The 57,671-nt window shown below is 45.7% G+C and carries 61 protein-coding genes and 1 riboswitch (2 of these 62 running past the window's edge); of the genes, 52 read left to right on the top strand and 9 right to left on the bottom strand.

Features of this window, described 5'->3' with window-relative positions; genetic code table 11:
* The 3 genes from glpK to BLS15_RS22865 form a co-directional block, all read left to right on the top strand.
* On the top strand, window positions 1-634 hold the final stretch of the coding sequence (gene glpK, locus BLS15_RS22855) for a glycerol kinase GlpK (protein WP_021252548.1). 857 nt of this gene lie to the left of the window's left edge; only the last 634 of its 1,491 coding nucleotides appear in the window; its start codon lies beyond the left edge, outside the window; it ends in the stop codon at window positions 632-634.
* A gap of 176 nt (window positions 635-810) precedes the next feature.
* Window positions 811-2,481 (top strand): glycerol-3-phosphate dehydrogenase/oxidase, encoded by a 1,671-nt coding sequence (locus tag BLS15_RS22860; RefSeq protein ID WP_090513878.1) that lies wholly within the window; start codon window positions 811-813, stop codon window positions 2,479-2,481.
* A gap of 251 nt (window positions 2,482-2,732) precedes the next feature.
* The gene (locus BLS15_RS22865; RefSeq protein WP_090513881.1) at window positions 2,733-3,632 is read left to right on the top strand and encodes a chitosanase; all 900 of its coding nucleotides are present in this window, start codon (window positions 2,733-2,735) and stop codon (window positions 3,630-3,632) included.
* Window positions 3,633-3,675: 43 nt separating this feature from the next.
* Here the strand turns inward: BLS15_RS22865 and BLS15_RS22870 are convergent, their stop codons facing one another.
* The gene (locus BLS15_RS22870; protein WP_231515045.1) at window positions 3,676-4,071 is read right to left on the bottom strand and encodes a hypothetical protein; all 396 of its coding nucleotides are present in this window, start codon (window positions 4,069-4,071) and stop codon (window positions 3,676-3,678) included.
* Window positions 4,059-4,205 (bottom strand): hypothetical protein, encoded by a 147-nt coding sequence (locus BLS15_RS29645; protein ID WP_231515044.1) that lies wholly within the window; start codon window positions 4,203-4,205, stop codon window positions 4,059-4,061. Before BLS15_RS29645 ends, BLS15_RS22870 begins: the two co-directional genes overlap by 13 nt.
* A 496-nt stretch (window positions 4,206-4,701) precedes the next feature.
* Here BLS15_RS29645 and BLS15_RS22875 point away from each other — a divergent pair, with 496 nt between their 5' ends.
* From BLS15_RS22875 to eutH, 24 genes are all read left to right on the top strand, one after another.
* Window positions 4,702-5,157, top strand: coding sequence for a GNAT family N-acetyltransferase (locus BLS15_RS22875; RefSeq protein WP_028531615.1), 456 nt, complete (start codon window positions 4,702-4,704; stop codon window positions 5,155-5,157).
* A 398-nt stretch (window positions 5,158-5,555) separates the two neighbouring features.
* Window positions 5,556-8,720: a collagenase gene (locus BLS15_RS22880; protein ID WP_254777389.1), complete on the top strand. Its 3,165-nt coding sequence runs from the start codon at window positions 5,556-5,558 to the stop codon at window positions 8,718-8,720.
* Window positions 8,721-8,949: 229 nt separating this feature from the next.
* Window positions 8,950-9,387, top strand: a complete 438-nt coding sequence (locus BLS15_RS22885; protein ID WP_021252543.1) for a LytTR family DNA-binding domain-containing protein — start codon at window positions 8,950-8,952, stop codon at window positions 9,385-9,387.
* A gap of 12 nt (window positions 9,388-9,399) precedes the next feature.
* Entirely contained in the window at window positions 9,400-9,858 is a 459-nt protein-coding gene (locus BLS15_RS22890; protein ID WP_021252542.1) for a DUF3021 family protein, read from the top strand.
* 141 nt (window positions 9,859-9,999) lie between these two features.
* A complete protein-coding gene (locus BLS15_RS22895; RefSeq protein ID WP_254777390.1) occupies window positions 10,000-11,316 on the top strand; it encodes an alpha/beta hydrolase family protein in 1,317 nt (438 codons plus the stop codon).
* Between the two features lie 110 nt (window positions 11,317-11,426).
* Window positions 11,427-11,578, top strand: a riboswitch (adenosylcobalamin (AdoCbl) riboswitch).
* A 644-nt stretch (window positions 11,579-12,222) separates the two neighbouring features.
* Window positions 12,223-13,365: a 1-propanol dehydrogenase PduQ gene (locus tag BLS15_RS22900; RefSeq protein WP_028531612.1), complete on the top strand. Its 1,143-nt coding sequence runs from the start codon at window positions 12,223-12,225 to the stop codon at window positions 13,363-13,365.
* 194 nt (window positions 13,366-13,559) lie between these two features.
* Window positions 13,560-13,916 (top strand): BMC domain-containing protein, encoded by a 357-nt coding sequence (locus BLS15_RS22905; RefSeq protein WP_021252539.1) that lies wholly within the window; start codon window positions 13,560-13,562, stop codon window positions 13,914-13,916.
* Window positions 13,917-13,928: 12 nt separating this feature from the next.
* Entirely contained in the window at window positions 13,929-14,360 is a 432-nt protein-coding gene (locus tag BLS15_RS22910; RefSeq protein WP_021252538.1) for a EutP/PduV family microcompartment system protein, read from the top strand.
* A gap of 74 nt (window positions 14,361-14,434) precedes the next feature.
* Entirely contained in the window at window positions 14,435-15,007 is a 573-nt protein-coding gene (locus BLS15_RS22915) for an ANTAR domain-containing response regulator (protein WP_021252537.1), read from the top strand.
* Window positions 15,000-16,424, top strand: a complete 1,425-nt coding sequence (locus BLS15_RS22920; protein WP_021252536.1) for a sensor histidine kinase — start codon at window positions 15,000-15,002, stop codon at window positions 16,422-16,424. The genes BLS15_RS22915 and BLS15_RS22920 overlap by 8 nt, the downstream gene beginning before the upstream one ends.
* 188 nt (window positions 16,425-16,612) lie before the next feature.
* On the top strand, window positions 16,613-18,043 hold the full coding sequence (gene eutA / locus BLS15_RS22925; protein ID WP_028531610.1) for an ethanolamine ammonia-lyase reactivating factor EutA: 1,431 nt from the start codon (window positions 16,613-16,615) through the stop codon (window positions 18,041-18,043).
* A 48-nt stretch (window positions 18,044-18,091) separates the two neighbouring features.
* Window positions 18,092-19,456, top strand: a complete 1,365-nt coding sequence (locus BLS15_RS22930; protein WP_090513884.1) for an ethanolamine ammonia-lyase subunit EutB — start codon at window positions 18,092-18,094, stop codon at window positions 19,454-19,456.
* A gap of 18 nt (window positions 19,457-19,474) precedes the next feature.
* Window positions 19,475-20,440 (top strand): ethanolamine ammonia-lyase subunit EutC, encoded by a 966-nt coding sequence (gene eutC, locus BLS15_RS22935; protein ID WP_028531609.1) that lies wholly within the window; start codon window positions 19,475-19,477, stop codon window positions 20,438-20,440.
* A 78-nt stretch (window positions 20,441-20,518) separates the two neighbouring features.
* Window positions 20,519-21,172 carry an ethanolamine utilization microcompartment protein EutL gene (gene eutL / locus BLS15_RS22940; protein WP_021252532.1) on the top strand — a complete coding sequence of 218 codons (654 nt, stop codon included), beginning with the start codon at window positions 20,519-20,521 and terminating at the stop codon, window positions 21,170-21,172.
* 11 nt (window positions 21,173-21,183) lie between these two features.
* Window positions 21,184-22,113: a BMC domain-containing protein gene (locus BLS15_RS29880; RefSeq protein ID WP_021252531.1), complete on the top strand. Its 930-nt coding sequence runs from the start codon at window positions 21,184-21,186 to the stop codon at window positions 22,111-22,113.
* Between the two features lie 27 nt (window positions 22,114-22,140).
* Entirely contained in the window at window positions 22,141-23,616 is a 1,476-nt protein-coding gene (locus tag BLS15_RS22950; protein WP_021252530.1) for an acetaldehyde dehydrogenase (acetylating), read from the top strand.
* Between the two features lie 106 nt (window positions 23,617-23,722).
* Entirely contained in the window at window positions 23,723-24,013 is a 291-nt protein-coding gene (locus BLS15_RS22955; RefSeq protein ID WP_021252529.1) for a BMC domain-containing protein, read from the top strand.
* A gap of 41 nt (window positions 24,014-24,054) precedes the next feature.
* Window positions 24,055-24,192: a hypothetical protein gene (locus BLS15_RS29140; protein ID WP_155987197.1), complete on the top strand. Its 138-nt coding sequence runs from the start codon at window positions 24,055-24,057 to the stop codon at window positions 24,190-24,192.
* Window positions 24,183-24,998 (top strand): ethanolamine utilization cobalamin adenosyltransferase, encoded by an 816-nt coding sequence (locus BLS15_RS22960; RefSeq protein WP_021252528.1) that lies wholly within the window; start codon window positions 24,183-24,185, stop codon window positions 24,996-24,998. Before BLS15_RS29140 ends, BLS15_RS22960 begins: the two co-directional genes overlap by 10 nt.
* A 10-nt stretch (window positions 24,999-25,008) precedes the next feature.
* Window positions 25,009-25,644 carry an ethanolamine utilization phosphate acetyltransferase EutD gene (gene eutD, locus BLS15_RS22965; protein ID WP_021252527.1) on the top strand — a complete coding sequence of 212 codons (636 nt, stop codon included), beginning with the start codon at window positions 25,009-25,011 and terminating at the stop codon, window positions 25,642-25,644.
* A gap of 18 nt (window positions 25,645-25,662) precedes the next feature.
* Window positions 25,663-26,391: a hypothetical protein gene (locus BLS15_RS22970; protein WP_021252526.1), complete on the top strand. Its 729-nt coding sequence runs from the start codon at window positions 25,663-25,665 to the stop codon at window positions 26,389-26,391.
* 15 nt (window positions 26,392-26,406) lie between these two features.
* Window positions 26,407-26,682 (top strand): EutN/CcmL family microcompartment protein, encoded by a 276-nt coding sequence (locus BLS15_RS22975; RefSeq protein ID WP_021252525.1) that lies wholly within the window; start codon window positions 26,407-26,409, stop codon window positions 26,680-26,682.
* Window positions 26,675-27,220 (top strand): BMC domain-containing protein, encoded by a 546-nt coding sequence (locus BLS15_RS22980; protein WP_021252524.1) that lies wholly within the window; start codon window positions 26,675-26,677, stop codon window positions 27,218-27,220. The genes BLS15_RS22975 and BLS15_RS22980 overlap by 8 nt, the downstream gene beginning before the upstream one ends.
* A 52-nt stretch (window positions 27,221-27,272) precedes the next feature.
* A complete protein-coding gene (gene eutH / locus BLS15_RS22985; protein WP_021252523.1) occupies window positions 27,273-28,388 on the top strand; it encodes an ethanolamine utilization protein EutH in 1,116 nt (371 codons plus the stop codon).
* A 219-nt stretch (window positions 28,389-28,607) separates the two neighbouring features.
* On the opposite strand, the gene BLS15_RS22990 is transcribed toward eutH, so the two are convergent.
* From BLS15_RS22990 to BLS15_RS23005, 4 genes are all read right to left on the bottom strand, one after another.
* Window positions 28,608-29,585: an endo-beta-N-acetylglucosaminidase family protein gene (locus BLS15_RS22990; RefSeq protein WP_036590280.1), complete on the bottom strand. Its 978-nt coding sequence runs from the start codon at window positions 29,583-29,585 to the stop codon at window positions 28,608-28,610.
* A gap of 409 nt (window positions 29,586-29,994) precedes the next feature.
* Entirely contained in the window at window positions 29,995-30,504 is a 510-nt protein-coding gene (locus tag BLS15_RS22995) for a GrpB family protein (protein ID WP_028531606.1), read from the bottom strand.
* Window positions 30,505-30,790: 286 nt separating this feature from the next.
* Window positions 30,791-32,338: a solute symporter family protein gene (locus tag BLS15_RS23000; protein WP_021252520.1), complete on the bottom strand. Its 1,548-nt coding sequence runs from the start codon at window positions 32,336-32,338 to the stop codon at window positions 30,791-30,793.
* 3 nt (window positions 32,339-32,341) lie between these two features.
* Complete coding sequence (locus BLS15_RS23005; protein ID WP_021252519.1) at window positions 32,342-32,683, bottom strand: DUF485 domain-containing protein; 342 nt, start codon at window positions 32,681-32,683, stop codon at window positions 32,342-32,344.
* Between the two features lie 390 nt (window positions 32,684-33,073).
* On the opposite strand from BLS15_RS23005, the gene BLS15_RS23010 reads away from it, so the two are divergent.
* Window positions 33,074-34,078 carry a serine hydrolase domain-containing protein gene (locus BLS15_RS23010; RefSeq protein WP_090513886.1) on the top strand — a complete coding sequence of 335 codons (1,005 nt, stop codon included), beginning with the start codon at window positions 33,074-33,076 and terminating at the stop codon, window positions 34,076-34,078.
* A gap of 126 nt (window positions 34,079-34,204) precedes the next feature.
* Here BLS15_RS23010 and BLS15_RS23015 read toward each other — a convergent pair whose 3' ends face one another.
* Both BLS15_RS23015 and BLS15_RS23020 read right to left on the bottom strand, forming a co-directional pair.
* The gene (locus tag BLS15_RS23015) at window positions 34,205-35,287 is read right to left on the bottom strand and encodes an ankyrin repeat domain-containing protein (RefSeq protein WP_021252517.1); all 1,083 of its coding nucleotides are present in this window, start codon (window positions 35,285-35,287) and stop codon (window positions 34,205-34,207) included.
* Window positions 35,288-35,322: 35 nt separating this feature from the next.
* Complete coding sequence (locus BLS15_RS23020; protein ID WP_090513889.1) at window positions 35,323-35,739, bottom strand: hypothetical protein; 417 nt, start codon at window positions 35,737-35,739, stop codon at window positions 35,323-35,325.
* 233 nt (window positions 35,740-35,972) lie between these two features.
* On the opposite strand from BLS15_RS23020, the gene BLS15_RS23025 reads away from it, so the two are divergent.
* The 23 genes from BLS15_RS23025 (at window position 35,973) to BLS15_RS23135 (ending at window position 56,529) form a co-directional block, all read left to right on the top strand.
* Window positions 35,973-36,731, top strand: coding sequence for an SMI1/KNR4 family protein (locus BLS15_RS23025; protein ID WP_090513892.1), 759 nt, complete (start codon window positions 35,973-35,975; stop codon window positions 36,729-36,731).
* Window positions 36,732-36,891: 160 nt separating this feature from the next.
* On the top strand, window positions 36,892-37,986 hold the full coding sequence (locus tag BLS15_RS23030; protein ID WP_090513894.1) for a DUF4303 domain-containing protein: 1,095 nt from the start codon (window positions 36,892-36,894) through the stop codon (window positions 37,984-37,986).
* Between the two features lie 297 nt (window positions 37,987-38,283).
* Complete coding sequence (locus BLS15_RS23035; protein WP_090513897.1) at window positions 38,284-38,628, top strand: VOC family protein; 345 nt, start codon at window positions 38,284-38,286, stop codon at window positions 38,626-38,628.
* A 152-nt stretch (window positions 38,629-38,780) separates the two neighbouring features.
* Window positions 38,781-39,203, top strand: coding sequence for an NUDIX domain-containing protein (locus tag BLS15_RS23040; protein WP_368087139.1), 423 nt, complete (start codon window positions 38,781-38,783; stop codon window positions 39,201-39,203).
* A gap of 45 nt (window positions 39,204-39,248) precedes the next feature.
* The gene (locus BLS15_RS23045; RefSeq protein WP_139170715.1) at window positions 39,249-39,425 is read left to right on the top strand and encodes a GNAT family N-acetyltransferase; all 177 of its coding nucleotides are present in this window, start codon (window positions 39,249-39,251) and stop codon (window positions 39,423-39,425) included.
* Window positions 39,426-39,597: 172 nt separating this feature from the next.
* Window positions 39,598-40,029 carry a hypothetical protein gene (locus BLS15_RS23050; RefSeq protein ID WP_090513900.1) on the top strand — a complete coding sequence of 144 codons (432 nt, stop codon included), beginning with the start codon at window positions 39,598-39,600 and terminating at the stop codon, window positions 40,027-40,029.
* Between the two features lie 16 nt (window positions 40,030-40,045).
* Entirely contained in the window at window positions 40,046-41,038 is a 993-nt protein-coding gene (locus BLS15_RS23055; protein WP_254777391.1) for a 5'-nucleotidase, read from the top strand.
* 17 nt (window positions 41,039-41,055) lie between these two features.
* Entirely contained in the window at window positions 41,056-41,487 is a 432-nt protein-coding gene (locus tag BLS15_RS23060; protein WP_302848157.1) for an NUDIX hydrolase, read from the top strand.
* A 182-nt stretch (window positions 41,488-41,669) separates the two neighbouring features.
* Window positions 41,670-41,906 carry a GNAT family N-acetyltransferase gene (locus tag BLS15_RS29655; protein WP_231515042.1) on the top strand — a complete coding sequence of 79 codons (237 nt, stop codon included), beginning with the start codon at window positions 41,670-41,672 and terminating at the stop codon, window positions 41,904-41,906.
* Window positions 41,907-42,287: 381 nt separating this feature from the next.
* Window positions 42,288-43,241, top strand: coding sequence for a magnesium/cobalt transporter CorA (gene corA, locus BLS15_RS23075; RefSeq protein WP_028531596.1), 954 nt, complete (start codon window positions 42,288-42,290; stop codon window positions 43,239-43,241).
* A 55-nt stretch (window positions 43,242-43,296) separates the two neighbouring features.
* Window positions 43,297-43,722, top strand: a complete 426-nt coding sequence (locus BLS15_RS23080; protein WP_021252503.1) for a GNAT family N-acetyltransferase — start codon at window positions 43,297-43,299, stop codon at window positions 43,720-43,722.
* Window positions 43,723-43,845: 123 nt separating this feature from the next.
* Entirely contained in the window at window positions 43,846-44,715 is an 870-nt protein-coding gene (locus tag BLS15_RS23085) for a GNAT family N-acetyltransferase (protein ID WP_090513908.1), read from the top strand.
* A gap of 79 nt (window positions 44,716-44,794) precedes the next feature.
* Window positions 44,795-44,944 carry a hypothetical protein gene (locus BLS15_RS29145; protein ID WP_155987193.1) on the top strand — a complete coding sequence of 50 codons (150 nt, stop codon included), beginning with the start codon at window positions 44,795-44,797 and terminating at the stop codon, window positions 44,942-44,944.
* 13 nt (window positions 44,945-44,957) lie between these two features.
* Window positions 44,958-45,515, top strand: a complete 558-nt coding sequence (locus BLS15_RS23090) for a GNAT family N-acetyltransferase (protein WP_327194881.1) — start codon at window positions 44,958-44,960, stop codon at window positions 45,513-45,515.
* A 113-nt stretch (window positions 45,516-45,628) separates the two neighbouring features.
* A complete protein-coding gene (locus BLS15_RS23095; protein WP_090513911.1) occupies window positions 45,629-46,363 on the top strand; it encodes a YfjL-like protein in 735 nt (244 codons plus the stop codon).
* 203 nt (window positions 46,364-46,566) lie between these two features.
* A complete protein-coding gene (locus BLS15_RS23100; RefSeq protein WP_090513914.1) occupies window positions 46,567-48,141 on the top strand; it encodes a hypothetical protein in 1,575 nt (524 codons plus the stop codon).
* Window positions 48,138-50,093, top strand: a complete 1,956-nt coding sequence (locus BLS15_RS23105) for a TOMM precursor leader peptide-binding protein (RefSeq protein ID WP_175460824.1) — start codon at window positions 48,138-48,140, stop codon at window positions 50,091-50,093. The genes BLS15_RS23100 and BLS15_RS23105 overlap by 4 nt, the downstream gene beginning before the upstream one ends.
* A 272-nt stretch (window positions 50,094-50,365) precedes the next feature.
* Window positions 50,366-50,989 (top strand): bis(5'-nucleosyl)-tetraphosphatase (symmetrical) YqeK, encoded by a 624-nt coding sequence (gene yqeK / locus BLS15_RS23110; RefSeq protein ID WP_090513920.1) that lies wholly within the window; start codon window positions 50,366-50,368, stop codon window positions 50,987-50,989.
* Between the two features lie 260 nt (window positions 50,990-51,249).
* A complete protein-coding gene (locus BLS15_RS23115) occupies window positions 51,250-52,569 on the top strand; it encodes a hypothetical protein (protein WP_028531592.1) in 1,320 nt (439 codons plus the stop codon).
* 15 nt (window positions 52,570-52,584) lie between these two features.
* Window positions 52,585-53,247, top strand: coding sequence for a DUF1266 domain-containing protein (locus BLS15_RS23120; protein WP_090513923.1), 663 nt, complete (start codon window positions 52,585-52,587; stop codon window positions 53,245-53,247).
* 67 nt (window positions 53,248-53,314) lie between these two features.
* Window positions 53,315-54,364, top strand: a complete 1,050-nt coding sequence (locus BLS15_RS23125) for a helix-turn-helix transcriptional regulator (RefSeq protein WP_081819810.1) — start codon at window positions 53,315-53,317, stop codon at window positions 54,362-54,364.
* A gap of 129 nt (window positions 54,365-54,493) precedes the next feature.
* The gene (locus BLS15_RS23130; RefSeq protein ID WP_036666700.1) at window positions 54,494-55,987 is read left to right on the top strand and encodes an MFS transporter; all 1,494 of its coding nucleotides are present in this window, start codon (window positions 54,494-54,496) and stop codon (window positions 55,985-55,987) included.
* Between the two features lie 50 nt (window positions 55,988-56,037).
* Entirely contained in the window at window positions 56,038-56,529 is a 492-nt protein-coding gene (locus tag BLS15_RS23135) for a GNAT family N-acetyltransferase (protein ID WP_021255184.1), read from the top strand.
* Window positions 56,530-56,690: 161 nt separating this feature from the next.
* Here BLS15_RS23135 and BLS15_RS23140 read toward each other — a convergent pair whose 3' ends face one another.
* Entirely contained in the window at window positions 56,691-57,146 is a 456-nt protein-coding gene (locus BLS15_RS23140; RefSeq protein WP_021255183.1) for an Lrp/AsnC family transcriptional regulator, read from the bottom strand.
* A gap of 148 nt (window positions 57,147-57,294) precedes the next feature.
* Here BLS15_RS23140 and BLS15_RS23145 point away from each other — a divergent pair, with 148 nt between their 5' ends.
* On the top strand, window positions 57,295-57,671 hold the beginning of the coding sequence (locus BLS15_RS23145) for a sulfite exporter TauE/SafE family protein (protein ID WP_028531589.1). 463 nt of this gene lie beyond the right edge of the window; the window shows 377 of its 840 coding nt (coding positions 1-377); it begins with the start codon at window positions 57,295-57,297; its stop codon lies off the right edge, out of view.

Genomic DNA, 57,671 nt, shown 5'->3' on the forward strand with positions numbered 1-57,671 from the left:
AACGACGATCGCTTGGGGTATTGACGGCAAAGTAGAATATGCGCTGGAAGGAAGCGTTTTCGTTGCTGGCTCCGCTATTCAATGGCTTCGCGATGGGTTGCGCATGATCAAGGAATCCAAGGATAGTGAGTTATATGCAAGCAAGGTGGAGTCAACAGACGGCGTGTATGTCGTTCCAGCCTTCGTCGGATTGGGTACGCCGTACTGGGATAGTGAGGTGAAAGGCGCGATATTCGGCCTGACGCGCGGCACTTCGAAAGAACACTTCATCCGTGCAACATTGGAATCGCTCGCTTATCAGACGAAAGACGTATTGACTGCGATGGAGGCCGACTCGTCCATCAAGCTGACCAAGCTGCGTGTGGATGGAGGAGCAATTCAGAACAATTTCCTGATGCAGTTCCAGAGCGACATGCTGGGCGTACCGGTGGAATGTCCGCAAGTATTTGAAACAACTGCACTAGGCGCGGCATACCTTGCAGGTTTGGCTGTGGGATACTGGAGCGACCGGGACGAGATAGCGGCGCAATGGAGTATTGATCGTACCTTTATCCCGTCCATGCAGGAAGAACGCCGCAATGCCTTGTATTCTGGCTGGGGCAAAGCCATTGAGGCAACAAAAGTATTTAAATAAGAGCACGAATATGCTACAATTTTAAATAAGTTAATATTTAAATTCGGTTGGAGAATTGAGAACCGCAATTGCACTTTAGTCTATGACTTTAGTGTTATTGCGGTTTTTTTGTTTTCGATATGAGCATTAGCGAGTACTTACTTTCATGCCGTCTTTACGACGAGGGAGGTTATCATATGACAACTGTCTTTTCCGCTATGAAGCGCAAATCTATCGTACAAGCAATGGGTCAGAAGCCGCTTGACGTGATCGTTATTGGAGGAGGAATCACGGGCGCAGGGATTGCGTTGGATGCGACAACGAGAGGATTGAGAACTGCACTATTCGAGATGCAGGACTTCGCCGCAGGGACGTCTAGCCGTTCAACGAAGCTAGTTCATGGCGGTCTCCGCTACTTGAAGCAATTTGATGTGAAGACGGTAGCTGAAGTCGGCAAGGAGCGCGCCATTGTATATGAGAATGGGCCGCATGTAACAACGCCTGAGTGGATGCTGCTTCCGCTTCATCGCGGCGGAACGTTCGGCAAATTCAGCACTGGGATCGGCTTGCGTGTTTACGACTTTCTGGCTGGTGTTAAGCGCAGCGAGCGTCGCCGCATGCTGTCGGAGCAAGAGACGATGAGCCGTGAGCCGCTGTTGAAGCAGGAAGGGCTCTTGGGTGGCGGTTATTATGTAGAATATCGAACCGACGACGCGCGGTTGACGATTGAAGTCATGAAGGAAGCCGTTCGGAATGGAGCCATGGCTCTGAACTATATGAAGGTAGATTCGTTTTTGTATGAAAACGGAAAAATTGTTGGCGTCCGAGTTATTGATCAATTGGATGGGGAAGCGTTCGAATTCCGTGCCAAGAAGATTATCAATGCGGCAGGCCCTTGGGTTGATGAGCTTCGTAATAAGGATCATTCGAAGACAGGCAAGCATCTTCAGCTGTCCAAAGGGGTGCATCTTGTCATCGATCAGTCAAAATTTCCGCTCAAGCAAGCGATTTACTTCGACACGCCGGACGGCCGAATGGTATTCGCAATTCCGCGCGACGGAAAAACGTATGTAGGCACAACGGATACGTTCTATAAGGCAGATCCGGTTCAACCTGTCATGACGAAGGAAGACCGTGATTATATCATGAAGGCGATACAGTACATGTTCCCTTCGATTCAGCTTACTGCAGAAGACGTTGAATCGAGCTGGGCGGGGGTAAGGCCGCTCATCTATGAAGAAGGGAAAAATGCATCCGAGATTTCCCGCAGAGATGAGATTTGGCAATCTCCATCTGGATTGATTACGATTGCAGGGGGCAAACTGACCGGATATCGCAAAATGGCTGAAATGATCGTTGATTTGGTCATGAAGCTGCTCAGCCAAGATGAAGGAATTACGTTTACAGCTGCAAAAACAAAGGAGATGCCAATATCAGGCGGGCATGTAGGCGGCTCCGCTGATTTCCTGGGATTCGTGGAAGGCAAAATGAATGAAGGCGTACGAAATGGGCTTGATGGGTCACTTGCTAAGCGCTGGGCACGTATGTATGGCTCTAATGTGGATGTAATCTTCGACTTGGCGGATCGTTATCAGAGCAAGACGGAACAAAGCGGTCTTCCGCTAGAAGTGCTTGTCCCGCTCGTATATGCCATGGAAGAGGAAATGACATTGAAGCCGGTGGACTTCTTTATTCGCCGTACGGGTGCACTCTTCTTTAACATCCAGTGGGTACGGAAATGGAAGCAGCCGGTCATTGCCTACATGGCTTCTACGTTCGGCTGGACGGAAGAACAGCGCAATCAATATGCAGCGGAGCTCGACACCGCACTGCATCAAGCCGTCGTCCCACAGGTGGAAGCGAATTAGTGTAATGAAGAATAACGGTTACATGGAGAAGACGGGGGATTTTTATCTCCCGTCTTTTTCCATATTTCACAAATAAGTAAAGAATTGTTTTTGATGTAGTTTCATACTTATCAGGGGTGGCATGTCGAAGAGTAACAGCAAATCAAGCAACATTGCATCATTTTTCTATGTTGAAGGAAGGAGATGGAATTTGGTTTGAAGTATCGCTTGAAGTATCGTATTAACCCATTATTTTTGGAGGTGCTAATGGTTTGTACAACGAAAAGCCAATTATGAAAAGAACAAAATTACTGGTCGTCCTGTTCTCATTTTCTTTACTTGTCTCCATGTCTGGAATAAGTGCTCTTCTCCCATCGAAGGCTTCTGCTGCAAGCTCTCACGATGACAATTTTTCATCGAAAACGCTAAAGTTCCTTCGTGCCAATACAGGACTTGATGGCGAGCAGTGGGACAATATTATGAAGCTCATCAACAAACCCGAGCAGGACTCGCTCAAATGGACCGAATACTATGGATACTGTGAGGATATTGATGATGATCGCGGGTATACGATCGGCATATTCGGAGCCACGACAGGGGGAGAGAACGATGAGCATCCGGATGGCCCGACTTTGTTCAAAGAATTCGACGCTGCCAGCGGTGCTTCCAATCCTTCGGTTGAAGGGGGCTTGTCCCGAATTGGTGTTAATGGTTCAATGAAAGGATCGATTCTGAAAATTAAGGATAGTGAAAAAGTGTTCTGCGGCAAAATCAAAAAATTGCAAAACAATGACGCGTGGAGAGAGGCAATGTGGCAAACCTTCTATAAGGTTTACATAAAATACAGCGTGGAGCAAGCGCGCAAACGTGGTTTCAATTCTGCTCTGACGATTGGTTCCTTTGTTGATACAGCCTTAAATCAGGGCGCTACTGGAGATTCTGGAACACTTGAAGGCCTTTTGTCCCGTTCAGGAAAAAGCAGCGATGAGAAGACATTTATGAAGAAATTTTACGACGAGAGAACAAAAATCGTGGATACCAGACAATACAATCAGCCGCCTAATGGCAAGAACCGTGTGAAGCAATGGAACCAGCTGTGGGATATGGGGAAAGCAGACCTCAAGAACGCTGACGAAGCGGTTGTTAAAGTCACTAGTTGGAAAATGAAATGAGCAAAAAATCCCGCGTCCGAGCACGGACGCGGGATTTTTTCTGTCATCTTTTTGAAAGGTACAGTTTAATTCCATTTTCGCGACAAGCAATGCTTGCATGCCAACGCCGATTATCGCTCCGGTGGTTTAGAATGATGGCAATATGCTGTGCTGTGAATTGGAATCGGGTCGTTACATATAAGCCGAGCACGGCTTCATAGTTGGCGAGTCCGAAAGTCATTACTAGTACAAGCATGAAGAGCATCGCATATTTGAATGTTATTGATTTGGCATACAGCATCCACAGCACATCTCCAAGAGCGAACAACAGCTTAGCAGCATTGAATATGACAAGTCCGGCAAGAATAAATGTTTTTCTCCCATATCGATCAGACAGGCTGCCTGTAAGCGGGGACAGCAGAAACTGAGTAATGCCGTAAGCGGCAACTAACAATCCCATCGCCTGACGTTTGCGTCGAATTCGATGATCAATTCAGGCAGGATGGGCGTAATCAAGCCAACACCGACCATCACAATGAATATATTGAGCATTAATATTGCGAGTATTTTGTTGTTTTTGAGAAAGGTAACCATACGAAAGCCTCCTTACTGGTGGACTGCACACAGTAACGATAATGTTCTAACAGGTTATAGAAACCAAAAAAACCTCCTTATCCATAAAGTGCTGGATAGGAGGCAGACATGCGAACACAGAGACACACTGCTCCGCATACATGCAAAAGCCAGTAAATGTCCGTTCGTTATGATCAAAAAGCCCACACTAATCCTATCCAGAAAATTCGTACAGGTACGATGTTTTCTTAATCGGAATCGGATAAGTAGATAATTGGCTTGAGGTCACCCTTTCAAGGCTTATTGCTATAGAGCATAGCATACAGTTTTTTTTGCAAGGTCAATCCACTTTTTTTCTTTCCTTCCTTAATCCACATCTATTTTGTTGTCGTTAAGTTGCCGTGAAAAAAGGGGTTGTCCGCGTATTTGTAGATTTGGTACGATAACGGAAAATAGAGCTGAAATAAAGGAGTACATACAACTGGTGAATTCGTGAAAAGGGAAGGGGACTACGATCTTGCTGCAAATTATCAATTTGAAAAACCGAATGGATTTACTGGAACAGGTGAGTCATTGGCTGTGGCAGCAATGGGCAAGCGATAAGTCCTACGAAGCGATCAAGTACGCGACAGAACATCATGTCCATGTCGACCGTGTACCGATGACGTTCGTGGCTTTGCTGGATGAGCAGCCTGTAGGTACGGTATCGCTGTGGATGAATGATTTTAAGTGTCGTCAAGATTTATACCCATGGCTGGCGAGCTTGTATGTGACGGAAGCAGCAAGGGGACAAGGAGTCGCGGCTGCGCTTGAACATTATGTTGTACAAGAGGCAAAGCGGCTCGGATATGATAATTTATACTTGAACACGAATCATATTGGATTTTACGAGAGACAAGGTTGGGAGTTTGTTGAATCAGCGCCGCTGCTGGAAGGTGGTTATAAACGAATTTACTGTAAAAACTTAACATAATAATCGATTGGGCAGCGGAGAGCTGCCCATTATTTTTGCTAGAAAAAGATAAAACACCTCTTAAATTCCAAGAATTTATGATTTATTCATTGGGTATTTTCTCTAGTTATATGAAAAGAGGACTGAATTTGTGTCAACTATTTTAGAGTGGTTTCGTTATTATTAGCAAAATTCGACAATCATGATGAAATGGGTGAAAGCGCCCTTGTAAAGGTTTACGGGATACGAATATGTATGGTATTCGTCCTAAATCTGGGAAGATTTCGATGAGTCGAAAGTGCTATTCGGAAAGAAAAACAGGAATAAAGCTGCATGACTGAAGCTCTGTGTGACGCCGATATTAGGTTTATCGTTCATCTATCGTGAACGTATACCACACACATGGGGGATAGCTGCAGATGAAACAACAGATGAAACAAATGACGAAAAAACAGAAGAAACAACAGATGAAACAGCAGATGAAACAACAAGCATGGATGAAGTGGACTTCGATTTTGTTGGCGGCCACTGTTGCGACGGGGAGTACAGCGGGCTTCGCGGCGGCTGAGGAGCGAGGATTGCAGGTTCGGGAAGATGCCGCTCAGTATGGAATTCACAATGTGATCGCACAGCAAGATCCTTCTGTATCTGATTTGCCGCTTGATACCGAAGGAAGGCTGCCGATGGCAGAACAGTCTGAAGATCCAGGTATCCCGGAACCACCTGCCCAGGCTTTAAAGAGCATAAGCAAACAGTCCACATACAGCATGGCTGATTTGAATGCAATGTCGTATGAGGCGCTTACAGATCTGCTGGTAAGCATTGATTGGGAAAAGATTCCTGAGCTGTTCAAATTGAATGAGGATACTCGGCGTTTTTATTCGGACGAAAATCGCATGCAAGCGATCATTGATCGGCTGGAGGAGAGCGGAAAACGATTTACGACCGAGGATATGCAAGGCATTCCAACGCTGATAGAGGTACTTCGTTCCGGTGTGTACCTGGGGTATTACAATAAGGAGCTGAGTCGCCTTAATGAGCTGGATTTCCGTGAGAAAATGCTGCCTGCCATGAAGGCGATTGTTGATAATCCGTCCTTTACTTGGGGAAATGAAGTTCAGCATTCCGTTATTTCAGCAACGGGCAGACTGATTTCTAACGTCACGGTCGATACGTATATCGTCAACCGGCTGACCGGGCTATTGTCAGACTTTACTGATCGCCAAGAGCAATTGGGTGGTAATTTCTTGTCTGGAAAGGCCTTCTACGACGTAATCCAGGGTGTTGGGTATGTTCTGATGTATCGTATGATTGAGCCGGATCAGAAGGCCGAATTCAAGGGCAACATCGACGGATATTTGGAGCAATTATTCCGTCTGGGGAGCGAAGGTTCCACAGCAGAGGATAAGCAATGGCTGACCAGCAATGCGATTTACTATTCTGGCGCGCTTGGGCATTATCATAGCGACCCACAGAAAGCGAACCGGGTACTGACTAACGTGATGCAGACGAAGCCTAAGCTTGGGGAGCTCTATTTTGTAGCAGCTGATCAGATTGCACGGAATTACGATGAGAAGGACGCTTACGGCAACCGGGTTGATATAGACGAACTGAAGAAGCGCGGGAAAGAACATTATTTGCCGCAGCGAGTTGAGTTCGATGACGGCCAGTTTGTGATCCGGGCGGGGGGTCAATTGACCCAAGAGCAGCTTCAACGCCTATATTGGGCGGCGAAAGAAGTGAAGGCTCAATTCCACCGGGTCATCGGCAATGATAAGCCGTTAGAGGTGGGAAATCCGGACGATGTGCTTACGATCGTTATTTATAACAGTCCAGATGAATATAAAATGAACCGGTTTTTGTACGGATATGATACGGACAACGGCGGCATTTACATCGAAGGGGACGGTACCTTCTTTACGTATGATCGCACAGAAGAGCAGAGCATTTATAGTTTAGAGGAGTTGTTCCGGCACGAGTTCACCCACTACTTGCAAGCACGCTTTGAGATACCAGGCATGTTTGGCCAAGGGCCGCTGTATCAAGGCGGACGCATGCAATGGTTCGATGAAGGGGGAGCTGAATTCTTCGCTGGCGCCACGCGAATGGAGGGTATTCAGCCCCGCAAGTCGGTTGTCGGCTATTTGGTTGCTGACGAGCCAGGGCAGCGCTACACTGTATCGGATACCGTAAACTCGAAATATGGATCATGGCAATTTTATAATTATTCTTTTGCACTATACGATTATTTATATCATCATGATTTCACGGCTATGGATCGGATTCATCGTGCGATCCGAAACAATGATGGGGATGCTTATGAGCAGCAGCTCGAATCCCTAAGCGGTGATGCGCGCTTGAACGAATCGTATCAACGCTCTATTGAAGAGAAGGTTGCACGCTATGACAAATTATCGGTACCGCTTGTGTCTGACGACTATTTGCAAGCAGTAGAGCCGAAGCCGGAACTTGAAATCTACGATGAGATCACGAACTTGGCTGGACTGAGCAACAGAAGCGTTAAGAAAAGTAATTCTGGCTTGTTCAAATCGTACGAGCTGCGCGGCACTTATGTCGGCGGTGCCTCTGCAGGAGTAGAACAAGATTGGCAGACGATGAACAAGTTGACGGATGGCTTCCTGCAATCTTTGTCAGACAAACCATGGAACGGATACAAGACGCTTACGGCATACTTTACTAATTACCGTGTTAATGATGAAGGCAATTTCGTTTATGATGTTGTGTTCAATGGCAAGCTTCCCGAAGGTGCAGACGGCGGGAATGTAGAATTGCCGGATGGCGGCACCAATCCCGGAAACGGCAACGAAGGCAACAATGGGGATAAAGACGGCGATCAAAAAGATACTACGGATCGTGAGCCAAACGACACATGGAAGACAGCTGTTCGACTCGACGATACAGGAAAAACGATTTCCGGTAAATTGAGTAATAAGGATGCGCTGGATATTTATCGTTTTGACGCGAAGCAGGCAGGGGAATGGACGATCGAATTGGAATCGGCGCAGGAACTGGGAGTAGCTTGGGTGCTATTCCATGAGTCTGACCCGAACAATTATCAGGCCTATCCGACTAAAAGGGAAGGGAACAGCTTAGCTGGCACTATATCCGTTTCCGAGCCGGGAACCTATTATTTACACGTATATGCGGCAACAGAAGGAGATCAGTCGTATCGTCTGGCTGTTAAGTCGGAAACGCAGCAACAGCCTGAACCAGAGGTGTCTTTATTTGAGGAGACTGAACCGAATGATGCGCCTGACATGGCTAATGGACCGGTACCAGTAGGCCGGAAGGTAAATGGAACGCTTGAAGGTGACGACAAGCAGGATGTATTCATGATTGACTTGGACAAACCAACATCGTTGAACATTGGATTGGAAAAGCAGCAGGGCGAACACGTAAATTGGGTGTTGTACCGCGAGGGCGATAATGAGCAAGTTCTGTATCCTGTTGATATAGACGGAAATTGGATGAAGGGTCAAGTCGAAGCGGAACCTGGCCGGTATCATTTGTATGTGTATAAATTTGCCGATGAGGATGTTCGTTACAAGCTCGAAATTCAATAATATATAATTTCATAACAGGTAAGTTGGTTATCGAAGTGCTGCTGTAACCGAAAAAGCGAGCGTGTCACTCTTCATTGAGCGGCACGCTTTTTTCATTTATCAAGTGTTTTGTGATTTCCAATTTTATGAACCACAATTATACTTAGTAGAGTGAGTTTGGTGTAAGGAAATGAAAAAGTCTAGCGATGACTGACAAAAGGGGCAAAATAGGCGGTGAAAAACAATAGTTATGAAAATATCAATCGAAGAAATCGATATTCAGAAGGAAGAAGAAATTATTATACGATGTCATGAAGTCACTGATGAAATCATGAGTCTGATAAGTCGGATAAAAGTAAAAAATAAGATGCTCATGGGCTTTCAAGAGGATACGATTCACCAAATCAAGCTCAGCGATGTGTACTATTTTGAATCGGTGGATAACAAGGTATTTATGTATTGCAAGGATAAGGTGTTTGAAGCGAAACAGAAGCTGTACGAGCTCGAACAGGTAGTTGAGGGAAAGAAGTTTTTCCGCGCATCGAAATCTAGCATTCTCAATATCGCTAAAATAGCGTACATCAAGCCGTCTATCAGCGGCAGGTTCGAGGCGAGAATGGATAATGGAGAGACGGTTATGGTGTCGCGTCAATATGTGCCGATTCTGAAATCGATGCTTGGTCTATAGGGAGGGACGAACATGAATGTTTCAGAGATTGTAAAAAGCTTTGTAAGAAATTACTTGCTTGTATTTGCAGGCATTGTCATATTCATCACCCTGCTGAATCATCTAAATATATGGGTAGACGGCTCGGATGCTTCGATATTTTCTCTCGGTTTCCATCATATATACGCAATCATGATATGTGCTTTGGTGGGTGTCTTGCCAAGTCCTTTGTTCTATTATTCTGCTGATGAAACAAGCGAAAAGGGAATGCGGTTGCGAATTTTGATCCATTTTGTGATCTTGGAAGTAGTGTTGCTTATTTTCACGAATTGGATGGGTTGGGTAACGGGAGTAGTTAACACAATGATACTCGCATTTGAAATCGCAATTATCTCCCTGCTTGTCCGTTGGCTTGAATGGAGCAGTGACAGGAAGGTCGCAATGGAAATCAACGAGAAGCTACAAAAACTAAAAAATGATGAAGAACAATAAGACGGGGAGGCAGCAGCTTACCTCGTCTTTTTTACAGCTTACTTTGTTATTCATACAGCATAGTGTCGTTCATGTTTACTCTGCACCAATCGTTATGTATGCTGATGCTGCACGAATGAAGCAGAGGAGGCTTGGATTTGGATGATAGGAAACATCATATTGATTATTGCTGTTGTTTGTGAAGTAGCATTTGCAGTATTCCGCATTTGTACAAAGTCATATCAGAAAAAGATTAAAGCCATAATAAGGATTGGCGCGTTTGCAGCATTTCTAATTTTCACACTGGCTTCGGTCATCGAGTGGAGCTTCCGTTGGATGGGACTTGGATTGTTGCTGTTTGTCTGGGCGCTTCTTGGAGTGTGGACGCTCATACGGAGCAAAGAGGAGCACAAAGAATATAAAAGCAGCCGCGTTATCAGAAATACTATTGCTATGCTTATGCTCGTCGTCATAGCTATAATTCCTGCTCTCGTATTCCCACAGTATCATTTGCTACCTGTTACGGGGAAATATCAAGTCGCAACCGCATCATACACCTATGTTGACAAAAATCGTATCGAACAATTTACAGACACAGGAGAAAATCGGCACGTTAATGTTGAGTTTTGGTATCCTGAACAGGCAGACGGTACCTATCCGCTGTTGGTATTCTCTCCTGGTGCATTCGGAAGCAAAGAAAGCAATTACTCAGCCTATATGGAGCTTGCGAGCCACGGGTACGTAGTATGCTCTATTGATCATCCGTATCATTCTTTTTATACGGAGTCCGAGGACGGAAAGAGGGCGTTTATCGATCAGGGATATATGCAGGAAGTCTTTGGTGCCAACAAGGGGAAATACACGGTAGAGCAGACCTATGGGCTTAATCAAAAATGGATGAAGCTGCGTACGGATGACATGAATTTTGTAATCGATACGATTTTAGGAAAAACAAAAACGAGCAGTGACAAGGCGTATCAACTGGTGAATACCCACAAAATAGGTCTGTTCGGACACTCTATGGGTGGAGCGGCAAGCACGATGCTTGGCAGGGAGCGTGATGATGTTGGCGCCGTTGTCAATATCGATGCCCCAATGATTGGCGAGCTCGTATACAACAAGGAGACCGATGATTTTGCGGCAAGCAACCAGACCTATACAACTCCGCTTCTTAATATCTATTCTGACGCTGTGTGGGTACAGCTCCTACAGCGCAACAGCAAATCTCCTTATGCAGCTAACAAGGTTATTGATAAAAACGGTAAAGTAGTGCATACCGTCCATTTCCAAGGAGCGGAGCATTTGACTCTTACCGACCTGTCCCTCATTTCCCCGCTAATATCCAATATGCTGCAGGGCGGCAGGGTGGCAGAGATTGATCCCTATTACTGTCTTGAAACGATGAATCATATTCTAGTACAATTTTTCGATAGTTATCTCAAAGGGCAGGGCAGCTTCACATCTGCCGGGACATATTGACGGGCAAATCACTCTTAACGATTTCGATCCTCAACTTTTATCTTTTTTCATATTGCGCTTCAGATCGTTTGTGCTATAATAAATGTCGAATGGACGACCATTCACGTCATGCACAACAGAAGAAGTTATAGACAATGGAAGTTTGGTGCAAATCCAACACGGTCCCGCCACTGTAATAGGCCGAATGCTCGGTCTTAAGTCAGGTCTTTTGTCTAGTAACTTTGCTAGGCCAGTCATTTCGAGGCGAAAGTGACTGGTTTACAAGTCTAGTGACGATTGCGCCTCACTAGGCTTTTTTATATTTCTCGAAGGCAGTCGACAACGCAGTCGAGTTGCCTGGTGGTCGCCGCCGAATATACGAAGTTGTACAAGCGAGGCAAGCGGGACGTTCTTCAACGAAGAAGAACCAAATGCACAATGTTGTGCCTGTCCCACCTTTTTTCTTATAGAGGTTGTTCAAAAAGTCCGCTTTTGATCACGAAGTAAATCATGAAGTGGACTCGGCATCGAAATTTGAATTCAGCCGGATCTAAGCAGATGCTTACGAAGTATGTTTCCTATGGAAACATCTCAGGTGCTCATGTACCCAAAACGTACGCTCCGCTCTTCAGGTCCTAGCTTCATCCAACTGAGGCGTTTTGAAAAAACGCACATCGGAAGCATAAGCTTCGGTGCTGAAAACCGGCCTTTTTGAACACGCACTTATACAAATTTGTCGTAATGATGAACTCGACCCTATTGAGGTTGACGCATGTTTGCGTTACGATGTACAGTATAGATGATAATTGAATGATAAGTTGCACAATGGCGTGCACACGACATAACAAGCAAAGAGGCTTTTTGAAGGGATCTATCCCTTTGAGAGGCCTCTTTTTTTGTTGCAACTACTCGTTGGAGGTGCTTTACGTGGATAAACTTTCGATCAAAGCTGAGCTCTATATGGGCCATGGCGCGCTGGATCGTCTGATGGAATGGCGTAATAAGCGGATTTTCATCGTTACCGATCCATTCATGGTCAAATCAGGGATGATCAACATGGTATTCGATCGGCTGCATGAGAGCAATGAGCAATACATTTTCAGCAATATCGTACCCGATCCTCCTGTTGAAATCGTAACCGAAGGTGTTGAGGCATTGGGTGCGTTCAACACAGATTTAATTATTGCAATTGGCGGTGGGTCTGCGATTGATGCGGCTAAGGCGATGAAACTGTTCGCGCAGAAGCTGCTGAACCAGCAGGAGATTCCGTTTGTCGCGATTCCAACAACAAGCGGAACAGGATCAGAAGTGACTTCGTTCTCTGTGATTAGTGACAAGCAGAAAAATATCAAATACCCACTTGTATCCGATGAGATGCTGCCGCAAGAGGCGATATTGGATCCGGAGCTGGTCAAGAGTGTGCCGGACTTCATTACGGCAGATACCGGAATGGATGTATTGACGCATGCGATTGAAGCTTATGTGTCTACAAAAGCGAATGATATATCCGATGCCCTTGCCGAGAAGGCAATTAAGCTGGTGTTTGCTTACTTGCCACGTGCATATAAGGATGGCGGGGATTTAGAAGCACGTGAGAAGATGCATAATGCCTCCTGTATTGCGGGCATGGCATTTAATATTACTTCGCTCGGGCTAAATCATGGCATTGCGCATGTCGCAGGAGCCAAATTCAAGATTGCGCATGGCCGCATGAATGCAATGCTGCTCCCGCATGTTATTGAATTCAATGCAAATTATAAGCCAGGCTATGGCAGGGAAGAGAGCACAGCTGCAGCGGTTCGCTATGCAGAAATCGCGAAGAGCTTGGGTCTATCCGCACCGAATCCGAAGAGCGGTGTACGCAGCTTGGTGCAAGCTATCAAGCAGCTGCAGAAGCAATTGCAGATGCCGCAGACGCTGAAGGAATGCGGGATTGAGCAGGAGAAGCTGGACGAAATGAGAGAGTCGATAGCCGAAGGCGCGTTGAAAGATGGCTGTACAGCGACGAATCCTCGTGTACCAAAAACTGGAGATGTGGCTGAAATTTTGAACAAAATGTTTCAATCGTAGGTTTGCGTCGAATTTTGTCTGAATGTGTATTGACAACGTTTGCAGTATTAAAATATAGTAAAGGTAACACAACGGCGTGTTGCATACAAAACCAAGCAAAGAGGCTTCTTAAAATTCCTGTGCGAACTTTTAAGGGGCTTTTATGTTTTTTACAGCAATTTCACGTGTTTCTGACATGAGAGTGAGATGATGGTATGGAGCAACACACTGAGAAACAACGCGTTATCCAAGAGTACGTACCTGGTAAACAGGTCACGCTGGCTCATATTATCGCGAATCCGAATCCAGATATCTACAAGAAGCTGGGATTAGGGAATGACGCACATGATTCCATCGGAGTCATGACGATAACACCAAGCGAGGCGTCCATTATTGCAGCGGATATCGCGACGAAGGCGGCTGGCGTACAGATTGGCTTCGTTGATCGCTTCAGCGGATCACTCGTCATTACAGGCGATGTATCCTCTGTCGAATCCGCCATAAGTGAAGTGCTGTTTGGACTGCAAAATATTTTAGGCTTCTCAACTGCTGCGAACATAACGAGAACGTAGGTGAAGAAGCTGATGAGAAAAATTATTTTTGCCGGGAGTACCGGATCTGGCAAGACGACACTGTGCCAATGGCTGCATGGTCAAGAAATTGCCTATAAAAAGACGCAAGCGATTGAAAGCTTCGACCAAGCAATCGATACGCCGGGCGAGTGCATCGAGAACCGATATTTGTACAAGATGCTGCTCGTATCGAGCGTAGATGCTGACGTAATCGGGCTTGTGCAAGATTGCACGAAGGAAGACAGTTACTTCCCCCCCGCCTTTGCAACTGTATTTGCCAAGCCGGTCATCGGCGTGGTGACGAAGGTGGAATTGTCCGAGTCGCAGGAGCAAATCGCACAAGCGAGAGCTCATCTGCAAGCGGCTGGTGTGGAACAGATATTTGAAGTCTCGACGATAGAGAATGTGGGAGTGGAGGCGCTTCAGCAATACTTGGAGGCGTAAACGGCTGATTCTATTTCAAGAGGCGCAATACCAATAGACAAGCAAATAACGGCAGACAATGAGGTGCATGACACATGAATGGAAAAATTGTAATAGTCGACGATGAACCTATTACAAGAATGGATATTCGTGAGATGCTCGAAGAGGCGGACTACAATGTAGTAGGCGAAGCTTCCGATGGATTTGAAGCCATCGAATTATGTAAGAAGCATCTGCCTGACCTCGTCATCATGGATGTTCAAATGCCTATCCTCGATGGGCTCAAGGCTAGTAAACGAATCTTATCAGAGCAGCTGGCAGGAGGAATCATTCTCCTGACCGCCTTCAGCGACAAGCAGACTATCGAGAAAGCCTCGGCTGTCGGTGCGCTTGGCTATCTGGTAAAGCCGCTTGATGAAAAGTCGTTCATTCCCATGGTGGAAGTGACCATTGCCAAAGGCAAAGAGATACGCAAGCTGGAACAGAATCTATCGAAGCTGACGCAGAAGATGGAAGAGCGCAAAGCAGTGGAGAAGGCGAAAGGGATCTTGATGAAGGAAAATGGCTATACCGAAGAGGAAGCCTATCAAACCCTGCGCAAATTAAGTATGGATAGACGATGTCCGATGATGGAAATCGCAACCACGATCGTCATGTCCTATGATTGATTTCAAAGAACGAATCAAGCAGCTGTGCAGACTCCATACGGGGTTGTCTGAAGCGGATATAGCGTGGATATGCGAAATTGCGGAGTCTTTTGAACATACCGAGGTACAAGACGATGTGTTCATTGATGTACTGTCCAGTGTATCGAACGAGGCTATCGTCGTATATCATCGCCGTCCGAGTGAACGACAGTCCTTGTATGAGCGTCCAGTTACGGGAGAGAAGGCACTGCGCGAGAATGAGCCAGGCGTTCTGAGAACATTAGAGACTGGCATTATGTCGCAAGGTCTCGTCGCCAACACGCAGGAGAATCATCTTGTTCGGCAGACGGTATATCCGATGAAAAATCAAGATGGCGTCATTGCAGTTGTCATTTATGAAAAAGATGTGAGTGACAATATTCAAGCTCATTTCAATATGGCGGGAGCGCCGTATGAAGATGGCGAGATGTCTTCTATGCTGACGGCTATGCTTCGTTTCAAAGATTCTCTTATCAATCAGTTGGAGGACGCTGTTCTCGTGTTTGACAAGCATGGATTTTTGAAGCTCAAAAATAAGCAAGCAGATGCGTATTATAGACAACTTGGCTATTTGGAGGATATACAGGGCTTGCATTATGACAATTTGTCGCTCGATCAGACGATGTTCTCCGAGGTGATGAAGCAGCATTCATCTTCACCATGTTGTCCATTGACGACAGATGTGAAGGCTGCAGGCCGATACTTCCAAGTGAAGCGGCTATTCATTGAGGAGAAGGATCTATGTGTAGGCGTCATTCTGCACGATGTAACCGAGATTAAGGACAAGGAAGCAGAGATCATCTCGAAGTCGGTAGCCATTCGTGAAATTCACCATCGAGTGAAGAACAATTTGCAGACGGTTGCATCCCTGCTGCGCATTCAAGGCCGACAGTGCAAGAGCCCTGAGGCTAAGAAATGTCTGGATGACAGTGTCAGTCGGGTGTTGGCAATTGCGGCTACTCATGAACTGCTATCGACGGAAATCGATGCACAGGTAGATCTGCTCGATGTCATACGACTCATTGCATCAAATATTGAGCGCTGCTTCGTCCATTGTCATGCTGTCGGTGTGAACATCTCATCAACAGACAGTATTTGTCTAGATAGTGATCGTACCGTAGATATCGCACTGATTGTAAGTGAGCTGCTGCACAATAGCTATGAGCATGCGTTCGGGGATTGTGCAGAAGGTGAAATCACGATCAAGGCGCAAGTCGAAGGAGGTCTTGTTACCGTCGTTGTTGCAGACAACGGAACAGGATTCGTGGTAGAAGAAGCTTCTCGCAAGAGCTTAGGGCTATCGATTGTTCGCAGCTATGTGAAGGATAAGCTGAAAGGGAAGCTCACGATTGCATCAAGTGATAAAGGCACGGCTGTTACATTTACGTTCAAAAAATAAATATTCGAACTACAAGGGCGTAGTTTTAGAAGCAAAGAGGCTTAAAGTCAACCATATCCGGTGTGAATCGGAAGTGGTGCTTTAAGCCTTTTTTTGTTCGAATGGTGTTGTTCGGATGTTACCACAATGCGATTCAGGAACTATGCCCAGTGGAATTACACGGAAATCAATCGGTGGGGGTGAGGAAAGTGGAAGAACAATTGCTGAGTGTAGGCATCGATATGGGGACTTCTACGACACAGATTGTGTTATCGAAGCTTCACATTCAGAACATGGCATCTTCCTTCACAGTGCCGCGATTGGTCATTACGGACAAAGAAGTTGTATATCGAAGCGATATTTGCTTCACGCCTGTAATGGAGGACAATCGCATCGATATGCAGCAGATTCAGGTGTTTATTGAAGAGCAGTATGCGAAGGCTGGCATTCGCAAGGAAGATATTCAGACAGGCGCCGTCATTATTACGGGGGAAACAGCTCGCAAAGACAATGCCAACGAAGCAGTTCTGTCGCTAAGCGGTTTCGCTGGAGATTTCGTAGTTGCGACGGCCGGTCCGGATCTGGAGAGCATTATCGCTGCGAAAGGCGCAGGTGCCCATACGTATTCCAAGGAGCATTCGACTTCCATCGTCAATATCGATATTGGCGGAGGTACGAGCAATCTGGCGCTGTTCGCTAGCGGCGATCTCATCGATACAGGCTGCCTTGATATCGGTGGACGACTCATTAAGGTGGATCAAGCCACACATAAAGTGACGTACATTGCACCGAAAATTAAGCAGTTGGCAGAGCGGAGAGGCATTAAGCTCGCACTCGATCAGCAAGTTACTCCAGCCGACTTGGAGCCGATTATCGGAGAGATGGTCAAGCTGCTCGAAGAGAGTGTTGGCCTAAGGCCGACTGGCGACTTCTATAACACGATTATTACGAATAAAGGGATCAAGCTGGATCGTTCGATTCCGTGCATTTCTTTCTCAGGCGGCGTCGCGGACTACATTTATGAAGAGGCGACGGGCGATGTGTTCCAGTACGGTGACATCGGCATCTTGCTCGGCCGTGCCATCGCAGCGTCTCCGCTTACGACGCAAATGACAGTAGCCCGATCGGCTGAGACCATCCGAGCAACCGTAGTTGGAGCAGGGTCTCATACGACGGAAATTAGCGGCAGCACGATTACGTACACGGAAGAGAGCTTCCCGATTAAGAATATTCCGATTCTGAAGCTTGCTGCGGCAGATGAGTCGGGAAGCAGTGAGACGCTGGCGCAGGCGATTGCCGACAAGCTGAATTGGTTCAAGCTGAACAACGATCTGCAGCGGGTTGCGATCGCATTGGAAGGGAAGAAGAGCCCTAGCTTCCAAGAGGTTCAGAAATATGCGCAAGGGCTGTATCAAGGCATGTCCGAGCTGCTGGAGCGGGATTATCCCCTCATCGTGATCGTCCATCACGACATGGCGAAAGTGCTGGGACAGACGCTGTACGCCTTGCTTGACTACAAGAAGGATGTTGTCTGCATCGATAGTGTTGTGGTTGATAACGGCGACTATATCGATATCGGCAAGCCGATTGCGAATGGCAAGGTGCTTCCAGTCGTCATTAAAACCCTCGTATTTCATTAGGGGAGATTATTAAGACAAATTGATATTGAGTTGGAAGGAGGAGCTTTTGTGATTTTAAAAACGAAGTTGTTTGGCCGCGTGTATCAGTTCAGCAGCCTTATGGAAGTTATGGCAAAAGCAAACGAGGAAAAATCAGGGGATACACTGGCTGGGCTGGGTGCTACTTCGTCCGAAGAGCGTGTAGCTGCGAAGGTAGTGCTCTCCCAAATTAAGCTGTCGGATCTGCGCAACAATCCAGCTGTTCCTTACGAGGTAGATGAGGTTACCCGCATTATCCAAGATGGGGTTAATGAGCGCATTTACAGTGAAATTCAAAACTGGACGGTTGAAGAGCTGCGTGAGTGGATCTTGAATGAGAACACGACTGAAGCTGACATTAAGCGCGTATCGCGCGGGTTGACAGCCGAAATGATTGCAGCGGTTGCGAAGATTATGTCCAACCTTGACCTGATGTACGGTGCGAAGAAGATTCGCATTGAGGCTACTGCCAATACGACGATTGGCCGTGCAGGTACGTTGTCCGCACGTTTGCAGCCGAATCACCCAACAGATGATCCGGATGGAATCATGGCTTCCCTTATGGAAGGCTTGACCTTCGGTATCGGGGATGCCGTACTTGGTCTCAATCCAGTTGACGACTCGGTTGAGAGTGTAACGCGTGTATTGAAGCGATTCGAGGAATTCCGTCAGAAGTGGGAGATTCCAACGCAAACTTGCGTTTTGGCTCACGTTACCACGCAAATGGAAGCGGTGAAGCGCGGCGCGCCGACAGGACTTATCTTCCAATCGATCGCCGGCTCTCAAAAAGGGAATGAAGCATTCGGTTTCAATGCCGACACGATTGCGGAAGCGCAGCAGCTTGTCTTGCAGCAGGGGCAAGTAGCAGGGCCAGACGTCATGTACTTTGAAACAGGGCAAGGCTCGGAGTTGTCTTCCGAAGCGCACCACGGCATTGACCAAGTGACGATGGAAGCGCGTTGCTACGGTTTTGCGAAGAAATACAATCCGTTCCTAGTCAATACTGTTGTTGGATTCATCGGGCCTGAGTATCTGTACGATGCGAAGCAAGTCGTTCGCGCCGGCTTGGAAGATCACTTCATGGGTAAGCTGACAGGCGTCTCCATGGGTTGTGATGCTTGTTACACGAACCATATGAAGGCTGACCAGAATGACTTGGAGAACTTGGCTGTGCTCTTATCTACAGCAGGTTGTAACTTCTTCATGGGCATCCCGCATGGCGATGATGTCATGCTTAACTATCAGACAACGGGCTATCATGAAACCGCGACGCTGCGTGAATTGCTTGGCTTGCGTCCAATCCGCGAGTTTGAACAATGGATGGAGAAGATGGGCTTCATTGAAAATGGCAAGTTGACGAAAAAAGCCGGAGACGCATCCGTGTTTCTTAAGTAGGGAAAGGAGGAAGCTCACATGAACGAAAAAGATCTAAAATCGATGATTGAGTCGATATTGAACGAAATGGTAGGAAACGAGACGGTGCCGGCTGCAGAAGCAGTGAAGGAAGTCGTCACGAAGGCAGTGGAAGTGACTGCTCCGCAAGAGGGAAAAACGGAGTTTGCCGTAGGTGGGCTGGTACAAGCCACCATGCCTGCAGAAGAGCAACTGGACGATGGCGAATGTCTAGATGATATTACAGATATCGATCTGCGCAAGCTGCTGCTTGTACCGGATCCAGAGGATCGCGAAGGCTACTTGAAAATGAAAGAAAAAACACCAGCACGCCTTGGCGTATGGCGTGCAGGCCCACGATACAAGACAATTACGTCGCTGCGCTTCCGTGCTGACCATGCTGCAGCACAAGATGCCGTGTTCTCCTACGTGTCTGAGGACTTCGTGAAGGAAATGAATCTTGTGCCGATTGCGACAAAATGTCGGGACAAGGATGAATATATTACGCGCCCTGACTTGGGACGCCAATTCTCGGATGAAACGATTGCGACGATTAAACAGCGTACGACCAATCAGGCGAAAGTTCAGATTATGGTTGGCGATGGCTTAAGTTCCGCAGCGATTGAAGCCAATTTGCGTGACATCATTCCATCCATCACACAAGGTCTGAAGATGTATGGTTACGAAGTCGGCAATATCTTGTTTGTTAAGCATTGCCGCGTTCCTTCCATGGATGTCATTGGCGATGTAACAGAAGCGGATGTCGTGTGTCTGCTCGTTGGCGAACGTCCAGGATTGGTTACCGCTGAATCAATGAGTGCCTACATCGCTTATAAGCCGACGGTAGGTATGCCTGAAGCGAGACGCACGGTTATCTCCAACATTCACTCAGGCGGTACGCCTGCAGTTGAAGCCGGCGCGCATATTGCAGAGCTGATCAAGACGATGATTGACCGCAAAGCATCAGGTATTGATTTGAAACTGTAGCGTTCATTCCAATGTCGTTCAATAATCACGACAAGTTGAACACGCAATTTATAAGCTATCGCAAGGAGGAAGGCACGTATGAGAAACGAACCGATTCATGCAACGGTGCTCGGCATGAAGCTCATTTCCAACGTAAGCCTGGATATGGCAAGCAAGCTGGAGCTGAAGCCACACCATAAGAGCTTAGGTATTATTACTGCTGACATTGACGATGTCACGTACGTGGCATTGGATGAAGCGACAAAAGCAGCAGCCGTAGATGTTGTCTATGCAAAAAGCATGTATGCCGGATCGGCCAATGCTTCAACGAAGCTGGCAGGCGAGGTCATTGGTATTCTGGCAGGACCCAATCCAGAAGAAGTGCGCAGCGGCATGAGCGCCGTTGCGGATTTCATCGAGAGCGGAGCGCATTTCGTGAGTGCAAATGAAGATAACAGCATTACGTATTTCGCTCACTGTGTATCCCGTACAGGAACGCACTTATCCGAGACAGCAGGCATCAAGGAAGGAGAAGCGATCGCTTACTTAATCGCTCCTCCACTTGAAGCAATGTATGCACTTGATGCAGCACTGAAGGCCGCAGATGTGACAATTGCCGCTTTCTTCGGACCACCTTCAGAAACGAACTTCGGTGGTGCATTGCTTACGGGCAGTCAATCAGCCTGCAAGGCAGCATGCGATGCGTTCGCAGACGCTGTTCAATTCGTCGCAGACAATCCGACGAGTTATTAAGGTAACGGGCGATGAGAAATAGTGCATTAGGATTGGTTGAAGTTAGGGGATATCTCGGAGCAGTCGCTGCGGCAGATGCCGCTTTGAAGGCAGCAAGCGTTACTTGCATCGGTGTAGAGATCATCAATGGTGGATTGGTAACGGTGAAGCTCGATGGTGATGTCGGAGCTGTACAAGCTGCCGTTGACGCGGGAGCAGAGCTGGCCAAGCAGCTGGATGTACTTGTCACTCGTCATGTGATTGCTCGTATGCATGAAGAGACAGCAGCAATGGTTGCGACTCCGGATACTCCTGATGATGAAGGCGACAATCACTGTCAGGTTCAGGAGAGCGACAGCACGAGCCAAAATGAGCAAGGCGAGGCGGAACTCGTATCTGAGATTGCGGCTGAACATGAAGCTGTAACAGATACGAATGAAGCTAAGGATGTTGCAAATAAGTTCGCTGCAACGAGAATCAACGAAGCTGACGAGAAGAATTCCAGAGGCGAAAAGCATGATGCTTTGGATGGAGTTTCGAAGTCGGTCAAGCTAGAGTCGACCGAAGGAAACAACAATGCAGCTGCTGCAACTGGCCAGGAACGCATATCTGGAATCACGGATTCCGTGATCGCAATACAAGCAGATGAAGCCCCTGCAGCTGAGGACGCTAATGATAAGGAAGAAACTGTTACTAAGTCTGAACAAGTAGCTGCTCCGAAGGATTCGCAAGCGAAAGCAGAATCAACTTCTGCTAAGGCAAGCAACAGTACTGTTGAAAGTAATGCAAATGCTGGCATAACGAAAACGACTCATGCTTCGAATTCTGCGGGTTTGAATACGTCAACTGTTGGCGACAAGCAGAAGCAAGCTGGAACCGGCAATGGCGGCGCTGCACGCGTAAAGCCAGTGCCTTCACCAGCCGCGAAACGGAGCAAAAGCACAAAAAAAGCAAGTTCGTAAAAAATGGAGTAGAGAGAAGGAATATTGATGGAAACATTGGATAAAGACCTACGATCCATTCAAGAAGTCCGTGATCTGATCAAGAAAGCGAAAGAAGCACAAGCCAAGCTTGCCGTCATGACGCAGGAGCAGATTAACGCAATCGTCAAGGCAGTAGCGGATGCTGGCTACAAGCATCGCGAGAAGCTCGCGAAGATGGCGAATGAGGAAACTGGCTTCGGCCGTTGGCAGGATAAAATCATCAAGAACTCATTTGCTTCGAAGCACGTGTATGCATCGATCAAGGACATGAAGACAGTTGGCGTGTTGAAGGATGACAAGGCACACAAGGTGATGGAGGTAGCGGTTCCAGTCGGCGTTATTGCGGGTCTGATTCCATCCACGAACCCGACTTCAACGGTTATTTACAAAGCGCTTATTGCGCTTAAAGCCGGAAACAGCATTGTGTTCTCTCCACATCCAAACGCGCTCAAGAGCATTTTGGAAACAGTGAAGGACATCAGCGAGGCAGCTGTGCAAGCAGGTTGTCCGGAAGGTGCCATCGGCGTCATGACGGTTCCGACGATCCAAGGAACGGATCAATTGATGAAGCACAAAGATGTTGCCTTGATTCTTGCAACTGGCGGAACAGCGATGGTTAAAGCCGCTTATTCCTCCGGTACGCCGGCAATCGGGGTTGGTCCTGGCAACGGTCCTGCCTTCATTGAGAAGAGTGCGAACATCCCGCTTGCAGTCAAGCGCATCATGGATTCCAAAACGTTCGACAACGGCACAATCTGTGCATCCGAACAATCCGTTGTTGTGGAAGCATGCAGTAAGGATGCGGTAATTGCGGAATTTAAAAAGCAGGGGGCTTACTTCCTTTCGAAGGAAGAGGCAGCACAGCTTGGCAAGTTCATTATGCGTGCCAATGGCACTATGAATCCGCAAATCGTCGGACGCAGTGTGGAACATATCGCGAAGCTGGCGAACCTGAGCATTCCAGCAGATGCACGCGTGCTGATCGCAGAAGAGACACAAGTTGGACCGAAGGTTCCATACTCTCGCGAGAAGCTGGCTCCGATTCTTGCCTTCTACACAGAAGACAGCTGGGAAGCGGCATGCGAGCGCTGCATCGAGATTCTGCATGGCGAGGGTGCAGGCCACACGATGGTCATTCACTCCGAAAATGAAGAAATCATTCGCGAGTTCGCATTGAAGAAGCCAGTATCCCGCTTGCTTGTGAACACACCGGGTACACTTGGCGGTATCGGCGCAACAACAGCAATTGCACCGGCGCTTACGCTGGGATGCGGTGCCGTTGGCGGCAGCTCGACATCCGACAACATCAGCCCACTTAACCTGCTCAATATCCGCAGAGTCGCTTATGGACTTCGCGAGATGGAAGATTTGATGGAGCAGGAGCAGCCTGTGGCTCAGCAAGATAAATTGGCAAGCCTTAATTTAGGAGACAAAGAAGAGCTGATCGGCATGATCGTCGCTCGTATTCTCGAAAAACTGTAAGTTGATAGATTCATGAGGATTCCTATTTATTTGTTTCACAACAATGGTAACTCACACTTTATATACAATTAATTCTAATTTATTGACTACTAGGAGGAATTTTATTATGGCAAACGCAAACGCATTGGGAATGGTAGAAACGAAAGGTTTGGTAGGCGCAATCGAAGCAGCAGACGCAATGGTAAAAGCAGCTAACGTTACATTGATCGGCAAAGAGCAAATCGGTGCAGGTCTCGTAACTGTAATGGTTCGCGGCGACGTAGGTGCAGTTAAAGCAGCTACAGATGCAGGTGCAGCAGCAGCAGAACGTGTTGGCGAATTGTTGTCCGTACACGTAATTCCAAGACCACATTCCGAAGTGGACGCAATCTTGCCTAAGACAAAAATAGTAGAGTAATTCAGATTCCGGACGAGTTTTATTGAAAGAGATGAAGCAGGATGCTGGCGTTAAGCTCGGCATCCTGCAACTCATCTATCGTGATGAATCGGCTTGTTCAAGCCGAGATGATTGGCGTTAACGAGATGGATTTGAACAACACGCATTCGCACGAGAAGGATGTGAGAACATGGCTCTGATTACGGAAAGCGAACTCCGCAAGCATTTTCGAAACCAGAATTTGAAGGATGTTGCCGTATATGAGACGGCGGCAGGTACAATTCTAACGCCGTCGGCCAAGAGCTTCTTGACCGATCACCAGATCGAACTCCGATATGTGACGGCTCCTGAACTTGGGGCGAATACGGCCACGGTGGAGGCACCGTCGGCGACTAAGGAAGTTAAACTGCAGATTACGAAAAACCTGGATGTCGAACCTGCGACAGAAGGCAAGAAGCGGTTTCGCACGCTGTATGGCGGTTTTTTGGAAACGAAGCCGGAGCATATGACCCATTTATATGGAAATATGCTTGTATTCAAGGATCATCCACGGATCCTCTTCCGCGGGAAGTTGGATTCACTAGAAACAAAATGTTTAGAAGCGCAAATTAGCTGCTTCAAGTTGAACATGACCAAGCTGGTCGATGATTTGGAAGAAATCCTGCAATTCGTACGGCGAGTCGTGCGATGCGAGGTACTGAGTGAGAGCATTGAAGAGTTTCATTTGCTTGGGATGACAGCGAAGGAACTTCGAGAGCAATCTCATTTTCCCAAGAAGTACTTTGGATTGGAACATTTTCAACCCAGCTATGAAATGGGCGAAGCGGTTGTTGTCATAAATGCGTTGCGCACATTGACAAGGGAGACGGAACTGTTGGCTTATCAGGCCTTCAAGAAGGAGCATGGCGAAGCAGATCGCGAGGATATTATCCGTTCGCTGAACCGTTTGTCCTCCTTGTTCTGGATTATCATGTTCCGCATCCGTGTTGGACACTACGATAAATGAGGTGAAAATGGTGGATAACCAACTGGTAGAAAGCATTATTAACGAAGTGGTGAAGCGTGTGCAGAATGAAGCCTGCTTCGAGGTGGAAGCATCCGGCAAGCACGTGCATTTGAACCGGGAAGCGATCGATGCATTGTTCGGCGAAGGCTATCAATTGACGAAGGCGAAGGAGTTGTCCCAGCCTGGGCAATATGCCTGTAAAGAACGCGTTACACTGATCGGTCCGAAGGGCTCACTGCACAACGTAGTCGTGCTCGGCCCTGAGCGCAAGGAATCTCAAGTTGAGGTATCACTGACAGATTCTGTTGTGCTTGGTGTGTCTGTACCTGTAAAAGAAAGCGGCAAGCTGGAAGGAACTCCGGGCATCGTGATTGCTTCTGGCAGTAACATGATTCGATTGGAAAAAGGACTCATCGCTGCACAGCGCCATATTCATGTGAAAGCTGAGGATGCTGAGAAGTTCAACGTGAAAAATGGCGAGATCGTACAGGTGAAAGTGTTTGGCAAGCGCCCGCTTATTTTCGACGATGTGCTTGTACGTGTCAGCTCCAACTATGAGACTTACATGCATATCGACTATGATGAGGCAAATGCATGCGGCTTTGCAAAAGGGACGAAGGGCATAATTGTAAAGCAGAGCATCTAGGTTTAGGAGTGTGAAAAAATGAACATAGAAGCTCAAGACCGAGCTGCAATCATTGAAGCCGTAGCAGCAGAGGTAATCAAAAGACTAGGGCAACAGGACAAGAAAGAACCGACTGCAGCGAGAAAGCAAGCGGTTCTTCTATCCATGGAAGCGGTACCGGAATTGGAGAGCGTACTGAACTCGCATGTTGATGTTCGTTATTATGATGAGACGCTCAGAGATTGTGATGTACTAATTATCCCTAAGCTATGCATTCAGCTGTTAGCCAACCTTGCTAACGGCATAAGTGCAGGCCCACGCGAACGATTTATCTTGACGATGCTGCTTAAGGGGCGAGAGGTTATCGCACTCGAAGAAGGATTGCTGTATCGCAAATACAAGTCGACGGCACCTGTACTCTTGTACAAGATGTATGACGAGTTTACGGCAAAGCTTAGTGCTTACGGCATTCGGTTGGTAAAAGAGCAGGATCTTCTTGCAGCCTGCCTTGAGAATGGCAATGTCTCTGGAAAACTGCAAGCTGGACAAAAGCCAGTGGCTGCACAGGAAGATAATCAGGTTGAATCCGTAGTAAGCGACATAGCGTCTCACGCGCTAGTGCTGAATCGCAAGGTTATTACGGAAGCGGAATTAAAGAAGCATCGTCTGCATAACGGAAAAGAAATTGTCATTGATCGGCACAGCATCATTACACCGCTCGCGCAAGACTACTTGCGCATGCAGAAGATGCAGGTGCACAGAAGATAACGGCGGGGTGAAGCTATGATCGTGGGACAAGTTACGGGAAGCCTGTGGGCGACCCGCAAGGACAACAAGCTGAATGGTCTGACCTTCCTGGTGGTCAAGCCGTTATCGAATCATGATGAACCCGTTCAGCGTGATTACTTCGTCGCGGCAGATAATGCAGGAGCGGGCATCGGTGATACTGTGCTCGTGACAACGGGAAGCGCAGCCCGTGCATCATTCACGAACTCAGACATACCAGTCGACGCGGTTATTGTCGGCATTGTGGATTCTATCGAGGTATCTCATGACTAGTGCAATCGGTGTGATTGAGCTGCGCAGCATAAGCAAAGGCTATGAGACGGCTGACCGCATGCTGAAGACATCTCCCGTCAGCGTGCATCATATGAAGCCGATCTGCCCGGGGAAGTTCCTCATTATGATGAGCGGAGACACGGCAGATGTTCAGGCTGCGATGGAAGCAGCCCGAGCGGAAGCAAGTGATTTCCGTATTAGCGATTTCGAGCTGCACGGTGTTCATTCCGAAATCGTCGAGGGGCTGAAACGCAGCAACGCTTCACTACCTGTGGATGCGCTTGGAATTGTGGAGACTTCTACAGTGTCTTCCGGTATTTATGCACTGAATGAAGCACTGAAGCAAAGTGACATTCACGTGAAAAAAATGAATCTCGGCATGGCTATCGGCGGCAAGTTCCTCGCCGTATTCACGGGTAGTGTGAGCGATGTCGAGCAGGGGATGAAGGTGTTCGTATCCTCCATGGATCAAAAGCGGATTATTCATTATTCCGTGATACCTTCTCCATCCGAAGAACTTAAACAACACTTCCGATAGGTAGTTTAAAAAGCTCGCTTTTGATCTTAGGTAAGAATGGAGGAGCACTTTCGTGGAGATTAATGAAATCATCATATACGGCATGGTTATCTTCATGATTCTCGGTGCGATCGACAAGTGCATCGGGTATAAATTCGGATTGGGACACCAATTCGATGAGGGTATTATGGCAATGGGGTCGCTCACACTAGCCATGGTGGGGATTATCTCTCTGTCCCCAGTGTTGGCCAAGGTGCTAAGTCCGGTGGTCGTACCGCTGTACAGTGCGCTCGGAGCAGACCCGGCAATGTTTGCCACGACGCTGTTAGCCAACGATATGGGCGGGTTCTCACTCGCACAGGAATTGGCGCAGACGCCGGAAGCGGGATTGTTCGCGGGTACGATTCTAGGTGCCATGCTCGGGCCAACAATCGTATTCATTATTCCAGTCGCACTCGGCATTATTAAGAAGGAAGACCAGAAGTACTTGGCAACCGGCGTATTGGCTGGTATAGTTACCATTCCCCTTGGTTGCTTAATCGGGGGATTGGTGGCAGGTTACTCGATTTCAATGATTTTGACCAACCTAGTTCCAATCATCCTGTTCGCAGTACTGATTGTTTTAGGTTTATGGAAATTCCCGAATGGAATGATTAAGGGCTTCACGATCTTCGGTCAGTTCATCGTCATTGTTGCGACGCTTGGACTTGCGGCTGGTATCACGCAGCAGTTGACGGATATTACAATCATTCCGGGACTTGCACCGATTGAAGAAGGAATTAAGATCGTTGGCGATATCTCCATTGTATTGGCTGGTGCTTTTGCGATGGTATTCGTCATTACGAAGGTATTCAACAAGCCGCTTATGAAGCTGGGCAAAATGCTCGGTATGAACGAGATTGCTGCAGCAGGCTTGGTAGCAACGCTTGCTAACGTCATCCCGATGTTCGGCATGATGAAGGATATGGATGTGCGCGGTAAGGTCATCAACGTTGCATTCGCTGTCTCTGCCGCATTCGTATTCGGCGATCACCTCGGCTTTACGGCTGGGGTTGCGAAGGAAATGATATTCCCAATGATCGTCGGCAAGCTTGTCGGTGGTATTACAGCGATTATCGTCGCTATGTTCTTGGCCAAAAAGTTGGCACCCGAACCGGAGCAGAAGGAAGAGCTTCCGGAATCGATCTAATGAATGTTATGGGCACTCTATCTCTCTATTTTATGTATATGGGCATGATATAAATTGTTCTGAACTCTTCTTTAGGTGTAATGCCTAAGAAGGGTTCTTTTTTTGATATTGTATAAGGGCATTACTAAATTGGAGCCTTCAATGTGGACAGTGGAGTGACTGTAAGTGAACGTAAGCGGGTGCATGAATGAAATCTCATGCACCCGAAATTAAGGATATTTAGTTGTTTCTCATGACATCAATTAATCTTTTTGTCCAGCTAAAGTCTGTTTTCGTAATTGAATTATCTCCGTATACTTTGCCATCTCTATCGATGGCATAGATAAACATTCCGCCCTTAGGGCCATCTTTCGGCTGCCAAGTCGCATATTTGTAAGCTCTACTTGTTTCAAATGGTTCCTGAGCATCACCCCAGTTGGCACCTAATTCTTCTTGAAAAGATATTCCCGGAAGAAATTGATCAGGGGAGATCGTATTTTTATAAGTTGCCCATGTAGTATCTAGTCTACTAGGGGTTCTGCCGTAAGCTTGAAGGAACAAATAGTCACAGAATGGAGCTACTTTTTTGAACAGGCTATGATTGTCTTTGTTTGTATCATAGATAAGCAATTTGCCGCTGTTCGACAGTGGTCCTAAACGTTTAGACAGAGCTTCAAAAGTACCAGAAGCTTTTGTTTCTTTGTCTTGTGTTAACGTTTCCTCCATATCAATGTCTAAGCCATCTAAATTGTAGGGAGTTATGTATTTATCAACTAAAGATTGCGCATGATTATCATATTCTTTGGATGTGGGCATTGTACCCATACTAGGAACGTTATATAGCTCCCTTATATCTATCGTGCGTATCACTTTGGTTTGACGTTCGTGTAAGGCAGGCACATATGTATCACGAAGCGTGTCCCAAAATAACTTTTCATTTGTACCTGGGTTAACATAGTGGAAGACAGAAACGATATCGACTCCTTCAGGAATATCTGTCATCGCTGTCACATTAGTGTCTGGGAGAGTTGAATTTGCATCATGAGGCATAGTTACGTCACGCCATGTTCTGTAGTATGCCATCATTACAGGAGATTTTTGACCTTTGGTCAATTCATTTGCTAAAGAAGTTGAAGGACTAGCTGAAACAATTGAGCCACTCACTAAAGATAAAATTAAAACGGTTGACAAGAGTAACAACATGGATGTTTTTTTCATAAATGATAACTCCCTTTCTTAGATGATAATTTACCAAAACAAAGTAAGCGGTTACATTTCAGAGAAAATCATGTCTTCAGCGCTGTCCTTCATCCCATAAATTCAAAACCTCCCTAAAGAAGTATTCACGTATTACGGTTTGACTCACCATAGGCGTAAATTCCTGCATCTGCAAAAGTTGAGTCATTACTATTATCGTACAGAAGTACAAAAAAGTGAAGTGAAATCGTAAAATTAATGCTATTTTTTGGATCCAGTTGCCACTATTTCTTCTCCCACAACCGGTTTATTCGGCGTGAATCCAGTAGTACAGCCACATTGGCTATAAGGGGGAAAGGATAATATATCCCTAGAAATAGGTTAGCCCCGGATTAGTTCCGAGGCTTTTTAACCCACTTTATGACGTGCTTTAGGCATACCAATCTATTGCTTCTCTTTCAAGGTTCTTCACGAACGAATCCTTCCCGTCCATATAAGCTTCGATGTCATCAGGGTATTGTCGCGCTAGCTTTTCTTTTAAGCTGCCATATCGTGATGCAATGTCGGAGTGTATTCGCAAATAATCCCTTACTGCCAAATGACGATGAATATCTTCCGTGTTATCGAACTGAAACGTATGCACGTGATGGGTTCGATGATCTCCGCCCTTTCTGAAATACCGTCTTCCTTTCATGCCGAACTCGCCCATGCATTCGTAACCGAGTTCCTTCATTTGCTCATTAAAAGAATCGATTCTGGTGATGTCCTTTACAACAGGCATCATATCGATAATCGGTTTGGCCTGTAACCCGGGTACGGAAGTGCTGCCGATATGATGAATGTCGATTAACTCAGCTCCGAATATCGCTTTTATTTTTTGCGCTTCGTTCTCGAACATACGATTCCAGTTTTCATTATATTTCGTGACGATTACGTTCATCGCTATAGAACTCCTCCCTCGAACCATTTCATATTTGTTTATCCGACAGTTATCAATCCCTTTAGATATATAATAGGGGGAGCCAAATAAGATGTAAACGCTCAGATTAGGGGTTCCCGGGGCTACTTCATCATCAGGAACTTAACGAATGGTATATTCAGGGTTACATGAAGAGAGGGCATCTCGTCGTGGCTGCAGGATCTTGTTTCAATAATGCATCAGTAAGTATCGATAAGGTAGACTTAAAAAAGCATCCGCAGAACGGATGCTTTTTGCTAATTTTGGATCACATCGTGGTATCGATTCCCGTATTGGAGCGTACGAGAATTTCATCGAATTCGACTTGATTGTCGGCTTTTCCTGTTTTACTCGACAATATGGTTCCGATATAACCAGCGATGAAGCCGAGCGGAATCGAGACAATACCTGGGGTCGTGAGCGGATATAGCGCGTGTCCAACGAAGATCGCCTTTCCAGCTTCAGGATGAAATACGTTCGGACTGACGAGAACGAGCCCCACGGAGGTGATTAGGCCAACCATCATGGCCCAGATCGCACCATTCGTATTAAAACGCCTCCAGAAAATCGTATATAGAATAACAGGCAGGTTTGCACTTGCTGCAACGGCAAACGCTAGCGATACGAGGAATGCAACGTTAAGATTTTGTGCAAATAAGGCTAGAATAATGGAAATAACAGATATCCCAATGGAAGCATAACGTGCCATATTGACCTGCTGCTTCTCTGTCGCTTGCCCTTTTCTCAAGATTTGATTGTAGAAGTCATGGGAGAAGGCTGCAGCAGCGGTAAGTACAAGTCCTGCTACAACGGCGAGAATGGTTGCGAAGGCGACAGCAGAAATAAATGCAAATAGCATATTGCCACCTAGTGCTTTTGCGAGGAGCGGAGCTGCCATGTTCCCTGCTTTATCCGCGGCGGTAATATCTCCATTTCCAACAAATGCAGCAGCCCCAAAACCTAGGAATATCGTCATCACATAGAAAATACCGATTATCCAAGTAGCGTATACAACCGAGCTGCGAGCTGTCTTCGCATTTTTAACCGTAAAGAAGCGGACAAGAATATGAGGAAGGCCCGCGGTTCCAAGAACTAAGCCCATCGTTAAGGAGAGTGTGTCAAGACCATCTTTATACTTAACACCAGGATTAAGGAATTTCTCTTTGAGTGGTGTCGCATCTTTGACATGATCAAACATGCCTGTGAGGCTCCAGTTGAATTTGTACAGCACGAGAATCGAGATAAGAAGCGTGCCGGCCATAAGCAGAATTGCTTTGACAATCTGTACCCAACTCGTTGCGTGCATTCCGCCAAAAGTGACGTAGATGGTCATAAGAACACCTACGATGATGACGGAGGTTGCAAAATCAATGCCGAGAAGCAGCTTGATCAAAGCTCCTGCCCCTACAAGCTGTGCAATCATGTAGAAGATGGATATGGCAATGGTATTAAACGCTGCGAATCCGCGAATTTTTGTCGTTTTAAAGCGAGCGGCAATCATATCGGCAAACGTATATTTCCCTAAATTTCGTAAAGGTTCTGCAACCAAGAAGAGGACGACCAAGTAAGCAACAAGGAAGCCGATACTGTAGAAGAATCCATCAAATCCTGCTAGCGCAATCGATCCCGCAATCCCCAAGAACGAAGCCGCTGACATATAGTCCCCGGCAATCGCCATCCCGTTCTGCCATCCGGTTAAGCCGCCTCCAGCTGTATAGAATTCGCTTGCAGATTTACTCTTTTTCGATGCCCAATAGGTAATAATGAGTGTCACCGCAACGATGGCTAAAAACATAATAAATGCAGCAGTATTCATGGTTTACCTCCCTTTCTCAGCAATAATTTGGTCGGAGGCTTTATCAAATTTCGATGCCTTTTTGTAGTAAATCATACAAAATGCCCAGGTCATCACAAATTGCAGTAAGGCAAAGACCCAAGCCCATGTAATACTGCCGTAAAAGGAATAATTCAAGATGTCCGTGTAGGATGTAAGGATCGGTAAGGCGAAATAGAAGCAAAGGAAGAAGATTGTGAAAGGAATAATGAAGGTTTTCTTGGTTCGAATCAGCATTCTGAAGCTATCTGATTTCGCAATTGATGAGTATTGTTCGGGAGTTAATTCCTGCTTCGTGTGCTTGGCTGTTAACTTTTTACCTGCCATCAGCAATCCCTCTCATTCAATGAGTATACCTGCATCGTAAAAAAAGAAGCGCTTACAAAATACTCCGTGCAGTTAGAAGTGGCCACCACCTTTAATGTTCATGTAGATGTGTACAACTTGTGAAAATATAATTCGAAGATATTATACTATAAAATGAATTGTTGTAAAGATATACCTGATTTATGACTTTATTTCAGTCCATTACGATTTGTAATCGTGAAGAGGTATCTTCGAAATAGGCTTGATTGCTCATCTCATGCTGTGAAGTTGAATGTGTAACGTTATATGCACCATACTGGTGTTTTATACCTGTGTTTATAATTGCGGGAACTAGATAAGAAGTAAACGATCTGTTAAGATTCGAAGCAGAAGGGGGCGGAAGAGTAACCTATGAATAAGCCATGTACGCAGCATTTCGCAGCATTGAATGAATATGTTGAGCGGATTCAACATCAGATTTCAGCCACAGCAGCGGCTACCTATATTCTTCATAAGCAGGAAGTTGTTAACGAATGGTACTCTGGAACTCATGACAGGGCAGGGCAACGCATTGTAGATGCAGCGTCTCGCTTCAACGTCGCATCGGTGAGAAAAACATATCTAGGGTTCGTAGTCAGCTTAGCATTGTATGAAGGAAAAATCCGCAGCTTGGATGACTCTATCACGGACTACATAGACGACTACTTAGATATCACAGATCAACAAATGGCAGCGATGCTGAGCGGAACGACGATACGGCATTTGCTGACTCATACGCATGGACTCCATCATTCGAATCGAAGATTGTTTTCTGCCGGTACCGACTGGGCCTATAATAACATGGGTGTAAACATACTCATTAAGTTGATGGAGAAACTGTATGAGAAGCCGTTTGTCCACGTATTGGAGGAAACAGTGTTCCACCCGTGCGGATTTACAGAGACAGGATGGAACAAAGAGCGAGATGATAATCTGGTCTGGCTTCATGAAGAATATACGGATGATCAGGGGAATGATGGGAATTTATTTGTAAGTGCACGTGAGTTGGCGAGATGGGGACAGCTTCATTTAGATAAGGGCATGAACGAGGGAACAAGAATCATTCCAGCAGAAATCTTCGAGCTGGCTACATCAATATGTACTCCGCCTCAATTAGAGACGCATTTGCCGAGGAACGGTTTCTTCTGGTTTGTTCAGGATATTCCGCGCGCTGCATCTGAGCTGGGGGATCAGGTTCCGGGAGGTTCGTTTCAATCGCTCGGCATAACTGGCTGCGCTTGTCTTGTCATTCCGAAATATCAAACGGTGGCAGTAAGAATGTACAATCAACAGGGTGGAAATCCTGCAGGGTATGATTATTTGAAGGACATTCGGACATTTGGCACTATGGTGTGCACTGCGATCAAGCAAATGTAGTGAAAACTGCCTTAGGAGGGTAGCGCATACGAGTATACAAGAAAGAAGCTCTCGATATTTCGAGAGCTTGCTTACCGGGTTCTCATTACACTATATGTATGACTACAAAATCCAGTAGCTACTGTTTTATGTCACCAAATCTCCCTCGACAATCTTCGTCATATAGAGCTCTGGCTGTGCAAGGAAATCCTCGAAACTGCATACGTCTCCGTATTCCTGATGTTCTTCATCATAGTAGCCGACGCATTTCGTCTTTGGATTCCAGACAAGGAGAATCGAAGTATAATTATCAACTTCCGCGGTGAGACGCAGCAATTTCTTCCTTCCTGCCTTCATTTCAATCGTATCTGAAAAAGTAAAGAACTCGATGTAGCCGATTTCGAACTCATTGTCAGGCAAATCGATTCGCAGCTTGTCTCCCAATAGAAAATCAATCAGTCCTTGCGGCAGCTTATAGCTCTTCAATGCCAATTTTTTATTTTCATAGTTATGGAATTCTGCAGGTTCCAATGACTTCAAATACTCGGCCATCGCGCTATCTTTATTTTGCACAGCAATCGTATAGGCACGATCACCGCCTTTTTCACATATACATACATCGGCTCCATGTTCAACCAAGTATTTAACCATCTTCAAATCGCCATTTCGTGCAGCAGTGGTTAAGGGGGTTGCACAATAAGGATAGACCATATCCGGCTTATTGAAATTGATATCCACGCCATGCTGAAGCATAAATTCAATCGTACGCCAATCCCGATCGTTAACGGCTTTACGTAGTGTATAGCCGCCATAACTGGCTGCATCCAAGCCAAGCTCATGGATAAGCGGGAGGTTGTGTTTGTTCCCGTAATAAGCTTGTTGATAGGCATTGGACTTAAGCTGATCCAGGGCATCGACCTTGGCTCCATGCGCTACGATGTATCTTATGATCTCCTCTTCACAATAGCGAACAGCGAGCAGGAAGGACGGTTCCTTCTTATGATTCAAATTCACACCATGCTCGATAAGCAATTTAATTACCTCGAATTGTCCCGCAATTAAGGCTGCTTCTATCGGGATCACAGTCGTATATTGGCTTATTCTAATCTCTTGTTCCATATCCCAGCCCTGTGCAATGGCATCGCGCAGCTCTGATAGATTGCCTTCATTGATGTGTCTGACAAGATCAGGAAGCGACGTATCGGTTCCAATGTCCTTAAGCTTAAACATCTCAACAACTCCACTCGTGTAAGAATCTACAGCAGTTATTCATTGACCGAAAACGTTGAAGCTATTAATTCAACATAGCCATCATATCCTGTAATCATATAATGCCTTAGACCAAGCCTATTTTTAGGGTCATATTTTTTAACGTTTTCCTGTAGGTATGTAGAATTAACCACTTCATAAAAACCTAAATGATGAAATTTTTCTTGATCAGGGACATCAATATGATAACCATTATAATGATTCTCATAGAAAGGTACAGTTACGCATTTAGCTTCTGCCACTAGTGGGAAACAAATTTCAATATTCACACACTTGTCCCAATCTATGTTTTGCGGATTCTTCAATGGTATAGCACCAACTTCAACTTTTACACCATCAGATTCTGTATAAACTACCTTTAAGTCAGTGGTGGATATTTTGAATTCGGGCATTACAGGTTTTAAAGTTAACATACTTTTAAATCCTCGCACTATATAATTTCTCAACGATTTCTATCAACATTCAACTTCATTAATTACACCAGATTACTTCAAAAAGTTCAATCGGTTGTATGCACTCAAAAATCAAAAATTGAATATAAATAAGGCTTTCAACAGATATAAAAACATTGACAGACAGTCTAGATGTAGATTTTAGTAGGTGGGTATGCTACCGTATTTGCAATACAGACAGGAGGTTTTAGAGGATGAAGGATAGAACTAACCGTGTATGGGTTGATATCGTGCTTGTTAAGTTGCCACCTGATGGCTTGAAGGGGTTTGTACATCTTAGAGAAGCCTTGCAACTCACCACGAATGCTACACATTTATACCAACAATCTAAGTCATTGCCATATACGCTTATGGAAAAGGTGTACTTTGGTACAGCCCACAATTTAATGAAGCGACTAAAGAACCCAGAAATCCTCCAAATCATCGAAAGGGATGATAGGGAGGAAGTGGTATCCGTTAAAGCTCGGATCCCCGAGGAAGCCAAACAGATTCCAGAATTGCCGAAGCAACTAGTAGATTTTATAAATCTTGATATCTGCTTTGATTATATAGGAATGCTTCCAGCATATTACGCAGACATAAATGATTTTAATAAAATGCAGGAAGGCTATCGCTTTAACTCTCTCTCAGGGGAATTTCTCGTTTCAGATAAAAACGGCGATTGGCAAGATGGCTGGTATGTTTTTGCGGTGAACACGATGGATGATCCTTTTTATATTGACTTTACTCAAAAAGATATTGGCTTTCCTGTCTACTATTCCTATCACGGAACGGGAAAGTGGGTTCCGATTAAAATTGCAGATACGTTAGAACAATTTGAACAGATTTTGAGAGTACTCAAAAGTAAAGATGTAGAGGTTCCCTTTGATGTAAGCGAACTGCCTTTAGAAATTGATTTGAATAATGAATTTTGGGATGAAGTGAACGGAACGTGCAAAGAACTGGATCAGTAGTAAGGGCATATATTTACATACACCTAATAAGCAATATGGCGTAGGGAGATCAATTTTAGCGAACGGCAATAATTATATTTTGCGTGGCGACGTTTGTGTTACGCCTTGTTTTGGATGTTTTGGGTGAACGCAAAGAATGCTTGTGAAAAGGGGTACCTAGATGAGTTATTTTACTGAAGCTGATTTTAAAAACTTATGGAAGAGGGAAGGATCAGCGTATTTTATCCTGCCACTGCCATCCGATGAGGAATTAACAGCGTTGGAGCAACGGCTTGGCGTTAAACTGCCCGCTTCTTACATTGAGTTAGTGTCCACATCGCAAAATGGTGGATTACTTAAACGCAATGGCTTTCCTATTCATAATGCATCCGGCATTGCGATTCGGCATGTAAAAATTGATTATATTAATGCAATCGGTCACCGTCCTGGAGATGAAAGTCTTCCAACGCACTATGCCGGACACAAGGCGCGTGATATGCCCCAACGCTTCTATGACATTCCAAATCTATTGGAAATTGGCGGCATCTTGGGTGCACCTTATTATGATTTCTTTGTTTTAAACTATTTGGAGTGTGGGACAAGCGGGGAGCCGTCTATAGCTTTCATAACTCGAAAAGTTCGACGTGGCAAAAACGGCGAACCTGTCGACGGAATAGAGGACTGGCGGAATATAAACGAAACATATTATTGGGAAGTGACAACCGTTGCTCCTACTTTTGATGCATTTATCAAAGACCTTATCGTTATGCCCAAACTGCCCGCTTTTGACTTTGCAGCATTAAAAGCACCATTGAAACAAGCCGCACAAAAATCATTCTGCGAAATAATAAAAGCGCATGGACATGAAGTAATCATCTCTTTTGGCCTGTACGTTGATGATGAAGGCTCTATGGTAGCGGACGCGGCAAATACAAAAGCACATTTCGAAAAACTTGTGGCTGAAGATCCCTCAGATAAGGATTATTTTGCTTACGCCACTAACGAATGGCGTTATGAAGGCACAGATTTTACGCTCGATTTGTTCGAGCCAATATGCAACGAACTTGCCATGTATAGTGCGGCTTTGGGATCAGATGGCAAAATGAAACGTTTCCGCGATAAGTTGCTTGATCTTTGTACGGAGGTATTGGTGGAATTAAAAGCAGAGGATTTCTTCTCCGAAGAATATAATTCACCAGTCTTGCTTAGTGTCGGCGCTTCAAACGGCGATGTTTCTACTGCAAAAAGGAAAAAGATACGCGCACTTTTGGCATAGTAATTGAAAGAGTTCAACGTTTCGCAAATCTAATTAGGTCGTTGGGGCAAAAAGAAATTTTAAACAGTAGAATCAATAAAATTCCGACAAGCCCGAGCAATGCGCTCAGGCTTGTTTTTTTGCTAAACCCCAAAAAGGTTAATTGACAAAACAGTCCAAAATTTCGATGCATGATTATCATCGCTTCATCGAAATGAGAGTATATACTTCCTTTTGTAGGTAAAGTACACTTGAGAAAGGAAGTTGTCTAAGGCGAATGCAGAGGATAAGATCTGATTTCTTATGATGGAGGTACCTGTGACGGTTAAACGAATCGTTGCCAATATAGATATAGCCGCGTCGAATCTATCGGAAGCCAAGCGTTTCTACGAGGAAATTTTGGGGCTTGATCTCATGATGGATCATGGCTGGATCGCTACTTATGGTTCTAACGACCAAATGAGTATCCAGATAAGCATTGCTTCGCAAGGAGGTTCGGACACGCCTGTTCCGGATGTGTCAATAGAGGTGGATGATGTTGATGTTGTTCTGATGAATATGGAGCGTGCTGGATTCCCGATTGAATATGGGCCTGCAGATGAGCCTTGGGGAGTGAGGCGCTTCTATGTGCGAGATCCTTTCGGGAAGCTTGTAAATATTTAGGCACATACGGATCATTCGTAATTGAGCTATCAATGGAAAGATTCTTGCGTGCATAATTGCATGAAGGTAGCAAAAGAGCGGTATCGGAGAGGAATGAGCTTGGAATGCAGTGTGAGATGCGACAAAAATATCACGTGTTAGCCAGAGGCATTATGTTATCAGGGGAATACCTGCTAGTGGCACATTGTATTGGGATGGACAATACGTTCCTGCCTGGTGGACATGTTGAATTTCGTGAAGGAATGCAGGAGTCACTGTCTCGTGAAATATTCGAAGAGATGGGCCTACAGTGTGAAGTGAAGCAGTATATTGGTGCGGTTGAAGCGGGTTATGAAGACAACAATGTTTATCATCAGGAAATCAATCATTTATTTATTGCAGATGCGCAGGGCATTGAACATTCTAGGAACCCGGAATCGAAGGAACAACATTTAGAATTTTATTGGATTCATGTCAATGAAATGGACAAGCATAATCTACTCCCGTATCCTGTTCGGGAAGCGATTACACATTGTAAGAGTGGCAATCGAACTCCCTTCTGGGGGAGCGACATTGCATCATCAGGGGAGAGCTGACTAGAATGACAGAGTTAACAATTGATTGTGGCGACATATTGCTGCGTGAGTATCGAATGGAAGATGAATGTAACAGAGCTGAATGCTGTAGCGCTATTGAACAATATTTCTTCAAATAGAGTGATCCAAAAGTGTGGGTTTATTCAATATGGTGAGATCGATATCGATGGGAAGGCGCATTTGTATTACAAGCTGCGCAAGTCTGAATGGGCTGGGAAGTAGAAGTGTGAAGAGCTTGGGAGTATTGGAAGCGGATAAGTAAGAATATTCAGCAAGGGATAGAACTAACTACAGACTATTTACCGGAGAATTGAAAGCATCTTATACAGATGGCCTTCATGTGAAACTATCTAGCACGAATAACAATAACGAGAATAAATTGGAGGATCATAATATGGATACAAACAGCCTGAATGAAATGGTCGCACATCATACGAAGTTGGCCATTCAAATTGCTGAAACGATGGGGCACACGCTGGACTTCAGCAGCGAGAGTATTCATCGGGTAGAAGACATATTGGATAATTACGCGAATGATTATGCGAGTCATGATGATATGATTAAGCCGCTCGATCGAGAGGTGTGGTCAATAGCGGCGATTTGGGGCATCTATGTAGGAGAAATTATGAGGATTGAGCTGGGCGAAGAATGCAGATGGGAAGAGGTTGATGGAGGGTACCTGTTAAATGCTCATGGAGCCCAGGCCAATCCGATAGGGAAGGCATATAAACGCATTGTCAACGGTTCCGAGGATAATATCGTGTCGTTCTATGACATCATTGGGGAGAAAATGCGCGAGCATATCCAAAAAGGACAGGAGATCTAGCAGAGAGGAAAATGATATGGGGTATCACATCCAAGATAAATTGGTAGTGGCTGTAGCGTCGAGTGCGTTGTTTGATTTGACAGAATCAGATGCTGTGTTTCAGGAACATGGTGAAGAAGAATATCGGAAGTATCAGCGTGAGAATGAGAAGCGAGTGCTGGATAAAGGTGTGGCTTACCCACTTATTAAAAGATTGCTCGGTCTGAACGATGCGGATATCGGCGATCAAGCCGTTGAGGTCGTTCTGTTGTCCCGCAATGATCCGGATACTGGTCTACGCGTATTCAAATCGATAGAGCATTATCGTCTGCCTATTACGCGAGCGGTATTCGTCACGGGAAATGATCCCTTTGTATATATGGATGCTTTTAATGCGTCGCTCTTCTTGTCTGGCAATAAGGATGATGTGAAGCAGGCTGTTGAGTTGGGGTTGCCAGCGGGCTGTGTGTATCCGACTGATTTCGTTGATGATGAGGAAGATGAAGAGCTCCGTATTGCCTTTGATTTCGACGGAATTATTGCAGATGATTCGGCAGAGGCTGTATATGAAAAGGGAGCAATTGAGCTGTTTCATCAGCATGAGCGGTTGAAGGCGGGAGAGCCGCTCCCTGCCGGGCCGTTGCTACGTTTCTTTCTTGAAATATCCAAGCTGCAGCGGAGAGAGATTAATCGCAGAATCGAGAATCCAGATTACCGGCCCAAAATAAGAGTCGCCATCGCGACGGCACGGAATGCTCCTGCGCATGAACGGGTGATTTCCACTCTACGAAAGCTGGATATTCGGATTGATGAAGCATTTTTCTTAGGCGGAGTTGAGAAGGAACGGGTACTGAAAATCTTTAAACCGCACATCTTCTTTGATGACCAAGTTGGCCATATAGAAGGAGTTGCGAGAATCGCACCTTCCGTCCACGTCCCGTTCGGAGTAAGAAATGTTGAGGCAGCAGGCGAGACACGACAGAGCAGAGAACTTGCATCGATCCTCTTGACAGAAGGGACTGGGATGTAGAAACGCAGAGCAGCGTAATCAAACATACTCATCTTGGCGTATATGGCGTGATGATGAGAAATAATGAAATACTGCTGATCAAAAAAGCAAGAGGCCCGCATACCGGCAAATGGGATCTTCCGGGAGGAAGAATTGAGTTTGGAGAAGAGCCCTATGCTGCGCTGCTTCGGGAAATTGAAGAGGAAACAGGAATCGCGAATTGTTCGGGAACGATACGAACCGCTCTCTCCTACACCTTGATATATCCCTATGCCGAGGATACGTTAGAAGAGCTCCACCACATCGGCATCATTTACAATATAGACATACCAAATGATCATGAATTGAGAGTGGGCGGAGATGGGGAGGATTCACTTGGTGCTTGTTGGATCGCCATTGAAGATTTGCCCAAGTGTAAAGTTACTCCTTTTCTATCCTTATTGTCCAGCTTGATGATGACATTTGAATGAAAATTAACGAACATTTGTTCTTTTCTGTCACGGAAAAATGTAGTATAGTTAAGATCTGGGATCGAAAAAATAGGAAAAGTGATTTCTTGATTTCTCCTTCTTTTGATCCGTTTTTGAATAGCTACATAATCTTCCTTCAACCCACCTTTTGCTATTTGCTAGATGTGGGTTGTTTTCGCATAATGATTCATCGATTGGCCGTGTCACGGGACTTTGCCGGGACGGGGATAGGCAAGCATATCATAACGTGGGTAGAGAATGGCTTGCAATTTCCTTCTGCAAAGAAGTATATCCGCCTGGATTGCGTTGGTGATAATGAGAAGTTGAATGCGTATTACGTGTCACAAGGCTTTGAGAAGGTAGGGAGTACAGACGGTCATAGCAATTACCAAAAGGAAATTGGAGCTGTATTTTCATAATCGTTGTTTGGATGCTATTTATTGAGGGGAGATGCGGGTATGGAGGCAATACTTGTTGATAAAGGGTCGCAGCCTATCAAGGAGAAGAAGTTATCGAGTTGATGCTGCCTATAAAATCAAAAGCGTGAAGAGCGTTGGGATGAACGCTGTTTGGATTAGCAAAAATCAAATCTTAAATGTCTCAGCTGGGGTCGAATCGGTCAAACTATGGCGAGCAAGTCTCAAAGTGAGACTATATTTCATCTTTCGAACGGTATGGAAAGCATATCGTCTGAATGGTCGTCCGATTTATACGCAGTAAGTTATGATTATGACACATAATACAACTGGATCCTATTTTATCTGAATGTCATTTAACTAACTTGAGGGGATCGATGTACTATGATTCGTGTATTGGCTGTGACGGATAAGTTAGAATTGAGAAGGGATATCACCTTAGAGGAGCTTAAGCAGATACAAGCAAAGTGGTACTGGGTCGACTTCAATGAACCTTCGCCTGAAGAAGCGTTGCTCCTGGAGCAGTATTTCCATTTTCACCCGTTGGCAGTTGAAGATTGCTTGCATCATTTGCTGCAGCGGCCGAAAGTTGATCATTATGAAAATACTCATTTTTTTGTTCTGCACTCACTCCACCCTCATACATTTGCGGCGGAAGAAGTGGATTTATTTTGGGGAGACAATTTTATTGCAACGTTTCATTTGAATCCTTCACAGGAAATCGACGACGCATGGAATCGCATTGCGGAGAATCAGCAGTTGTTCGAAGCTGGCCATGTGTATGCGGCTCATTTGGTTATCGATAAGTTAGTCGATCAATATTTCCCTGCGGCCTATCAGCTTGAAGATCAATTGTCTGATATTGAATCCAAAGAGGGGAAAGACTCTATCCAAAGCGTGATGGACGACATATTTGAAATCAGATCCAAGCTGTTAAAACTGCGAAAAACGATATTGCCGATGAGGGAATTGATGTACCGAATCATTAATTCCGAGCGTATCGAAGGCGTAAAGACCAACATGCTCTACTTCACAGATATTTATGACCATTTGTTGAAGCTCTCCGAAATGATCGAATCGAACCGTGAGATGACTGCTGATATGAGAGACAGCTATATGTCCTTAAACTCCAATCGAATGAATACGATCATGAAGACATTGACAGTCATAACGACCATTTTTATGCCTCTAACTTTCATAGTTGGAATATACGGTATGAACTTTGATAACATGCCTGAGCTTCATTGGCAGTGGGGTTATTTTATCGTTTTGGCAGTTCTCGTTGGCGGCGGCATTGGAATGTACGCATGGTTTAAAAGAAAAGGCTGGTTTGATTGAAAAATGAGCAGGGAATTCAAGAACATAAGAGTCGTTATAGGGAGGTCGCAACAACATGAATACACCAGTTAACCTCAAGGGGGATTCGGATTGGGAACAGGTACGAGAGCTGCTTGCAGCATGTATGTACCCGAACGAAGAGAAGATCAATAGCCAGGTTGTTCTCTACCGGAGCGATGAGTCCCTGTTATTGTATGGAGTTGTCATTCAAGCAGAGCTGGTTGGATTAATTGGTGTACGTGCAGATACAACCGGAGAAGGCGTACTGCGTCATATCGCGGTAAAGCCGCACCTTCGTGGTCAAGGAGTTGGACATGCGATGATCAAACATGTGATGCAGAATCACAATCTTGCTAGACTCGAAGCAGAAACGGATCGAGATGCGGTTGGATTCTATCAGAGAGCTGGCTTTGATGTTACAAGTCTTGGTGAAAAATATCCAGGTGTGGAGCGATTTTTATGCGTGTTAAAGAGTTATTAGGTGTATAATAATGGAATAATTGAATTTCGACCTTAGACTCAGCCCTACTGAAGCATGAACTTGTAAAGCTGGGTTCTTTTATTTCTATTTCTAAAGTGTGTGCTCAGAAAGGTGATAGATTTGATGCCGAATCAGACATTAGCTGTAGAGCAATTGCGTATAACAGATACGCAGGGATTGATAGACCTATCCGCTTCGATCGGTTGGGATTATGATGAACAGGATATTCAGACGATTATGTCATCGGGAACGGTATGGGGACATCGCAATGAGCAAGGCGACATTATTTCAAGTGCTGCTATTCTTACCTACAAGCCTGGATTGTCTACCATTGGTATGGTTATCGTTGATCAAGGCTATAGAGGGATGGGCTTAGGGAAGGCGGTTGTTCAAGCTTGTATGGACGCTGTTGATAACAGCGACACCATTATGCTGATTGCAACGGAAGAAGGCCGACCTTTGTATGAAGGCATGGGGTATCATATCGTATCGTACGTCAATAAGCTTGTATGTTCTAGCTACAACACATTATCTAATCGGAGTGATTCTGTCTCTGAAATGCGTACCATGCCGCTAGGGTTGGAACACTTCCCTGGGATTCGTGAACTGGATCAGTTGGCCGTTGGAGCAGACAGAGAGACATTCCTATCTGCTCGCTGGAAACAGGCGAAGCAGGGGGTAGTTGTACTGGATAACAAAGGTACTCTGGGCGGGTATGGATTTGCCGTTCAAGGCCCGAAGTATCTCGTTCTTGGACCAGTGGTAGCTGTACAGCAGGAAGCGGCATCAGCCATGATTCATTACTTGGCCGAAGATAACCGGGGCAAGCTGCTTCGTATTGATGTGCCAGAGGAACAACCTGAATTTATCGAGCTTTTGAGACAGGCTGGTTTTGAGAGAGAGACTCATCCTCCGGTGATGATTAAGAATGCACAACAGCTGCCGGCAAGAAATCGTACACTATACGGGATTGCAGCGCAAATATTTGGATGACGGGTGGAACTAGGTCAGAAGTGTCTTGCCCATACGCGTGTGGCTGGTCAACGACAATGTAAACTGAGGTGAAATGAATATGGAGTGGTCTGCTCTTATTATTTCGTTTTTCTTCTTAGCTACACTCGTCAGAATTGAAATTAACACCAAGAAGAAGCTTGATAATGATAAGAAGATAATGAAACAGCTTCAGGATATCTTGGATGAATTAAAGAACATGAAGAATTGAAGGAGGAAGCAAGATGATATCAACATTTCCTAGATTAGAAACGGACAGAATGATTCTACGGCAGCTCAGGTCGGAGGATGCGCCCAATCTATTCGAGAACTTCTCAACGGACGAAGTAACGCAGTATTATAACTTGGATAATTTCGTGGCGATTGAACAAGCCGAACAATTAATAGAGAGATGGAACCAACGATTTGAGGAAGGACAGAGCAGCATTCGCTGGGGAATTGCACTTCGATCGGAGGATAGAATCATTGGGACTTGCGGCTATCACAACTGGCGGAGAGCAGATTGCAAAGCCGAGATAGGATACGAATTGAATCCAAGCCATTGGAATAAGGGCCTGATGACGGAAGCATTGAACCGCATAGTCGCATTTGGTTTTGAGGAGATGCAATTAAACCGAATCGAAGCCTATGTGTTTGGAACAAATACGGCTTCACAAAAACTGCTTGAGAAGTCCGGATTCCACCAAGAAGGATTGCTGCAGGAGTGCTATCGCAAAAATGACAGGTTTATAGATGCTATTCTATTTGCCAAGCTTCAAAAGGATTATGCAGAAAACGGATAAAAGATGAAGTGAAACTGTGCACTCCGCACTCGCATGTTGTACACGAATCAGTTACGCGGAGAAGTGAGACCAATGAAGTTAGTGCGTACAATTCGGTCAGGTAGGTGTTGTGCATGAAGAAAATAATATCGATTGTGGTTGTTGTCTTGCTGTTGTCTTTTGTGTTTTTCGTCTATACGGAAATGGAAGGATTACCTTGGAAACATGCTGAAGTAAAGCGGAAGGCAATCGATTATATGAAACAAAAGTACAATATGGATGTTGCAGCGGAAGGAAGTTCTTATAATTTTAAATTTAAAGTATATACAGCGAAAGTATATAACGTGAAGGATTCGAACAAAGCGATTATTCGTGTGGACGATGATAGTGACTTCGACGCCGAGGGCAACTATGTTGGGAAGCGATTGCAAGACGATTATACCCTTGTGTATTGGTCTGAATCTATTCGCGATGGACTGCAAGTAAAGCATCCTGATCTGTTCAAGCTTCAAGATATTGATACGATTCAGATTGAATACGCATATTACACGTTATCACTTACCGAAGGGCTCAGCGGTGATCAGGATCAGAACGGGGTGCACATTCCGGTAAAGCCCAAGGATGTTCCTGAATTGTTTATTCGTTTGAAGTCTGTCGATATAGGCGACCATGTGTTGGAGCAATTGCGTGAGGTAATCAATGATATGGTGAGAACCTCTCAACCAATGGGTGTCTTCGTAAGGGCAGCTGAGACGAAAGGGACTCAACAAAATAAAATGTCAAAGACCGAAATGCTTCATCTAGAGCACGATCAACTCAAGCCTATCCAATCCATTGAGGATTTGAAGAAGGACATAAAGCTCTTGTAAGGGAAGGCAGAGCTGTCTCAACTGTCATTACGCTAATGACATGAGGCAGCTCTTTTTTGTTGCAGTAGGACTGGGCCGTACGCGAGTCATAGTGAAGCAGACGTCGACATACGTTAACAATGACATTTCTAGGTCGGATTCACGATAACAAAGCGAATCGAATTCAATGAAATATAGGTGTTTGTGGGAAAGGAGGATTGTTTATGTCTAAGCAAGAGAAGGGAGTACTTGCTATTGGCTCGGGATCCATGCTGGATTCATTGGTTAAAACCTGGCATGGAGCGGGAGACTTCACACTGACGGTTTGCACAACTGACACGGAAACTTCCGATCATGTTGCATTTGCGGTATATCAGGAGCCTGACGAACAGGGAAGATTGACCCCAAATGTCACGATGAAACGGAGAGATCTCAAACAAGATTGGCGCAGTATTATTCGACCATACCGTTTTATCCTATACGCTGCCCAACTTGATAATTTAGCTGAATGGAGAGACCTTCAGGATGCATGTGAATTGGAGGGGAAACCCCTTCTGCCTGCGATAACCTTACGTGGGGTTGGATTAGTTGGGCCATTGTTAGATGTGGACGGATCAGCACGACCAGAAGCGGTGTGGCGGAGCCTGCACCCGACCGTGTTCCGAAGTGAGAATGAGCAACAGAGCTTCTCGTTAACGGCACTTCATATTCTTACAAATCTGGTTGTGCATGAATATCATCGGGAAGTGACAGCTGGAAGAGACGGGAATTGTAGAGATCAATGCTATATTCTTGATCCGAGCAGCTTAACAGGGAGCTGGCATTCCATTCGTTCACATCTCTTCGATGTTGAACGAGGGAGTAAGGCGGCTTGTCGTATATCTACAGTGGATGAAATCATCACAGCAAGTATTGAGCGAATGAATGATTCAGATTGGTATACCAGCTTCGCAGATATGACTTCCTCTTCAATTGGAATTTTTCACAAATGGGAAGAGGCGGGAATTGTGCAGCTTCCTCTCGCACAATGCATGGTTCAGCCGATTGATCCAGCATCAGAATCATTTGTCCGACTACTGCCAGCAATCATATGCAGTGGATTGACACATGAAGAGGCTCGGCGTGAGTCGGGGCTTGCAGGATTGGAAGCGTATGCGGCATGTTTATTACCGTTTCTGTTCCCTGTATCGGGGAATGACCATGTGGCTGCTATCGGTGTAGGTGCAGGTTGTGAGGCAGCTGAAGCTGTTGGACGGGGAATTAGGGCATGCTTGACGAAACGATTGCAGGATCGTATTGACCGCAGCCGACACGGGGCGAGTCAGATGATCGTATCGCGACTGCGATTTGAACATGTAGCAGACAGCCGCTGTCAGTATTATTTGCAGTCGCTAGGTATCATGGGAGTTGAGTCTATTATTGCGGTTGGGGAGCCGCTGCTAGGTTATCCGGTAGTATGGGCCTATTCGAGGGATAATTGGTATGGAAGTGTGGATGTAGATTTCACAATTGCGCTTCGCCAGTCCCTTCAGAAGGCGCTAAATCAGGTTGAGGGGCATGCGTCCGATCTATTTCAAGTTCAATGCGAAGAAGATAATTCAATGAACACGGCCGCAATCCCTCATATTTCCTATCCGTTCACATCTGCTTATTGGATAGCAGCGGTGCAAAGAGTATTGGAGAAGAACAAGAAGAACGATTCGTGCTTCGAAATATATGATTTACACAGCAGTTCTTTCCTGGGTACAGAGGCATTCTTCGTATGTGGAGTGCGGCTCAGAGAGGAGGGCTCTACGTGAACACTGTCCTGGTGATTGGAGAGGGATTACTTGCGGATGTCGTATATGCACAGTTAATGGATCAATGCGATTACAACGTAACAAGATTGACGAATCACAATGAAGGAATTCCAAGTATAAGTATGAGCATCGCATTGGTGCTTCAGGATCAAGAAAACCTTGGCTTGCTGTTGGAAATGAATGAGAAGCTTCAGCAATCGGGAATTCCGTGGATATCGGCTTATTTGAGTGGGGAAGAAGGGTTCGTTGGTCCAATGAACTGGCCAGGTGCATCCGGATGCTTCCAATGCGCAGACATTAGAATGTCGATAGCAGGCAGCAATACTAATGCAACTGATGACATGCTTTTGATGCTGGTTAACCCTGACTATGTCCCTCGAGTTGAATCGGACATTGAAGTGACAGGGTATCGATTTATGGCTCAGTTACTTGTTGAGGAGACATCGAAATGCGTAAACGGACATAGTCTGTGTACCGACAGTCACATTTATATGATCAACTTGCACAGCTTGAACTGTACGCGGCATTATATTCTTCCTTCTGGTGCTTGTCCAGTATGCGGGCAGCTAGATGAAGATTCGCCGGAAGCAGCGAGTATTGTGCTTAAACCATCTCCCAAGCTGGATAATAGCTATCGGTGTCGTTCCATGAAAGAATTACAGGGGGTTCTGTTCAACGACTATTGGGATCGTCGATCCGGCTTATTTAACGACATAGAGTTGCATCTTTCTTCTGTATTTGCAGATGCAGTCGTCAATCTCCCGCTCGGCTATTACGATGAGGTGACAGGGGGACGTTCCCATTCGTTCACGAACAGTCAGCTTGCTGCCATATTAGAGGGATTGGAACGTTATTGCGGCATCACACTCCGCGGTAAACGTCTAGTTGTGTTCGATAGTTACAACCAACTGAAGGAAATTGCTATGGATCCTGCTACAATTGGGCTTCATGCACAAGAACAATACGAACAGGAAGGTTTTCCGTTTGCCTCCTTTGATCCAGATACCCCTATTGAATGGGTGTGGGGGTATTCATTTTTACAGGAACGCCCCGTTCTAGTTCCTCATCTAGTAGCCTATTACAGCTTAGGGCACGAAGGGAGTTTCGTGTACGAAACCTCTAACGGCTGCGCATTAGGAGGCAGTCTAGAAGAAGCGGTGTTGTATGGCATATTTGAGGTTGTTGAACGAGATGCCTTCTTAATGACTTGGTATGCGAAGCTCCAATGTCCTAGGCTCGATCCATATTCCTCAGGGGATGAGGAGCTGCTCCTCATGATTCAACGGATCAAGGCTGTCTTAGGATATGAGGTGTTGTTGTACAACATAACAACGGAGAATGGGATTCCGAGCATCTGGTCGATTGCTCGGGGAACACCAGAACATGAAGTGAGTGTAGTCTGTTCTGCGGGAGCTCATCTTGACCCTATACGAGCAGCTAAGAGTGCTGTCCATGAACTTGCGGGGACGATCTCCATGGTTGAAAAACGTTGGAAGGAACGTGGTTCGGAAGCGCTGTCTATGTTTATGGATTCGTATGAGGTACAGCAGATGGAAGACCATACTCTGCTGTACGGTTTGCCAGAAGCAGCGGAAAGACTTCACTTTTTGTTAGAGGAGCAGCGTCCAGTCCGTTCTTTTGCCGAAGAATTCCCAATCCCAGTGGTTCCAGTCAGTACAGATGTAACAGAAGAGTTGAAGGAAGTTCTTGAAGTGTTCTGTCGATTGCAATTAGACGTGATTGTTGTTGATCAATCGTCCAGCGAGACGCTACGCAATGGCCTACACTGCGTGAAAGTGCTGATTCCAGGCATGCTTCCAATGACTTTTGGCCACCATCTCCGTCGATTAGAGGGGATTGACAGAGTGTTGGAAGTACCGATGAAACTTGGATATGTGGATCGCAAGCTTACACGTGAGGAACTGAACCCTTATCCGCACCCATTTCCGTAAGGGATGTTGAACGAACGCATTCGGATTGACTCCAATGATTATCATGATTCATGCATAAGGACGAAAACAAGGTGGTATTGAAATAAACATACTGGTAAAATAAGTGAATGAGAAGTTGATTCCATGAAACAGCGATTGGGTTATGTTGAGCTCAATCGCTGTTTTGATCTATTTCTAAATGCTATCTGATAAGAAGCCGACCATTTCTTTTTCAAAATAGAAATAAATGATTAATAGGGATGACATTCCATAGTGAGAGAGGTATATCTATCATGCATCTATTATTTGAAAAGCTTGTGCAAGAAATTGAGTTCACGGGAAATATGAAGCAGGATATTCAACAGTTTCTAACCGCAAATCATAGCCCGGGTACTGCAGAGCATTGTATGGATGTAGGGGCAGAAGCTAGAAGAATTGCGCAATTATATTATGCTGATCCGGAGAGAGCGGAATTGGCGGGATGGCTGCATGATATCAGCGCCGTATTTCCTAACGAGGAACGAATTGAGGCGGCGAGGCAGCTAGGAATTGATATACTGCCCGAAGAAGAGCAATTCCCGATGATCATCCATCAGAAGCTATCCAAGGTGATGGCCCGGGACATATTTGGCGTTCAGGATGCCGAAGTGCTGGATGCGGTGGGCTGCCATACTACGCTGCGAACCGATGCCTCGCAGCTTGATCTTGTCCTATTTGTTGCCGACAAGATTGCATGGGATCAGCAAGGCATTCCTCCTTACATCGAGGAATTACATCATAATCTCGCAATATCGCTGGAACATGCGGCGTTTGCTTACATTCAATATTTATGGGATCGCAAGGACACACTGAAGGTCATCCACCCTTGGCTTGCAGATGCTTATGAACAATTACATGTACAATTGAATGCGGAATGAAGTTGCAATGTGGAGTGGTCTGACGCAGTAGGCGTCAGACTACTCCATTTTTCGTTGGCTGCTACCGGAAATTTGAAAGAGAAATGGGGCTCCCACTTAGTTCGAATCTAGTATAAATTGGATTATCTCTTGTGGTATTGGTAGAATAAAGAATGGTTGAAGGAAGTTTTTCGATTTTGCTATTGACTATCGGAATATTGAAATAGCCACCAAAGCATATTGGGAACGGCTGGAGTTGAGGGAAAGGTGGATGGAGTAACTTGAATGTATGGGATATATTAGGGATTGAGCCAACGGAAGATGATTCTGTCATCTCAAGCGCTTATGCGAAGAAGCTGACGCTAGAGCATCCGGAAAATGACGCACAGTGGAAAGAGATGCTGCATGAAGCGTATGAAGTAGCGTTGAAGCTGGCGCGCAAAAGGTCAGCAGCAACAGAAGCTTCTAATATGAGGCTGAACGATCATGGTGAACGGTTGGAAGATCCATTTGTACATAAGACGGTTGCAAGAGAAGAGGTTGCTGTGAGCACAGCTTATCCTTATGCCGCAAATCCGATTCAGGTATTTCTAGCCCGAGTATCTGAGCTGTATAGCAATTTCGCAAATCGAATCCAGCCTTCATCTTGGAAAGCCTTGTTCCAGGAGAACGCGGAATGGGATATTAAGAATCCGCAGTTACGTGATGAAATGGTGATGTTTCTTGAGGAGAAGCATCATTATTTTCCGATAGCGGTATGGATCGTGCTGGAGGATACTTTCCGTTTCCATGAGCATGAGGAAGAATTAAGGGAACGCCATGCCGGGGAATTCATTGATTACATATTCGAACAGGTTAACGGTACGATGGAGCTGACCTATGATTGTTTCATTGATGCGGACATCAATTTTGATATTGACCGTTATCTCTACCTGCGTGAGATGGCGCAGTATATGCTTATGCAAGGAGAACTTGAAGAGGTAGGCGCATATTTGAGTGAGGCCCATGAATGGTTCCAAGACGATCCTGACCTAGAGCTCATGCGCGGCAAATACTTCGAAGAAATCGGCGAAATGGAGCAAGCAATGGATTGCTTCAATCAAGTGATTGCGATGAAACCCGATGAGTTTGAGGGACGATGGCACCGTGCACAGCTCCTATACAAGCTTGAACAATATGAAGCTGCCTTGGCGGAATGCAACCGCTTGCTGCAGATTGAGGAGAATCAGCAAGATGCTTTGATGCTGTCCATTCATTGTTATACGCAATTAGGGCAGCTGAAGGAAGCGCATATGAAGCTCCAGCAATCCAATGACATTGACAATGTTCATGACATTTTACGGTATGTTCACGGTATTAAGTTATTTAACAAATATAGATATGCCCAAGAAGTGGAGAAAAAGGGACAGAGACAAGCACGTAAACAAATTTCATCATTTCTTCTCTACTTCTATCTCCGCTTGACTTGGCTATACATACTCGTCTATGTTGGGCTTCAACTATTTATAAGCGTGCCTCTTGTCGTTACGGTACTATGGCTTGCAGTAATGGTGTGGAACGGTTGGAAGACGTTCAAGACTTACCGAATGATGACTACCTAGAAGGAGGGCTCCAATATGCCAAGCGAATACAATAACCAACAAAGAAAGCAGCTGGAGCTGTACTTCCGTTGCCTTTCTTCTGTATGTACGGATAGTTTAATGGTGTACCATTATATCCCGTTCGGATTTCCATTTACGGATCGAATTCTGCGCAGAGGATCGATGAAAAAGGCGTTCGCCGCTTGGGGAGTTATCGACAAGGAGTCATTGCTCAGTCGAGTTCAGTGGCTGCTCGAAGATGGACTGCGCGAGGAGTATAAGAAGCTGCATACGAGTCTAGCTTCACGTAACGAAGTCTCTCGCAAGCGGTATGTGGAATCCTCTGTGGATCATCCTGACCATGCCAAGGTCGTAATCGTCAATGCATTTTTGCACCAGCTTCCTTCCGGAGAAATTGCGGCATTTGGTGGGGCTTGGGCAATCTTTATGTGCAATATGGGACTTACCTACGGCTACTTAACCAAGGATGAAGCTTGGGGCTTGAAGCTCAAGGCGGCTCGCCATTTGCAGCAATGCTATAACAGCTGGGAAGACTATCTGACTGCTTTTGTTGCAGGAAATAGCTACTCTGACTCGGATAGTGAAATGAAGATGCAGGCTCATATTACGAGTATAGCCTCGATGCTGCTTGGATCAAGCACATTGGCCATGGATAAGGCACAATGGGGGTTAGCTTGATGATACAATGAATGTGGATGATAAAGATTCTCATTCAGGCCAATAAGGCGGAATAGAAGGTGATCAGATGGCAGCTGAAGTTCATGTAGCCAGCATCCATGATTATTTTGAGCGCTATTCTGAAATGATTCATGGTGATATGAAAAGCAGTGCTTGGGAGCAGCAGATGTTCCTTCCTCCTCACATTGGAACGGGCAGTGTGACCCGGATGCGCGTCCGTGAAGGTATGGAAATCATGGTTACCGATGTCACTTATGCGGAAGATATGAAGCTATGTATCCAAGAGTCATGCCGTCTGTTTGAGCTGAGTTATTGCTTTAGCGGTGAAGTGTATTGCGAATGGAGCGGAAAAGAAAGTCATACGGAACCGCAGACTGGCAATGTGCTGCTGTTGGAGGATGTGCAGGTGTATGAGGAGAAAAAGGCAGGAATGCACCATCATATGGTTGAGGTGAGATTTTCTCCGGATGAACTGTATGACTATGCCGTTGATGCGGCTGAGAAGCAGAACATGGAAAAATTGCTTCATCGTCATCTTGGCAGTATTGACTCCTATTCAGTCACGCCAGACATTCATCGATGCGTAACGGATATGCTTCGGTGCGATTATCAGGGGAAGATGAAGCGGCTATACATGGAGAGCAAAGCTATCGAATTCCTCGCCTTATTCGGAGAGGCGGACGAAATTCATGATCGAACTGTAAAGCGAAACGTTCGTCGCGATGACATCGCAAAGCTTCATGAGGCACGGGAGATTGTGATGAACAATTACGAACAGCCCTTGTCTATACGAGAACTCTCCAAGCATGTCGGGATCAACGAATTCAAGCTGAAAGCTGGATTTCGCGAGCTGTTCGGCACAACAGTATTCGAACTGGTGCGCAAGCAGCGGATCGAGAAGGCGATATGGCATATGGAGATGGAACATCTGAATGTTGGGGAAGCTGCCGTCGCGGTCGGGTACAGTAATGTTAGCAACTTTACGGCAGCCTTTCGCAAGCATTACGGCTGCAATCCAAGCTCGTTCCTCAAGCAGCTGGAACAGCAGGATCAAGTTCGAAGGTCGTCTTCGACTGGCGGCGACGCTTCCATTTCGCAAGGGAACCCTTTGGCCTAATGTAGGTAGAAGGGTTCTTCAGTTAATTCCGCTATAGGGGCAAAGACTCCCTCTTCAGGTAGAGCGTATGAACATGATTGGCTCATAATCAGAGTATTCATGTGATTCTAACTACTGGAGGGAATCGTAATGTTGTCTGCTATTTTGACAAATACATCACAACGCACGGATGGTAATCAGCAAATGGAGGGGAATCCGAAACGATGGATTGCACTCGTTATCGTACTGCTACCGACGCTGCTTATCTCACTGAACACTTATATGATTCAGGTTGCTCTGCCGTCGATGCAGCACAGCTTGAACGCAAGTTTCGCTGAAGCGCAGCTAATCGTTACAGGTTTCTCTCTTGGCTTGGCGGTGGCCTTGATTATTAGCGGGAAGTTAGGTGACATATACGGAAGAAAACGGCTGCTTCTTATTGGAGTGAGCGGGTTCACAATCATGGCCATGCTTGGCGGCTTGACCTCGGAGCCTTGCCTGCTTATTGCTATTCGGATCGTTCAAGGTTTGGCTGCTGCGCTCATTCAGCCCCAGGTTCTTTCTACGATGCAGGTCAGCTTTCCGCCAAGAGAAAAGGCAATCGCGTTCAGCATATATGGTGCAATCATTGGATTTGGATTTGCTTTTGGACTCATTTTTGGGGGCCTTATCGTCAACTGGAACCTGTTCGATCTTGGCTGGCGAATGGTGTTCTTTGTTAACGTTCCATTCGGTATGCTGGTTCTAATGCTGCTGCCAATCATTCCTGAATCGCGTGGGGAGAAAAAACAGCCTATTGATTGGATTGGCGCTCTTCTACTCATAAGCGGCTTATTTCTGCTTGTATATCCTTTATCGGAAGGGCAGAGACAGGGGTGGCCGGTGTGGGTTTGGTTTTGTATGCTGATCGGTTTTGGTGTACTTGTTACTTTTGTGGCAGTCGAGTGTTACAAGAAGAGAAGAAACGCTTTTCCGTTGGTGAATCTTGTTGTATTTCGGCATGCTTCCTTTCGCGTAGGCCTGTTGGCTGTGCTTGTCGTGTACCTGGGCATGTTCGCCTTTTTCTTCCTATTAAGTTACTATGTCCAATACGGCCTGCATAAGGATGTTCAAACCACAAGCATGGTGTTTCTGCCATTGGGGGTCGGATTCTTTCTGTCATCTCTCTTATCCTCCCGTTTCGTAGAAAAATGGGGGATAGGTTCATTGAAGCTCGGCTCTATCGGCATGGCAATATGCATATCGCTGCTGATTGGTTCTATCCTGTATGACGCGAGGGCTATGCTTAATTACCGTAATCTTCTCCTATTATGGATGTACGGATTCAGTCTTGGCATGGTCACGACACCACTAGCGAATATCGTTCTAAGCACAGTTCCGAAGAAGGATGCCGGATCGGGATCAGGATTATTCACGACCTGTATGTACTTGGCGAATTCGCTAGGGGTGGCATTGATCGGTATTGTGTTTTCCGGCGTACTTGGACATGTGCTCGTAGAGGCTGAGCTGTCTGATTATGTACGCGCGTTTTCTGTATCAGTAGGTGCTTGCGGTGGGCTGGCACTGGCGACTTTCGTCTGCCTATGCTTTTTACCGGATCCTAGACGAAAAAGCCGAATGACAAAAGTGAAGCATACATTGTAAAAAATGATAGCGTAAGAGAAAAACCATCAGAAATGGAGGAGGGCATAAGCATGATCACGCTGCATCAGGTCGAGTACGAGCAAAAATCTACGCTTCGTAATTTGCTGGAGCTGTATAAATATGATTTCAGTGAATACGATCCAGAGGATGTCAACGAGAACGGTCTATATGAATATATGTATCTGGATCATTACTGGACAGAGGAAGGGAGGTATCCTTTCTTCATTCGAGTGGATGGGAAGCTTGCGGGAGTAGCGCTCGTAAGGAAGTTAGGAACGGATGATGACAAGCGGACGGTTTATTCGATGGCGGAGTTTTTCGTAATGAAAAAATATCGGCGTTCCGGTGCAGGAAGGTATGCGGCAACAGCTTTGTTCGATCGGTTTCAGGGAACTTGGAAGGTCGGCCAGATTGACGAAAACATACCTTCGCAGCATTTTTGGAGAAAGGTGATTGCAGCGTACACAAACGATAACTATGAAGAGATTCGAGAAAACGGCTGGGACGGCCCGATCCAATGCTTCTCCACTGAGCTTCGGTAGAAGAGAGTTTCCATAATCGTTGTCCAAAAAAGAAATATTTTATAATAACGTCATCAATTTTACGCCCCGCTTGTGGCATCTGGATCGCTGCATACACCAGTAGCAAGCGGGGCGTTCTATAACAATTCATGTGATCTCGGTGTACTATTTAAAGCACCTGTTTAAATTAACAATCCGCCTCTTTCTTTATGCCGCGCAATGAGTACCTCACTAGTGACGGAAGTGATACCATCAATCGCTTGAAGCATTCTCAAGCACTGCTCAGCATGCTCCGGATCATCCAGCAGTGCATGGACATGCAGATGCGGCTTGCCGCTCATTTGATACACGTTCGTAATCTCCTCAGCCAATCTTAGCTGTTCTACGACATGCAGCAGCTTCACCCAATCCACTTCAATATCGAAATACATCGACAAGGTTTTGCCCGCCTTGAGCGGATTCACGACAATGGTGAACCGATCAATAATCCCATCCTCCATCAATTGATGGATTCGTTCGCGAACAGCCGCTCGGGTCAAGTTGACCATTCGTCCAAGCTCCGCATTGCTTAAGCGTCCATTCTCGGATAACAGCTGCAAAATCCGTGTATCGATTTCGTCTAAATTACGGAACTGCATTTGATCAACCCTTTCGACTTGTACTTGTCCTATTAAGCCCATTATAGCACATACAATGTAAAGTTAATGATGCAATCTATTGATCGAATGTATAAAAAGGTGTATACATATGTATGAGGAAGAACATGGCGCGGAAGGGGAGAGGATGTTGTCTTTACTAGCGATTGAAATACTGTTGATCTCCGTGTTGGCTGGAATCGTCGGGGCAGTGCTTGGTCTGGGTGGAGGGATTATAGTTACGCCAGCATTGACCTTATTGTTCGGTGTTGATATTAAGACGGCGATTGGCGCAAGTATTATTTCGGTCATTGCAACCTCCAGCGGGGCAGCGATCGCTTATATCCGAGATCGGATTACGAATGTGCGAGTAGGCATGTTCTTGGAGGTTGCAACAACGGTGGGAGCGATAACCGGTGCATTTCTAGGCGGAATCATGGCGCCTACGGTACTGTATATTATCTTCGGTCTGCTGCTGCTATACTCGGCGGGGACTATGCTTAAGAAGCGGAATGATGAACTGCCGAA

The organism is Paenibacillus sp. cl6col (genome assembly GCF_900102125.1).
Classification (GTDB): domain Bacteria; phylum Bacillota; class Bacilli; order Paenibacillales; family Paenibacillaceae; genus Paenibacillus_B; species Paenibacillus_B suaedae.

What these genes read in the sequence shown, in the direction of transcription:
- BLS15_RS22975 (WP_021252525.1), top strand. Translation starts at nt 26,407, where the DNA reads ATGATCGTGGGACAAGTTACGGGAAGCCTGTGGGCGACCCGCAAGGAC.
- BLS15_RS29140 (WP_155987197.1), top strand. Translation starts at nt 24,055, where the DNA reads ATGCTGGCGTTAAGCTCGGCATCCTGCAACTCATCTATCGTGATGAAT.
- BLS15_RS23120 (WP_090513923.1), top strand. Translation starts at nt 52,585, where the DNA reads ATGCCAAGCGAATACAATAACCAACAAAGAAAGCAGCTGGAGCTGTAC.
- BLS15_RS23015 (WP_021252517.1), bottom strand. Translation starts at nt 35,287, where the DNA reads ATGTTTAAGCTTAAGGACATTGGAACCGATACGTCGCTTCCTGATCTT.
- BLS15_RS22890 (WP_021252542.1), top strand. Translation starts at nt 9,400, where the DNA reads ATGAATGTTTCAGAGATTGTAAAAAGCTTTGTAAGAAATTACTTGCTT.
- BLS15_RS23010 (WP_090513886.1), top strand. Translation starts at nt 33,074, where the DNA reads ATGAATAAGCCATGTACGCAGCATTTCGCAGCATTGAATGAATATGTT.
- BLS15_RS23055 (WP_254777391.1), top strand. Translation starts at nt 40,046, where the DNA reads ATGGGGTATCACATCCAAGATAAATTGGTAGTGGCTGTAGCGTCGAGT.
- BLS15_RS22950 (WP_021252530.1), top strand. Translation starts at nt 22,141, where the DNA reads ATGGAAACATTGGATAAAGACCTACGATCCATTCAAGAAGTCCGTGAT.
- BLS15_RS23005 (WP_021252519.1), bottom strand. Translation starts at nt 32,683, where the DNA reads ATGGCAGGTAAAAAGTTAACAGCCAAGCACACGAAGCAGGAATTAACT.
- BLS15_RS22980 (WP_021252524.1), top strand. Translation starts at nt 26,675, where the DNA reads ATGACTAGTGCAATCGGTGTGATTGAGCTGCGCAGCATAAGCAAAGGC.
- BLS15_RS23095 (WP_090513911.1), top strand. Translation starts at nt 45,629, where the DNA reads ATGAAGAAAATAATATCGATTGTGGTTGTTGTCTTGCTGTTGTCTTTT.
- BLS15_RS22860 (WP_090513878.1), top strand. Translation starts at nt 811, where the DNA reads ATGACAACTGTCTTTTCCGCTATGAAGCGCAAATCTATCGTACAAGCA.
- yqeK (WP_090513920.1), top strand. Translation starts at nt 50,366, where the DNA reads ATGCATCTATTATTTGAAAAGCTTGTGCAAGAAATTGAGTTCACGGGA.
- BLS15_RS22905 (WP_021252539.1), top strand. Translation starts at nt 13,560, where the DNA reads ATGGAGCAACACACTGAGAAACAACGCGTTATCCAAGAGTACGTACCT.
- eutL (WP_021252532.1), top strand. Translation starts at nt 20,519, where the DNA reads ATGAGAAACGAACCGATTCATGCAACGGTGCTCGGCATGAAGCTCATT.
- BLS15_RS23025 (WP_090513892.1), top strand. Translation starts at nt 35,973, where the DNA reads ATGAAGGATAGAACTAACCGTGTATGGGTTGATATCGTGCTTGTTAAG.
- BLS15_RS29655 (WP_231515042.1), top strand. Translation starts at nt 41,670, where the DNA reads ATGATTCATCGATTGGCCGTGTCACGGGACTTTGCCGGGACGGGGATA.
- BLS15_RS23050 (WP_090513900.1), top strand. Translation starts at nt 39,598, where the DNA reads ATGGATACAAACAGCCTGAATGAAATGGTCGCACATCATACGAAGTTG.
- BLS15_RS23040 (WP_368087139.1), top strand. Translation starts at nt 38,781, where the DNA reads ATGTTATCAGGGGAATACCTGCTAGTGGCACATTGTATTGGGATGGAC.
- BLS15_RS23085 (WP_090513908.1), top strand. Translation starts at nt 43,846, where the DNA reads ATGCCGAATCAGACATTAGCTGTAGAGCAATTGCGTATAACAGATACG.
- BLS15_RS23030 (WP_090513894.1), top strand. Translation starts at nt 36,892, where the DNA reads ATGAGTTATTTTACTGAAGCTGATTTTAAAAACTTATGGAAGAGGGAA.
- eutC (WP_028531609.1), top strand. Translation starts at nt 19,475, where the DNA reads ATGAACGAAAAAGATCTAAAATCGATGATTGAGTCGATATTGAACGAA.
- corA (WP_028531596.1), top strand. Translation starts at nt 42,288, where the DNA reads ATGATTCGTGTATTGGCTGTGACGGATAAGTTAGAATTGAGAAGGGAT.
- BLS15_RS23000 (WP_021252520.1), bottom strand. Translation starts at nt 32,338, where the DNA reads ATGAATACTGCTGCATTTATTATGTTTTTAGCCATCGTTGCGGTGACA.
- BLS15_RS22910 (WP_021252538.1), top strand. Translation starts at nt 13,929, where the DNA reads ATGAGAAAAATTATTTTTGCCGGGAGTACCGGATCTGGCAAGACGACA.
- BLS15_RS22880 (WP_254777389.1), top strand. Translation starts at nt 5,556, where the DNA reads ATGAAACAACAGATGAAACAAATGACGAAAAAACAGAAGAAACAACAG.
- BLS15_RS22870 (WP_231515045.1), bottom strand. Translation starts at nt 4,071, where the DNA reads ATGGGATTGTTAGTTGCCGCTTACGGCATTACTCAGTTTCTGCTGTCC.
- BLS15_RS29880 (WP_021252531.1), top strand. Translation starts at nt 21,184, where the DNA reads ATGAGAAATAGTGCATTAGGATTGGTTGAAGTTAGGGGATATCTCGGA.
- BLS15_RS22995 (WP_028531606.1), bottom strand. Translation starts at nt 30,504, where the DNA reads ATGAACGTAATCGTCACGAAATATAATGAAAACTGGAATCGTATGTTC.
- BLS15_RS22920 (WP_021252536.1), top strand. Translation starts at nt 15,000, where the DNA reads ATGATTGATTTCAAAGAACGAATCAAGCAGCTGTGCAGACTCCATACG.
- BLS15_RS22970 (WP_021252526.1), top strand. Translation starts at nt 25,663, where the DNA reads ATGAACATAGAAGCTCAAGACCGAGCTGCAATCATTGAAGCCGTAGCA.
- BLS15_RS22955 (WP_021252529.1), top strand. Translation starts at nt 23,723, where the DNA reads ATGGCAAACGCAAACGCATTGGGAATGGTAGAAACGAAAGGTTTGGTA.
- BLS15_RS22960 (WP_021252528.1), top strand. Translation starts at nt 24,183, where the DNA reads ATGGCTCTGATTACGGAAAGCGAACTCCGCAAGCATTTTCGAAACCAG.
- BLS15_RS29645 (WP_231515044.1), bottom strand. Translation starts at nt 4,205, where the DNA reads ATGGTTACCTTTCTCAAAAACAACAAAATACTCGCAATATTAATGCTC.
- BLS15_RS22915 (WP_021252537.1), top strand. Translation starts at nt 14,435, where the DNA reads ATGAATGGAAAAATTGTAATAGTCGACGATGAACCTATTACAAGAATG.
- BLS15_RS23020 (WP_090513889.1), bottom strand. Translation starts at nt 35,739, where the DNA reads ATGTTAACTTTAAAACCTGTAATGCCCGAATTCAAAATATCCACCACT.
- BLS15_RS23130 (WP_036666700.1), top strand. Translation starts at nt 54,494, where the DNA reads ATGTTGTCTGCTATTTTGACAAATACATCACAACGCACGGATGGTAAT.
- BLS15_RS23090 (WP_327194881.1), top strand. Translation starts at nt 44,958, where the DNA reads ATGATATCAACATTTCCTAGATTAGAAACGGACAGAATGATTCTACGG.
- BLS15_RS23100 (WP_090513914.1), top strand. Translation starts at nt 46,567, where the DNA reads ATGTCTAAGCAAGAGAAGGGAGTACTTGCTATTGGCTCGGGATCCATG.
- BLS15_RS29145 (WP_155987193.1), top strand. Translation starts at nt 44,795, where the DNA reads ATGGAGTGGTCTGCTCTTATTATTTCGTTTTTCTTCTTAGCTACACTC.
- BLS15_RS23135 (WP_021255184.1), top strand. Translation starts at nt 56,038, where the DNA reads ATGATCACGCTGCATCAGGTCGAGTACGAGCAAAAATCTACGCTTCGT.
- BLS15_RS22895 (WP_254777390.1), top strand. Translation starts at nt 10,000, where the DNA reads ATGATAGGAAACATCATATTGATTATTGCTGTTGTTTGTGAAGTAGCA.
- BLS15_RS23140 (WP_021255183.1), bottom strand. Translation starts at nt 57,146, where the DNA reads ATGCAGTTCCGTAATTTAGACGAAATCGATACACGGATTTTGCAGCTG.
- BLS15_RS23080 (WP_021252503.1), top strand. Translation starts at nt 43,297, where the DNA reads ATGAATACACCAGTTAACCTCAAGGGGGATTCGGATTGGGAACAGGTA.
- BLS15_RS23125 (WP_081819810.1), top strand. Translation starts at nt 53,315, where the DNA reads ATGGCAGCTGAAGTTCATGTAGCCAGCATCCATGATTATTTTGAGCGC.
- BLS15_RS22885 (WP_021252543.1), top strand. Translation starts at nt 8,950, where the DNA reads ATGAAAATATCAATCGAAGAAATCGATATTCAGAAGGAAGAAGAAATT.
- BLS15_RS22990 (WP_036590280.1), bottom strand. Translation starts at nt 29,585, where the DNA reads ATGAAAAAAACATCCATGTTGTTACTCTTGTCAACCGTTTTAATTTTA.